45 protein-coding genes, 5 tRNA genes and 1 pseudogene are annotated in these 57527 nt (G+C 62.7%); 31 read left to right on the top strand and 20 right to left on the bottom strand.

The window, feature by feature from the left end; genetic code table 11:
• Positions 1–58: 58 nt before the first annotated feature.
• From AC3A5O_RS21330 to pvdM, 5 genes are all read right to left on the bottom strand, one after another.
• Positions 59–2494, bottom strand: coding sequence for a TonB-dependent siderophore receptor (locus AC3A5O_RS21330; RefSeq protein WP_122569500.1), 2436 nt, complete (start codon positions 2492–2494; stop codon positions 59–61).
• Positions 2495–2598: 104 nt separating this feature from the next.
• Complete coding sequence (locus tag AC3A5O_RS21325) at positions 2599–4248, bottom strand: cyclic peptide export ABC transporter (RefSeq protein ID WP_487753687.1); 1650 nt, start codon at positions 4246–4248, stop codon at positions 2599–2601.
• 270 nt (positions 4249–4518) lie between these two features.
• The gene (gene pvdO / locus AC3A5O_RS21320) at positions 4519–5394 is read right to left on the bottom strand and encodes a dihydropyoverdine dehydrogenase (protein WP_305467758.1); all 876 of its coding nucleotides are present in this window, start codon (positions 5392–5394) and stop codon (positions 4519–4521) included.
• A gap of 24 nt (positions 5395–5418) precedes the next feature.
• Positions 5419–6699, bottom strand: a complete 1281-nt coding sequence (pvdN, locus tag AC3A5O_RS21315) for a pyoverdine-tailoring periplasmic protein PvdN (protein WP_487753686.1) — start codon at positions 6697–6699, stop codon at positions 5419–5421.
• Positions 6696–8066 (bottom strand): pyoverdine-tailoring dipeptidase-like protein PvdM, encoded by a 1371-nt coding sequence (gene pvdM / locus AC3A5O_RS21310; RefSeq protein WP_487753685.1) that lies wholly within the window; start codon positions 8064–8066, stop codon positions 6696–6698. The genes pvdN and pvdM overlap by 4 nt, the downstream gene beginning before the upstream one ends.
• 328 nt (positions 8067–8394) lie before the next feature.
• Between pvdM and pvdP the strand changes: the two genes are divergently transcribed.
• On the top strand, positions 8395–10011 hold the full coding sequence (pvdP, locus tag AC3A5O_RS21305) for a pyoverdine maturation tyrosinase PvdP (RefSeq protein ID WP_122569505.1): 1617 nt from the start codon (positions 8395–8397) through the stop codon (positions 10009–10011).
• Between the two features lie 207 nt (positions 10012–10218).
• Here the strand turns inward: pvdP and AC3A5O_RS21300 are convergent, their stop codons facing one another.
• From AC3A5O_RS21300 to AC3A5O_RS21285, 4 genes are all read right to left on the bottom strand, one after another.
• Entirely contained in the window at positions 10219–10545 is a 327-nt protein-coding gene (locus AC3A5O_RS21300) for a DUF6124 family protein (RefSeq protein ID WP_305481898.1), read from the bottom strand.
• Positions 10546–11064: 519 nt separating this feature from the next.
• A complete protein-coding gene (locus tag AC3A5O_RS21295; protein WP_487753684.1) occupies positions 11065–12459 on the bottom strand; it encodes an efflux transporter outer membrane subunit in 1395 nt (464 codons plus the stop codon).
• A 10-nt stretch (positions 12460–12469) separates the two neighbouring features.
• On the bottom strand, positions 12470–14440 hold the full coding sequence (locus AC3A5O_RS21290) for a MacB family efflux pump subunit (RefSeq protein ID WP_487753683.1): 1971 nt from the start codon (positions 14438–14440) through the stop codon (positions 12470–12472).
• A complete protein-coding gene (locus AC3A5O_RS21285) occupies positions 14441–15592 on the bottom strand; it encodes an efflux RND transporter periplasmic adaptor subunit (protein WP_122569509.1) in 1152 nt (383 codons plus the stop codon). It abuts the gene before it with no gap.
• Positions 15593–16027: 435 nt separating this feature from the next.
• Between AC3A5O_RS21285 and AC3A5O_RS21280 the strand changes: the two genes are divergently transcribed.
• The 11 genes from AC3A5O_RS21280 to AC3A5O_RS21230 all read left to right on the top strand — a co-directional run bounded on the left by AC3A5O_RS21280 (position 16028) and on the right by AC3A5O_RS21230 (position 30724).
• Positions 16028–16510, top strand: a complete 483-nt coding sequence (locus tag AC3A5O_RS21280; protein ID WP_122569510.1) for a sigma-70 family RNA polymerase sigma factor — start codon at positions 16028–16030, stop codon at positions 16508–16510.
• Between the two features lie 146 nt (positions 16511–16656).
• The gene (locus tag AC3A5O_RS21275; protein ID WP_305467745.1) at positions 16657–17991 is read left to right on the top strand and encodes a lysine N(6)-hydroxylase/L-ornithine N(5)-oxygenase family protein; all 1335 of its coding nucleotides are present in this window, start codon (positions 16657–16659) and stop codon (positions 17989–17991) included.
• A 342-nt stretch (positions 17992–18333) separates the two neighbouring features.
• Complete coding sequence (locus AC3A5O_RS21270) at positions 18334–21552, top strand: transporter substrate-binding domain-containing protein (protein WP_487753692.1); 3219 nt, start codon at positions 18334–18336, stop codon at positions 21550–21552.
• 252 nt (positions 21553–21804) lie between these two features.
• A complete protein-coding gene (locus AC3A5O_RS21265) occupies positions 21805–22239 on the top strand; it encodes a PleD family two-component system response regulator (protein ID WP_122569512.1) in 435 nt (144 codons plus the stop codon).
• Between the two features lie 114 nt (positions 22240–22353).
• The gene (locus tag AC3A5O_RS21260) at positions 22354–22968 is read left to right on the top strand and encodes a response regulator transcription factor (RefSeq protein ID WP_305490841.1); all 615 of its coding nucleotides are present in this window, start codon (positions 22354–22356) and stop codon (positions 22966–22968) included.
• Between the two features lie 228 nt (positions 22969–23196).
• The gene (locus tag AC3A5O_RS21255; protein WP_487753682.1) at positions 23197–24063 is read left to right on the top strand and encodes a pirin family protein; all 867 of its coding nucleotides are present in this window, start codon (positions 23197–23199) and stop codon (positions 24061–24063) included.
• A 223-nt stretch (positions 24064–24286) separates the two neighbouring features.
• The gene (locus AC3A5O_RS21250; protein ID WP_122569514.1) at positions 24287–25729 is read left to right on the top strand and encodes a mechanosensitive ion channel family protein; all 1443 of its coding nucleotides are present in this window, start codon (positions 24287–24289) and stop codon (positions 25727–25729) included.
• A gap of 269 nt (positions 25730–25998) precedes the next feature.
• Entirely contained in the window at positions 25999–26439 is a 441-nt protein-coding gene (locus tag AC3A5O_RS21245) for a carboxymuconolactone decarboxylase family protein (protein ID WP_053123536.1), read from the top strand.
• 227 nt (positions 26440–26666) lie between these two features.
• Complete coding sequence (locus AC3A5O_RS21240; RefSeq protein WP_060741413.1) at positions 26667–27167, top strand: sigma-70 family RNA polymerase sigma factor; 501 nt, start codon at positions 26667–26669, stop codon at positions 27165–27167.
• 37 nt (positions 27168–27204) lie between these two features.
• On the top strand, positions 27205–28188 hold the full coding sequence (locus AC3A5O_RS21235; RefSeq protein WP_305467744.1) for a FecR family protein: 984 nt from the start codon (positions 27205–27207) through the stop codon (positions 28186–28188).
• A gap of 97 nt (positions 28189–28285) precedes the next feature.
• Positions 28286–30724 (top strand): TonB-dependent siderophore receptor, encoded by a 2439-nt coding sequence (locus AC3A5O_RS21230; RefSeq protein WP_487753681.1) that lies wholly within the window; start codon positions 28286–28288, stop codon positions 30722–30724.
• A 214-nt stretch (positions 30725–30938) separates the two neighbouring features.
• On the opposite strand, the gene AC3A5O_RS21225 is transcribed toward AC3A5O_RS21230, so the two are convergent.
• The gene (locus tag AC3A5O_RS21225) at positions 30939–32090 is read right to left on the bottom strand and encodes an MFS transporter (protein WP_122569517.1); all 1152 of its coding nucleotides are present in this window, start codon (positions 32088–32090) and stop codon (positions 30939–30941) included.
• A 170-nt stretch (positions 32091–32260) separates the two neighbouring features.
• Between AC3A5O_RS21225 and AC3A5O_RS21220 the strand changes: the two genes are divergently transcribed.
• On the top strand, positions 32261–33253 hold the full coding sequence (locus AC3A5O_RS21220; protein ID WP_487753680.1) for a diaminopimelate epimerase: 993 nt from the start codon (positions 32261–32263) through the stop codon (positions 33251–33253).
• 205 nt (positions 33254–33458) lie between these two features.
• Here the strand turns inward: AC3A5O_RS21220 and codA are convergent, their stop codons facing one another.
• The 5 genes from codA to AC3A5O_RS21195 all read right to left on the bottom strand — a co-directional run bounded on the left by codA (position 33459) and on the right by AC3A5O_RS21195 (position 38805).
• Positions 33459–34706, bottom strand: a complete 1248-nt coding sequence (gene codA, locus AC3A5O_RS21215; RefSeq protein WP_122569519.1) for a cytosine deaminase — start codon at positions 34704–34706, stop codon at positions 33459–33461.
• 12 nt (positions 34707–34718) lie between these two features.
• The gene (codB, locus tag AC3A5O_RS21210) at positions 34719–35990 is read right to left on the bottom strand and encodes a cytosine permease (protein WP_487753679.1); all 1272 of its coding nucleotides are present in this window, start codon (positions 35988–35990) and stop codon (positions 34719–34721) included.
• Between the two features lie 274 nt (positions 35991–36264).
• Entirely contained in the window at positions 36265–37080 is an 816-nt protein-coding gene (locus AC3A5O_RS21205) for an alpha/beta fold hydrolase (protein WP_487753678.1), read from the bottom strand.
• 205 nt (positions 37081–37285) lie between these two features.
• A complete protein-coding gene (queD, locus tag AC3A5O_RS21200; RefSeq protein ID WP_003203918.1) occupies positions 37286–37642 on the bottom strand; it encodes a 6-carboxytetrahydropterin synthase QueD in 357 nt (118 codons plus the stop codon).
• 83 nt (positions 37643–37725) lie between these two features.
• Positions 37726–38805, bottom strand: coding sequence for a patatin-like phospholipase family protein (locus AC3A5O_RS21195; RefSeq protein WP_122569522.1), 1080 nt, complete (start codon positions 38803–38805; stop codon positions 37726–37728).
• Positions 38806–39033: 228 nt separating this feature from the next.
• On the opposite strand from AC3A5O_RS21195, the gene AC3A5O_RS21190 reads away from it, so the two are divergent.
• The 7 genes and pseudogenes from AC3A5O_RS21190 (at position 39034) to AC3A5O_RS21160 (ending at position 45113) form a co-directional block, all read left to right on the top strand.
• Positions 39034–39342 carry a PepSY domain-containing protein gene (locus AC3A5O_RS21190; protein WP_205929687.1) on the top strand — a complete coding sequence of 103 codons (309 nt, stop codon included), beginning with the start codon at positions 39034–39036 and terminating at the stop codon, positions 39340–39342.
• Complete coding sequence (locus tag AC3A5O_RS21185; RefSeq protein WP_122569523.1) at positions 39342–39653, top strand: PepSY domain-containing protein; 312 nt, start codon at positions 39342–39344, stop codon at positions 39651–39653. The genes AC3A5O_RS21190 and AC3A5O_RS21185 overlap by 1 nt, the downstream gene beginning before the upstream one ends.
• Positions 39653–40321 (top strand): response regulator transcription factor, encoded by a 669-nt coding sequence (locus AC3A5O_RS21180; RefSeq protein WP_053123507.1) that lies wholly within the window; start codon positions 39653–39655, stop codon positions 40319–40321. Before AC3A5O_RS21185 ends, AC3A5O_RS21180 begins: the two co-directional genes overlap by 1 nt.
• Positions 40318–41631, top strand: coding sequence for a sensor histidine kinase (locus tag AC3A5O_RS21175; RefSeq protein ID WP_122569524.1), 1314 nt, complete (start codon positions 40318–40320; stop codon positions 41629–41631). The genes AC3A5O_RS21180 and AC3A5O_RS21175 overlap by 4 nt, the downstream gene beginning before the upstream one ends.
• A gap of 259 nt (positions 41632–41890) precedes the next feature.
• Positions 41891–43207 (top strand): Na+/H+ antiporter family protein, encoded by a 1317-nt coding sequence (locus AC3A5O_RS21170; protein ID WP_163006918.1) that lies wholly within the window; start codon positions 41891–41893, stop codon positions 43205–43207.
• A 109-nt stretch (positions 43208–43316) separates the two neighbouring features.
• Positions 43317–44255: pseudogene (locus AC3A5O_RS21165) on the top strand (cache domain-containing protein); the annotation flags it as partial.
• Positions 44256–44291: 36 nt separating this feature from the next.
• Positions 44292–45113, top strand: coding sequence for a methyl-accepting chemotaxis protein (locus AC3A5O_RS21160; protein WP_370873826.1), 822 nt, complete (start codon positions 44292–44294; stop codon positions 45111–45113).
• 278 nt (positions 45114–45391) lie between these two features.
• On the opposite strand, the gene trhP is transcribed toward AC3A5O_RS21160, so the two are convergent.
• Positions 45392–46717, bottom strand: coding sequence for a prephenate-dependent tRNA uridine(34) hydroxylase TrhP (gene trhP, locus AC3A5O_RS21155; protein WP_487753677.1), 1326 nt, complete (start codon positions 46715–46717; stop codon positions 45392–45394).
• 146 nt (positions 46718–46863) lie between these two features.
• Here trhP and AC3A5O_RS21150 point away from each other — a divergent pair, with 146 nt between their 5' ends.
• Entirely contained in the window at positions 46864–47925 is a 1062-nt protein-coding gene (locus tag AC3A5O_RS21150) for an AI-2E family transporter (protein WP_487753676.1), read from the top strand.
• On the opposite strand, the gene AC3A5O_RS21145 is transcribed toward AC3A5O_RS21150, so the two are convergent.
• The 3 genes from AC3A5O_RS21145 to AC3A5O_RS21135 form a co-directional block, all read right to left on the bottom strand.
• Positions 47922–48104: a hypothetical protein gene (locus AC3A5O_RS21145; protein WP_003203898.1), complete on the bottom strand. Its 183-nt coding sequence runs from the start codon at positions 48102–48104 to the stop codon at positions 47922–47924. The genes AC3A5O_RS21150 and AC3A5O_RS21145 overlap by 4 nt on opposite strands.
• A gap of 89 nt (positions 48105–48193) precedes the next feature.
• Complete coding sequence (locus AC3A5O_RS21140; RefSeq protein WP_003203896.1) at positions 48194–48388, bottom strand: hypothetical protein; 195 nt, start codon at positions 48386–48388, stop codon at positions 48194–48196.
• A gap of 246 nt (positions 48389–48634) precedes the next feature.
• Positions 48635–48710, bottom strand: a tRNA-Asn gene (locus AC3A5O_RS21135).
• 235 nt (positions 48711–48945) lie between these two features.
• On the opposite strand from AC3A5O_RS21135, the gene AC3A5O_RS21130 reads away from it, so the two are divergent.
• Entirely contained in the window at positions 48946–49173 is a 228-nt protein-coding gene (locus AC3A5O_RS21130) for a hypothetical protein (RefSeq protein ID WP_122565116.1), read from the top strand.
• Positions 49174–49428: 255 nt separating this feature from the next.
• Here the strand turns inward: AC3A5O_RS21130 and AC3A5O_RS21125 are convergent, their stop codons facing one another.
• Complete coding sequence (locus AC3A5O_RS21125) at positions 49429–50625, bottom strand: amino acid aminotransferase (protein ID WP_122565117.1); 1197 nt, start codon at positions 50623–50625, stop codon at positions 49429–49431.
• 332 nt (positions 50626–50957) lie between these two features.
• Between AC3A5O_RS21125 and uvrB the strand changes: the two genes are divergently transcribed.
• From uvrB to AC3A5O_RS21080, 9 genes are all read left to right on the top strand, one after another.
• Positions 50958–52973 (top strand): excinuclease ABC subunit UvrB, encoded by a 2016-nt coding sequence (uvrB, locus tag AC3A5O_RS21120; protein ID WP_122565118.1) that lies wholly within the window; start codon positions 50958–50960, stop codon positions 52971–52973.
• Between the two features lie 223 nt (positions 52974–53196).
• Positions 53197–54678 carry a glutamate--tRNA ligase gene (gltX, locus tag AC3A5O_RS21115; protein ID WP_305467729.1) on the top strand — a complete coding sequence of 494 codons (1482 nt, stop codon included), beginning with the start codon at positions 53197–53199 and terminating at the stop codon, positions 54676–54678.
• 146 nt (positions 54679–54824) lie between these two features.
• Positions 54825–54900, top strand: a tRNA-Ala gene (locus AC3A5O_RS21110).
• Positions 54901–54978: 78 nt separating this feature from the next.
• Positions 54979–55054, top strand: a tRNA-Glu gene (locus AC3A5O_RS21105).
• 53 nt (positions 55055–55107) lie between these two features.
• A tRNA-Ala gene (locus tag AC3A5O_RS21100) sits at positions 55108–55183 on the top strand.
• A gap of 75 nt (positions 55184–55258) precedes the next feature.
• Positions 55259–55334 (top strand) — tRNA-Glu (locus AC3A5O_RS21095).
• Positions 55335–55515: 181 nt separating this feature from the next.
• Positions 55516–56055 (top strand): TetR/AcrR family transcriptional regulator, encoded by a 540-nt coding sequence (locus tag AC3A5O_RS21090; protein WP_122566045.1) that lies wholly within the window; start codon positions 55516–55518, stop codon positions 56053–56055.
• A gap of 28 nt (positions 56056–56083) precedes the next feature.
• The gene (locus AC3A5O_RS21085) at positions 56084–56917 is read left to right on the top strand and encodes an alpha/beta fold hydrolase (RefSeq protein WP_122566044.1); all 834 of its coding nucleotides are present in this window, start codon (positions 56084–56086) and stop codon (positions 56915–56917) included.
• A 45-nt stretch (positions 56918–56962) separates the two neighbouring features.
• Positions 56963–57412, top strand: a complete 450-nt coding sequence (locus tag AC3A5O_RS21080; protein ID WP_122566043.1) for an acyl-CoA thioesterase — start codon at positions 56963–56965, stop codon at positions 57410–57412.
• Positions 57413–57527 lie beyond the last annotated feature (115 nt).

The raw sequence follows: 57527 nt of genomic DNA, 5'->3' as shown, positions 1-57527 counted from the left end.
AGGATTTGCAGGCACAAAAAAACCGGGCCTGGCCCGGTTTTTTTGTGTGTGGTGTTGCTTAGAAGTCGTAGGTCACGTCCAGCGAGGCCACGCGCTCCTGGCCGTAGTAGCAGCCGAACGAGTAGTTGCAGTTGGACACGTACTCGCGGTCGAAGACGTTCTGCACGTTCAGGCTGGTGGTGACGCCACGCAGGCTTGAGGTGGCCTTGCCCATGTCGTAGCTGATGGTGGTGTCGAACACCGTGTAGGCCGGGACGTCGAACGAGTTGGCCGCGTCGCCCGGCTTGCGGCCGGTGTGGCGGGCGCCTGCGCCGAAGGTCAGGCCGTTGAGGACGGCCTGGGTGAAGTGGTAGTCGACCCACAGCGTGGCGGAGAACGGCGCCTGTTGCTCGCTGCGGTTGTCCTCGTTGCCGTAGTTGTCCTTGGTGTAGAACGAGTCGAGGTAGGTGGCGGCGGCCATGACTTCGATGTTGTCGATGGAGGATTTGACTTCCAGTTCAACACCCCGTGAACGCACCTGGCCCGACTGGATCGAGTTCTGGGGATCAGCAGGGTCGCCGGTGACCAGGTTCTTCTGTTTGATCTGGAACACCGAGGCGGTAATCATCGTTTTGTCGAACGGCTGATACTTCACACCCACTTCGTATTGCTCGCCTTCGGTCGGTTTGAAGGCGTTGCCGCTAGCGTCCGTGCCCGTGGTCGGCAGGAAGGATTCCGAATAGCTGATGTAGGGCGCCAGGCCGAAATCGGTGACATAGGTCAGGCCGATCCGGCCGGTGAACTTGTTGTCACGCAGTGAGGAAACAGTGCGTGCCAGCAGATCCTTGTTGTCCACTTCGGCCCAGTCCTGGCGGCCACCCACGGTCAGAATCCACTTGTCCAGCTTGATCTGGTCTTGCAGGTAGACGCCGGTCTGGCGAACGGTGTTGTCCCACTGGGTGTCCAGCGTCGGGGTCACGCCGCTGGTGTCGTAGTTGTTGTTATTGCCGTACAGGTCGATTGGCGCGCCTGTGATGTTGTAGCCCTTGTATTTACGGTTGAAATGACGATAGTCCACGCCCGCCAGGGTGGTGTGCTCAAGGGCGCCGGTGTTGAATTTGTATTCCAGGTTGTTATCGACGGTGTAGGCAGTGTTGTGCTGTTGCCAGTCGAGTTTGTTGCGAGTGGCCTGGGTCTGATCATTCCCAACGAAACCACGCAGATAGAAGCCCCGATACTGGTCACGCACATCGGTGTAACGGGCCGTGGAGCGGAACGTCAGGTCATCGGTGAGGTTGTGGCTGAAGTCGTAGCCAAGGATGAACTGGTCACGCTTGTAGTCGTTCCACCGTGTGTCGCCGGAGAAAAAGTCCCGGTCGATCCGCTGGCCGTTGGGGCCGCGCTTCAGGGAGCCGATCATCGGCAGCGCCTGATAGTCTTCCAGGCCGTCATCGCGCTGGATCTGCGCCAGCACCGTCAGCGAGGTGTCTTCGTTGGGCGCCCAGGTCAGGCTTGGCGCCAGCAGCATGCGTTCGCTGTGGGTGTGATCGACTTGTTGGTTGCCTTTTTTCCCCACGCCGATGACGCGGTAGCTGAATTCCTTCTGGTCGTCGATCGGGCCGCTGGTGTCGAACGCGCCGTTGATCCGGTCATAGCTGCCCGCGCCCAGTTTGATCTGGCTGCGCTGTTCAGTGGTCGGGCGCTTGGAGACCATGTTGATCAGGCCGCCGGGCTGGTTCTGCCCATAAAGCACCGACGACGGGCCCTTGAGCACTTCGATGCGCTCCAGGGTATACGTATCGATTTGCGGCGCGCCGCCCAGGCTGCCGGCATAAGGCAGGTAGGCGCCATCGAGGTACAGCTGTGTGGGGGCGAACCCGCGGCTGGTGATTTCGTCGGCGATGGCGTTGCGGTCGGTGAAGCCGCTGGTGTCCAGGCCCGGCGTGTAGCGCAAGGCCTGGGTCAGGTTGCGCGCGCCCTGGGTGGCGATCTGGTCGGCGGTGACCACGTTGATGGTCTGCGGGATCTCCAGGATCGGCGTGTCGGTCTTGGTGCCGGTGGCGCTGCGAGTGGCGACGTAGCCGTCCACCGGGCCGTAGGCCGATTCCGCGGATTTACCAGTGATGGTCGTGGCGCCCAGTTCCAGGGAATCGCCCGCCGTCCTGGCGCGCACGCTGGCCGTGTTGCCTTGGATAGTGAACATGACGCCGGTCCCCACCAGCATCTGCGACAGCGCTTGCGCCGGCGACAATCGGCCGCTCACCGGCTGGCTGCGCAGGCCCTGGACATCATCGGCGCTGTAGAGCACTTGCATGTTCGATTGATTGCTCAATGCCTGCAGGGCACTCGCCAGCGACTGCGCTGGAATGTTGAGGTCGACTTCCTGTGCCTGGACCTGTGCGCTGAATGGCATGGCCAGCGCCAGGCTGAACGCAGTGGCGCTGAAGCCTGGTTGCAACAGGCGGCGCATGATCAGTGCCTTGGTAAAACGTGGAATCCCCGGAGTTGCTGGCATGTGTTTCACTCTTGCAGGTTTTAGTTTTAATAGGGGTGTAGTTGTTATCAATTCTTAATTAGGACGCACGACCCCGGAAAAACCAGAATGAGAATCGTGATTATTTACGCAGATTGCAGTTCGGTGATGACGCGGCCGGCTTCCATGCGCACCAATTGGTCGGCCACGTCGAAGTAACGGTCGTCGTGGGAAATCACGATGATGGTCTTGCCCAGGCGCTTGAGGTCCGGCAGCAGCTCGGTATAGAAAATCCGCCGGAAGGTCGGGTCCTGGTCGGCGGCCCATTCGTCGAAGACCAGCACCGGGCGTTCTTCCAGCCACGCATTGACCAGCGCCAGGCGCTTGCGCTGGCCGGTGGACAGGTCGGTGGTGGTGAAGGCGCCGTCGCGCACACTGACCTTGTGAGCGATCTCCAGGCGTTGCAGGTATTGGTTGGCATCGTCCGGGATATGGGTGTCGCCCTGGACGATGTCGTCGAACAGGTAGTAGTCGGCGAAAATCGTCGTGAACAACTGGCGATAGTCGTCGCGGGTCACGGCCGTCACCACGTGGTCGTTGAGGCGGATTTCCCCTTGTTGCGGCGCATACAGGCCCAACAGCAGCTTGATCAGCGTGGTTTTACCGCAACCGTTTTCACCCACGATAAACACGATGTCGCCCTGGTCGATCCTCAGGTTCACCGGCCCCAGGCGGAACGGCGCGGCGCCTTCCACCGCCGGGAAGCTGTAGGCCACATTGCTCAGTTCCAGCGTCTGCACTGGCGTTTTCGGCTGGCCCTGGTCGTTGAGCAACAGGTGCGGTTCAGGGGAGGAAAACTGCTCCGACAGCTCGGCGATGCGGCGGAAGGCGATCTGCGCACGGCTGACGATCGGCAGGGTGCCGATCAGGTGCTCCAGCGGACCTTTCATGTACAGCAACACCAGCACGAAACCGCTCATCACCGCTTTGTCGGCGCTCGGCCACAGCGATTGCAGGGCCAGGGCCAGGCCGATCACCACGAAGAACAGCATCGAGCCGAAGGTCTTGGCGATCACGAAGATGTTCACCGAACGGATCTGCGTGTCACAGATCTTGTCGGCGGTGTGCTCGATGCCCGAGACGAACATGCGTTGTCGACGAGGACGATGGATGCGCAGTTCCTTGGCGCCTTCGGCGATGGCGTTGTAGTGCTTCTGCAATTCGTCCTCGGAGTCGCGAGCGTCCATGAAGCCCTTGATCCCACGACCGCGGGCGATGTACTGCACCACGGTGCCGATGACAATCGCCACGACCATCATCAGAAACATCGGCCACGACAGCACTGCCAGGTAACCCATGCACCCTAGGGTGACGGTCAGGGAGATGGCCAGGGGGGCGAAGGCGAAGGCGAAATCGCTGATGGTGTCGACGTCGTGGGTCAGCACCGGGATCAGGCGATGGCTGCGGTAGCGTTCGATCTGCTGGATGGGGGCCGACAGGACTTTTTCCCCCAGCTCCTTGCGCAGCTTGGCGATGATCTTCTGGCCGACGTAGTTGGTGCCGATGTCGGAACAGATGGAACTGACCAGGGCCAGCAGGCACAACCCGGCGAACACGCCCACCACGGTGTGGCTCAGCCCACCGTCGGCGTGCAGCACCTGGTTGATGGTCGCCAGCAGCACGGTCACGCTCAGGCCACCGACCATGCCCAGCAGGATGGCGCCGATGACAATCAGCCGGAAGGGTTTGAGCAGGGTGAACAATTCATTGATCACCCCGCGTTTTGGTTGGCTCATGGAGGTTTCCCTGCTAGATGAAAAGGGCGAAGGCCATCGCGGGGCATTCACCACATGGCTGGAGGACGGCGGCACGCCGGGTTGGGGCGCGCCCACCTGTAGAACGATTGGGAGGGGAGGGAATTTATCCTGTGGGAGCAAGGCTTGCCCGCGATGAAGGCAACGCGGTTCTTTTTTGAGATCGAGGTGTCTGTATCGCGAGCAAGCTTTGCTCCCACATGGGGTCTCGCGAGCAAGCTTTGCTCCACATGGGGCCGCGTTGCGTTCGGTTTACATATCCCGCGCCACCCGAAAACCGATCCAGTCGCCGCGATCACCCGGCACCAGCGCATTGCGGTTGCCGGAGCGGGAGAACACCGGTGCTTCACCCCAGTCGTTGCCGCGAATGCGCTTGAACTCGCACTTGCCGGTCAGCCAGGCGCTGCCGTCGCTCGGCGCACCCACGTAGTTTTCGTTGTAGCAATCGGCGGTCCATTCGTAGACGTTGCCGTGCATGTCGTACACACCAAAGGCGTTGGGCGCGAAGCTGCCGGCCGGGGCGGTGAAGTTGTAGCCGTCGGCCGCGCCGTAGGTGTTGGCGTGCTGGGCGATGCTGTATTCCTTGCCTTCATCGAACGGGAAGGGGAACGGCCCGGTGCTGCCGCCGCGTGCCGCGTACTCACGCAGGGATTCGCTGACCAGCCGGTAGTGCTTGCCGGTCTTTTTCGACAACCACGCCACGTAGGCATTGGCCTCGGCGAAATCCATGCACACCGCCGGGTGCCGGTCGGTGTATTGCTTGCGTGGGTCGCTGCCCTGGTAGTCCGGAATGCCAGCCTTGCACGCCCGACCGGGTCGTTCATCGCCGTCGGGCATGGTGTAGCCGGTGTCGCGCAGGTAGGCGAACCATTCGCCCTTGAGCACCTGGAAGCGACTGATCGCCAGCGGCTTGGCGAACGTCACCGGGTGCAGCGGGCCTTCGTCGGGCTCGCGGCCCACTTCGTCGTCCGGGGTGCCCATCTGGAAGGTGCCGGTGGGCAGCACGACCATTTCCGGGCAGTCCTTGCAATCGCGAAAGACCTGGCCCGGTTGCGAGGCCTGGGCGCCGGAGGGCAGCAGGGCGGCGAGGGCCAGTGCCGGGAGTAGCGTCAAGGAAAAACTGTTCATCCATTTCTCTCGATAAAGTCAGGTTCAGAGTGTCTTGGCCAGCAAGCCCATGAAGCGATCGATCTCGGCTTCGGTATTGAGCAACCCCGGCGCGGTGCGGATTACCGGCCCCGCATCACGATGCACGGCGTCGGCGATCACACGGTTCTTCATCAGGTAGGCGGCGACCTCATCGCTGTCGCGGCCCTTGACCCGGAAGAAGGTGAAACCCGCTGACAGCTCCGGGCTCAGGGGCGTGACCAGCTCGATCTGCGGCTGTGCCACCAGCTGTTTTTTCAGGTAGCTGTTGAGGGCGTGGATGCGCGCCTGCACTTCGGCCTTGCCCAGTTGCAGGTGCAACTTGAACGCTTCATCCGCCGCCCAGCGATGTTCAAAGGCGTGGTAGCCGCCGGGCGTCATGGTGGTGGAAAACGCCGTGGCTTCGGAGAAGGTCGGAATGATCGGTGTGACGTACTTGACCTCTTCGCTACGGCTGCACACCAGGCCGGTGCCTCGCGGGCCGAACATCCATTTGTGAGTGCCGGCGATGAAGAAGTCGCAGTTCATCGCCGGGAAGTTCAGGTCCTCGACGCCGAACCCGTGCACGCCGTCCACCACGTAAATGATCCGTTGCTCCTCGCTGCGGCCCTGGTTGTGCTTGTCCACCAGGGCGCCGACCTTGTCGATCGGCAGCTTCACGCCGCTGCCCGAATGCACCCAGGTCATGCCCAGCACCCGTGTCTCCGGGCGGATGTTGCGCTCGATGGCCGTGAGGATTTCCTCGTGGCTGGCGTTGTGGGCGTTCTCGAACAGCTTGATTTTGCGTACCCGGGTGCCGTCCCGTCGGGTGCGCAGGTCGAGAATGGTGTGGGTGGCGTAATGTTCGTGGGTGGTGGTGAGGATTTCCTGATCGGCTGCCACATGGACGCCGCCGTAGATGATCGACAGGCCTTCGGTGGTGCTGCCGGTGAGGGCAATCTGCTTCGGGGTCGCTTGCAGGTAGCGACCGGCCCAGGTGCGGACGTTTTCCTCGCGTTCTTCGGTGACGCCCAGGTCCCAGTCCATCAACAGCCCGGGGTTTTTATCCAGGGCGGCGCGGTGCCGCTCGATGGCCTCGCGCACCGGGCGCGGGTGGGTGGTGACCAGGAAATTGGAGAAGTGCAGGTAGTCGGGGTCTTGGTCGAACAGTGAGCGCAGCTGTGCCCATTTATCCTTGGGCAGCGGTGGCAGGGGATCGGCGCTGGCCGTGTTGGGCAGGCTGGCAGCCAGGGGCAGGCCGGCAGCGAGGATTGCGGCCTGCTTCAGGAAGGTGCGACGCTCATTCATGGCTGGGCCGCCTTCTGGGTCGAGGCGATGGCGGGGCGGGCGGCTTTCTGGACCTGATCCCAGACCCGCAGGAAATTGCCGCCCCACAGTTTGGCGATGTCGGCTTCGGAGTAGCCGCGGGTCAGCAGTTCGGCGGTGACGTTGCGGATGTCGCCGACGTTCTCCCAGCCTTCCACACCGCCGCCTTCGTTGAAGTCCGAGCTGATGCCGACGTGGTCGATGCCGATCTTGCGTACGGTGTAGTCGATGGCGTCCCCCACGTCCTTGAGGCTGGCCTTGGGTTCCTCTTCGAGGATGCCGTAGAGCTGGCCGGCGTATTCGCCGAACTTCTGTTCCGGCCAGGCAGCGATGATCGGGTCGCCGGGCATCAGTGCCATCGCCAGGTTGGGCAGCGGCGGCAGGTCGAAGCGTTCGCGCAGGGCGTTGAGTTTATCCTGGGTCTTTTGCGTCAGCGGGCGCAGGTATTGGGAGAAACCGACGATCTGCACCACGCCGCCACTGGCCTTGATCAGTTGCATTTCCTTGTCGCTGAGGTTGCGCGGGATGTCGACCATCGCTCGTGGCGCCGAATGGGAGGCCACCAGCGGCGTGCGGCTCAGTTGCGCGACTTGCTCCAGGGCCTGGGTCGACATCTGCGACACGTCGATGATCACGCCCAGGTCGTTCAGGCGTGTCACCGCCTGCTTGCCAATCTCCGAGAGGCCGCCGAGGGCGTCGGGCGAGTCGTTGAAGAACGGCAGCGGTCGTGATGAGTCGGCCCAGTCGTTATTGCCGATGTAGCTGAAGCCGAACATGCGCATGCCGCGCGCCGTCCACAGGTCCAGCAGGTTCAAGTCGTGGCCCAGGGGGTAGGCGTTGAGCATGCTGATGAAAATCGCGAACTTGCCTTCGCCGTGCAGGCGGCGGAAATCATCCGGGGTGTAGGCAATGGCGACCTGGTTGGGAAAGTCCCGGATCAGGCCGGTGATGATCTTGTAGCGCACTTCCTGCTGGTTGCGCGCCTCTTCGACGAAACCGGCGGTGGGCTTGTGCGGGGCGTTGGGGCCGTTCCAGATCTCGGGCCAGCCGAACACCGTCAGTGCCGCGCCGGACAGCTGCCCGCGGTTGGCTTTCACCAGGTCGAACTGGCCGCTGCCGTCCTTGTCGGCTTCATTGCCGGCGGTGCCGAAATCCAGCGGCACGGTGATGTGGCTGTCGAAGGACAGCAGGCGTTCGTGCAGTTCCCTTGCCTCTTTCATCACGTTGACCGGGTAGCCGGGATTGTCCCGCCACCAGTGGTCCCAGGCCGCGACGCCTGCACCGACGGCCAACGCCAGGGCCAGGGGCAGGCCGATGAAAAGAGCCTTTTTCGAACGAGGTGTTGTCATTGCCGATCTCAGTCAGGTTCGCCTTGGAAGGACAGGCGCGGGGCCTTTGCTATCTGGGGAGAACGAGTGGTCGGGCGGGAAATTTAGGTGCCCTTGGGGCCGCCATCGCGAGCAAGCTCGCTCCCACATTGGAACGCGGTCAACCTGTGGGAGCGAGCCTGCTCGCGATGGCGGTCTGACAGTCGACCGATCTCTCGCGGATGTACCAGATTCATTGTGGGAGCGAGCTTGCTCGCGATGAGGCCCTCACAGCCCCTATAAATTTGACAGCCCCCTCATCGTTCTAGCTTGGATAAAGCCCGCTCCAGGGCCGAACACAGGTAAGGCAATGACGATTTCTCGACGATGGTTCATGGCAGGCCTGGCGCTGACCGGTGCCGCCGTGCCTGCGGTGTATTACGGGCATCGCGAACTGACCCGGCCGGACCCGACCATCACCCCCGGCGAGGCCTCGTTCGACGTGGCCGACGTGGCGGGTCAGCGCCGGGCCGATACGTTGCGGGGCATCTGGACGATCCGTTTCACCGGCCGCGACGCCGGTCTCGAAGGCTTGCCCCAGGACGATCTACAGATCTTCCTCGATATCGGCCAAAGGGGCCGTGGCCTGGTGGGGTACCTCGACAGCGCCGAACGCTTGCGCGGTGCCGATGAGTCGCGTTACCGGGTGTTGGGCGACTTGGCCGGCACCGACCCGAAGCAACTGAGCTGGCGGTTGGTGAGTACTCGACAGGACGCGCCGGACTATGAATTCATCATGACCCTGGACGAAGTCTGGGCCGGCTTCGGCAATGCCGGCAGCGCCACCCTCAGCGGTCGGGCGTTGCGCCTGGACCGTCCCTTGGCGTTGCCTGAGCAGGACAATCAGTTCGTCGCCGTCAAGCAGCGCTTCCCCGAGGCCCGCGAGCGCACGCCGCTGAGCCCGGCGCTGCTGGCCTGGCTGGTGTCGCCCGAGCACCGGTTGTTCCACCAGCTCTGGCACGCCTCGCGGGACAAATGGCACACCCTGGACGAAGACAAGCGCAATGCCCTGCGCGGCATTGGCTGGCAGCCCGGCCCAAGGGATCAGGAGCGCGACGCCCGCGGCCCGCGCAAGGATCGCAACGGCTCGGGGGTGGACTTCTTTTTCATGCACCGGCACATGCTCGGCACCGCCCGTTCGTTCCAGCCGCTGCCGTCGTGGCCGCGCTTTCCTTTGCCGCAACCGGAGCTGGAGCGTGATCGCCAGGGGTTCGCCCGCTATTTCGACAACCACGACGGCACGGCCTTGCCGCCTACCTGGCTGGCCGATGGCGATGAGCAATACGCCCAGTGGGTCAGCGACATCAAGACCGCCGAGACCTACCACAGCAATTTCCAGGTCTGGGAATCGCGCTATCGCGACCCGCGCTACCTGTCGAAACTGACCCTTGGCCAGTTCGGTTCGGAAGTGGAACTGGGCCTGCACGACTGGCTGCACATGCGCTGGGCCTCGGTGCCGCGCGACCCGTCCAACGGCCATCCAGTGCCGTTCGCCCGCGACCCGGACGACTTCGCCGCGCGCTGGTATGCCCCGGAAAACGACTTCCTCGGCGATCCGTTTTCCTCCCACGTGAGCCCAGTGTTCTGGGCGTTCCACGGCTGGATCGACGACCGCCTCGAAGACTGGTTTCGCGCCCACGAGCGTTTCCACCCGGGGGAAGTGAGCCGGCTAAAGGTCAGCGGTGTGCCCTGGTTCGCCCCGGGCCGCTGGGTGGAAATCGCCGACCCTTGGCTGGGCCCGGACACCCACGGTTGCAGCACCACGCCGGGGCTGCAGCTCGGACGCTCGGTGGAAATGGACCCGGAAACCATGAAACTTGCCCTGCGCATTACGTTCGGCAGCGATGACAAAAAGCTCTCCGAACTGTTTCGCCGTGTGCCGCAACGACCGTGGTATGCGCGCAATCTCAAGTCCAAACCGGTTTAACTCCCTCTGCACGCTGTCCACAGAACTTAAGGCAAACACTGTTGTGGCGAGGGGATTTATCCCCGCTGGGCTGCGCAGCAGCCCCAATCATCAACACCTCGGTGTGTCAGATATTTTTGAGGGAGCTGGTTTGGGGCTGCTGCGCAGCCCAACGGGGATAAATCCCCTCGCCACAAATGTCGCTTGGCTTGAGGTTAGTGTGAGGTGCTAACGCGGCGCGGCAATGTCCAAGGCACGGTTTGCCAGCAGCTCACTCAGCTCGACCATCTGCTGGATCCCCAGGGCAAAACTCCGCCGTGCGCCTTCCAGATCAAAGGCCAGTTCGTTGGCCATGACATTGACTGACGCAAGGGTTTCGCTGAGGTTGGCCAGCAGGCATTCCAAGTCCGCACTCTCTGCAACGGTGAACAACTGGCCCGGCGGTGGAGTGGGTTTTTCAGGTTTGGGGTCGAGGTAGTAGGAGAGGGCGCGGTCGGCGGCTTCGTCGAGTTTTTTGGAATCGCCTTCGGGAGGATTGGGGGTGATCTTGAACATTGGTGCAGCTCCTGATTATTCAAAGGGCGCTGCCAGACATCACTTGCAGATGATGGGTGGCAGCTATGCGCGGGTCTGCAAGACCGGGAAACCAGGAACCCGGCAGACCCGAAGGTCTCCCGCACACAGCCGCCATTGAGCGACACGGACGTGTCGATTGGCTTGTGGCTATGCGCCTGGTATTTCGTCGGGCTTGCAGACCCGATCACTGATGGGCAGTGACGGGAAACAAGTTATCGACAGGAGGTTAGGCGCACAAGCCGGCGGATTCTGGCGTAGTTGTAGGCAATGACGCAAGGCAACGTAGCCTCACTCGGGAGTCCTACATGGCCGGATAAACAGAACCCAAGCCGAACACTATTTGTGGCTAGGAGATTTATCTGTGGGAGCAAGGCTTGCCCGCGATGCAGGCACCTCGGTCCTCGGAAACCGTGTCGTCTGCATCGCGGGCAAGCCTTGCTCCCACAGGAGATCACCCTAGCCGCAATGTATTATTTGGCTTGAAGGTGGGTTCGAGGCCTACATCACCCGCCAGCCCCCGCCCAACGCCTTGTACAACGCCACACTCGCCTGCACCCGCGCCAATCTCAGCTGCACGTTCATGTCCTGGGCGGCGTACAGCGTGCGTTGGGTTTCCAGTACGGTGAGCAGGTCTTCGGCGCCGGCCTGGTAGCGACGTTGGGCGATGTCGAAGGCGGTCTGGGCCTGGTGCAGTTCTTCGCTTTGCCATTGCCGTTGGCGGTCGAGGCCGTTGATGCCGTTCAGGGCTTTTTCGACGTCGGCGACGCCGTTGATGATGGCGGCGCGGTAGAGCTCCAGCAGTTCCTCCTGACGGGCGCTGGCTTTGTTTCGTTCGGCTTTCAGGCGACCATTGTTGAAGATCGGCGCGGCGATTCCGGCGGTGAGGTTGTAGACGTTGTTGCGCAGCAACTGGTCGGCGATGTCGGCGCCAGTGCCCAGGCTCAGGCCCAGGGTGACAGAGGGCAACATGGCGGCGCGAGCCACGGTGATGTCGGCCTGGGCGGCGGTGAGGCGCGCTTCGGCGGCGGCGATGTCCGGGCGACGGCGCAGCAGTTCGCTGGGCACGCCGACATCGATGGCCGGCCAGTGCAGGCGGTCGAAACTGTCGTCATCGAGCCTGACCGACTGCACCGGTTGCCCCAGCAGCGTCGCCAGGGTGATCACGGCTTCCCGGGCCTGTTGCTGCACTTGGGGCACGCGGCGTTGCTGGGCCGCCACCAGGCTTTTTTGCTGGGACAGTTCCAGGGCCGTGGCGCTGCCGGCGTCGTAGCGGGTCTGCACCAGGTCGAGCACGCGCTGGGCGTTGTCCAGGTTCTGTTCGGCGATGCGCTGTTGCTCGCGCAGGGACAACGCCTGGGTGTAGCTGTTGGCGACGCCGCTGAGCAGAGTCAACTCCACCGTCGCCCGGTCGAACTGGCTGGCCGCCAGCGTGCTCAGCGCACTGTCCCGAGCCGCCCGTTTGCCACCCCAGAAGTCCAGCTCATAGGTGGCACTGAGGTTGGCGTCGTAGTAATCGATGGTGCGGTTGTTCCGATCCACGTCCAGCTGGCTGTAGCCCTTGCCCCGCAGCAACTCCTGGCGATTACCGTTGAGCCCGGCCGTGACCGCTGGCAGCAACGGCGCGCCGGCGATCACCGCGCTGGCCTGGGCCTGGCGCACCCGGGCCATGGCGGCGGCCAGGTCGTGGCTGTCCCGTCGCGCCTGTTCGATCAGCCGGTTCAATGGCGGGCTGCCGAAATGGGTCCACCACTGCTGGTTGTCCGCGCGGGCGCTGGGTGTATCGAGGTGCTGCCAGGCCGGTGGCGGCTGGATGCCGCTGTCCGGTGCCGACACCGGGGTGGCGCAGGCCGCCAGCAACAGGCTGGCGGCCAGGAGGGTCAGGTGCGCTTTCATAGGGTGGGGTTCATTCACTGGTGAGGGCCGCGACCGGGTCGAGGCGGGCGGCCTTGCGGGCGGGCATGAAGCCGAAGACGACGCCGGTGACCAAGGCGCAGCCGAAGGCACCGAACACCGCCAGCCATTCAAAGGCCACGGCGATCTTGCCCAGCAGCAACGCGCCGCCCACCAGCAGGGCCAGGCCGATACCGGTGACCCCACCGACCACCGAGAGCATCACTGCTTCGGTGAGGAATTGGCGCAGGATGTCGCGCTGGCGGGCGCCGGTGGCCATGCGGATACCAATCTCGCGAGTGCGTTCGCGCACGGTCATGAGCATGATGTTCATCACGCCGATGCCGCCCACCAACAGCGAAATCGCGGCAATGGCACCGAGCATCAGCGACAGCGTGCCCTGGGTGCGCGCTTCGGCCTGGATCATCGCGGCGTTGTTGGTCAGCTCGAAATCCTGTTTGCCGTCGTGCAGGCGCAACAGGGTGCGGGAGATCGCCTGTTCGGCCTCCTTGACCTTGCCGGCGTCCCGGGCGGCGATCACCACGTATTCGGGATGACGCGTGCCGAACAACCGCACGCTGGCGGCGGAGTAGGGCACGGCGATGCGATTGTCGGCGTCCGAATCCCCGGAGCTGGAGCCTTTTTCCGCCAGCACGCCGACCACCTGGAACGGCATGTTCTCGATCAGGATGTAACGGCCGATGGGGTCGACGACGTCCTTGAGCAGTTTCTGCCGGACCTTGTGGCCGATCACCGCCACCGCCGCGGCGCCGCGTTCATCGGCGTCGGTAAAGTAACTGCCCTCGGCCACCGGCCAATTGAAGATGGTCGGGAAGTTCGTATCGTTGCCGCCCACATAGCTGGTGTGGTCGAGGTTGCCGAAGCGCACGCTGGCTTCGGCGCCGTTGACCGGCATGATCCGTTGCACTTCGGGTAGGGCGGCGAGGGCGGCCAGGTCATCGTCGCGGATGATGCCCTTGGCGGCACGCGGGCTGGGGGCGCTGCCGTTAAGGTAGATGATGTTGGAGCCGAAGGCGCCCATCTGGGCCATGACCTGGCGCTTGCTGCCTTCGCCCACGGCCAGCATCACCACCACCGAGGCCACGCCGATGACAATGCCGAGCAGGGTCAGGGCGGTGCGAAAGCGATTGATCCACATCACCCTCCATGCTGCCTGTATGGCGTCCAGCAGCTCGCCTTTCCAGGCACCGTTGTGTTCGCTGCCGGCACTCAGGCGCTGGCGCAGGTCCACGGCTTGCAACGCCTTTGGATTGGCTTGCGCGTCGTGGGGCAAAGCGGTGGCGCTGTCGCTGATGATCAGCCCATCACGGATCTCGATGATGCGCTTGGCCCGGGCCGCCACTTCGCGGTCGTGGGTGATCAGGATCACCACGTGGCCCTGGCTCGCCAGTTCGTCGAGCAACGCCATGACCTCGATGCCGCTCTGGCTGTCGAGGGCACCGGTGGGTTCGTCGGCGAGGATGATGTGGCCGCCGTTCATCAAGGCCCGGGCAATCGACACCCGTTGCTGCTGCCCGCCGGAGAGCTGATGGGGACGGTTGCCGGTGCGGCTGGCCAGGCCCAGGCGCTCGAGCAGGGCGCTGGCCCGGACGTGGCGCTCGGCGGCGGAGGTGCCGGCGTAGATGGCCGGCATCTCGACGTTCTCCTGGGCGGTGCCGGAAGGAATCAGGTGATAGCCCTGGAACACGAAGCCGAACGCTTCGCGTCGCAGCCAGGCCAGTTCATCGCTGCCCAGATTGGCGACGTCTTCGCCGGCGAAACGGTACTCGCCGCTGGTGGGGCGGTCGAGGCAGCCGAGGATGTTCATCAGGGTCGATTTACCGGAACCGGAGGCGCCGACAATCGCCAGGAATTCCCCAGCGTGGATGGACAAATCGATGCCGCGCAGCACCTCCACCCGGGGGCTGTCGCCACCGCCGTAGGCCTTGCGAATGTCCCGTAGTTCGATCAGGGGCGTGTTCATTCAGCCCCCGCTGCCGACAGCCGAGCCGATCAGCACCCGCTCGCCCTCATTCAGGCCGTCGACGATCTGGGTGCGCAGTCGATCACTGACGCCGGTACGCACGGTCCGCGGCTGAACCTCGCCGTTTTCGGCCAGCACTTGCACTTGGCCGGCATTGTCTTGCAATGCGGCGCTGGGCACGGTCAGTACGTCTTGGGCCTGGGCGGCGACGAAAAACACCTGGGCAGTCATGTCGGTCATCAGCGCGCGGTCGGCGTTGTCGACGTCGAGCAACACGGTGTAGAGCACCACCCGTTCGCTGCCACTGCGCCCGCCGGTGGGGCTGCCACCCTGGCTGGCTTCCAGCGGGCGCGGTGGCACCGGCAAGATCTGCCGAACGGTACTGCTCCAGCGCCGGCTGCCGCCGGCCAGGGTGGTGAAGTAGGCGGTCATGCCTGGCTTGACGTGGCCGATGTCGGCTTCCGAGACTTCGGCCCAGACGGTCATGGGCGATAACCGGGCGATGCGCAGGATCAACGGGGTTTGCTGCTGGGCGTTGAGGGTCTGGCCTTCCCGGGCTCCGACGGCGACCACGGTGCCGCTCATCGGCGCATAGATGCGCGTGTAACCCAACTCGGCCTCGTCGCTGCGCAGGCTGGCCTGGGCCTGGCGGATCTGCGCCTGGAACATGTCGATGCGCGCCTGGGTCGCCCGCACTTCGGCCTGGGCGGTCTGCACGTCTTCCTCGCGGGTGGCGCCGCCGGCCTTGAGTTGCTGCTGGCGGCGGAATTTCTGCTGCGCCAGGTCGTGCTGGGCGCGCTGCTCCTGGAGCTGGGCCTTGAGGTTTTCAATCGAAAAACGCCCGGCGTCGAGCTTGGCTTTTTGCGTGGACGGGTCGATTTCCACCAGCAGTTGGCCTTCACGCACCTCGTCGCCGGCTTCCACGTGAATCTTCTGGATCTGCCCGGACGCCTGGGCGCCTACATCCACGTAACGTCGGGGTTGCAGGGTGCCGAGGGCGGTGACGCTGTTTTCGATATCGCCACGGGTAACGGGCGCGGTGACCAGGGGCGCACGGCTGGGCACGACCGCTTGCCACGCGGCGAAGGCCACGGCCGGAAGCAGGGCAAAGGTGAGAAGCCAGGCGCGTCGGGTAGGGCGGGGACGTTTCATGCAGGGTTCCGGCCGGTGATATCGGGCCCATCCCAGGAAGGGCGGGGACGGGGGGCTGTTCTGGTAAACGAGCGTTCCGGGCAGGAATTTAGTGGGGTGAAATACTTGGTAGCAGTTGAAACGACATGGCCCGTGGCGAGGGAGCTTGCTCCCGCTGGGCCGCGAAGCGGCCCCAGGACCTGAGTCCCCAGTTTTAAAAGTGTCGCCTGCTTTGGGCCTGCTGCGCAGGCCAGCGGGAGCAAGCTCCCTCGCCACACCAGCGGTACTCGGCGCCAATGGAAATAAACGAATCCGCCTAGATACAAACCAATGCTTTAAATCTATATGAGAATTACTATAAATTACGCGATTGAATCTGCCACTATCGTGCCATGCCCTTTTCCGGCATGCCGGGTGGCACAGGGATAGCTGTCGCAGTCATTGCGCACGGGAGTCATGTTGGAAAACTACTATCGCGAGCTGGTGTGTTTCCTGAACGCCAAGCTAGGCAACCGCCAGGCGGCCGAGGATGTGGTGCATGACGCCTACGTGCGGGTGCTGGAGCGTGCCAGCGACACGCCCATCGAACAGCCTCGGGCATTCCTCTACCGCACGGCGCTGAACCTGGTGATCGACGGGCATCGGCGCAATACCCTGCGCCAGGTCGAATCCCTGGATGTGCTGGACAGTGAAGAACGCTTCTTCACGCCGTCGCCCCACACCAGCCTCGATCATGGCCAGCGCCTGGACATGCTGCAGCGCGCCCTGGCCGAGCTGCCGCCGCTGTGCCGCGAGAGTTTCCTGCTGCGCAAGCTCGAAGGCCTGTCCCACCCGCAAATCGCCGAGCGCCTGGGCATTTCCCGGGCATTGGTGGAAAAGCACATCGTCAACGCCATGAAGCACTGTCGCGTTCGCGTGCGTCAGTGGGACGCGCCCTGATTCGATCGTCGCCGGTCACCCGGCGGTAAATTTTTTTTCATTGTCCTCGTTCCTCTCAACAGACGACTTGCCGGCGCCGCGAATGCCGGTCAGGTTCCCCAGGCTTTTCGTGCCCTGTTGAGGGGCTTTTCCAGAGGACACTGGACATGACACAGGCAATTGCATCGCCCATCGTTCACGACTTGATCGGCATTGGCTTCGGCCCTTCGAACCTGGCGCTGGCCATCGCGCTGCAGGAGCGGGGGCCGGTCCAGGGTGAACTGGACGTGCTGTTCCTCGACAAGCAGGCCGACTACCGCTGGCACGGCAACACCCTGGTGACCCAGAGCGAGTTGCAGATTTCCTTCCTCAAGGACCTGGTGACCCTGCGCAACCCCACCAGCCCGTATTCGTTCGTCAATTACCTCAAGCACCATGGTCGCCTGGTGGACTTCATCAACCTGGGCACCTTCTACCCGTGCCGCATGGAGTTCAATGACTACCTGCGCTGGGTGGCCGGACACTTCACCGAACAGAGCCGCTATGGCGAAGAAGTGCTGCGCATCGAACCGGTGCTGCACAACCAGCAGGTCGAAGCGCTGCGGGTGATTTCCCGGGATGCCCAGGGCGAAGAGTTGGTGCGTACCACCCGTTCGCTGGTGGTCAGTGCCGGTGGTACGGCGCGCATCCCCGAGGCGTTCAAGGCCTTCAGGGATGACGCGCGGGTATTCCACCATTCCCAGTACCTGGAACGCATGGCGAGCCAGCCATGCGTGAAGGGCCAGCCGATGAACATCGCCATCATCGGCGGTGGGCAGAGCGCGGCGGAGGCCTTCATCGACCTCAACGACAGCTTCCCTTCGGCACAGGTCGACATGATCCTGCGCGGCTCGGCCTTGAAGCCGGCGGACGACAGCCCGTTCGTCAACGAAGTGTTCTCGCCGGAGTTCACCGACCTGGTGTTCCAGCAACCCCACAGCGAGCGCGAGCGGCTGGTCAACGAGTACCACAACACCAACTATTCGGTGGTGGACATCGACCTGATCGAACGCATCTACGGGATTTTCTATCGTCAGAAAGTCTCTGGCATTGCCCGTCATGCGTTCCGCACCCTCACCACGATCGAGAAAGCCACGGCCACTGACGCCGGCGTGGAACTGGCGATGCGCAACAATGCCACCGGCGAGCTGACGGTGCGCCGTTATGACGCCGTAGTGCTGGCCACCGGTTACGAGCGGCAGATGCACCGCACCCTGCTGGAGCCGCTGGCGCAGTACCTGGGGGATTTCGAGGTGGATCGCAACTACAAGCTGATCACCGACGAACGCTGCAAGGCGGCGATCTACATGCAGGGCTTCTGCCAGGCCAGCCATGGCCTGAGCGACACCTTGCTGTCGATCCTGCCGGTGCGTGCCGATGAGATCGCCGGTTCGCTGTATGAGCATGGGAACAATCGCGGGCAGGCGCGTCCGGTGCGTGATCGGTTGCTCGCCGCCGTATAGGCCCTGTGGGAGCGAGTCACTCGCAAGAAATCTATCAGTCAACGCACCCCCCTGTGGGAGCGAGCTTGCTCGCGATGGCGTCGTGTCAGTCACTTCAATATTGGCTGAGCTGACGCCTTCGCGAGCAAGCTCGCTCCCACAGGTTCGGGTCCTGGCCTCCAGTCACTCACAGGAAATTCTTCAGAAACTTCCTACACTCATGTCATGCGTCTGTTCGACAGGCGCATCGACGGTTCGCTGTTCCCTCGTATTGGCAGTCTGAACCCGCAGCCGGTCACCCTGACTGAATGTGCAGTCGACGGTGTTCCGGGCCGACTACGCCAAGCGAAACACCCTGACCAGATGATGCTGCTTCTACGCACAGGCCTGGTGGCGCTGTTGCTGGGCTCTTTGAGTGTGGCGCCACCGGTGGACGCGGCGCCTGAGTCGTTGCAGGTGCTCGGGCGCTCCCACGTGGATGATTATTCGGTGTCCCTCGACGCCGCCGACTGGGCCTGGCTGCGCCAAAAGGGCACGTTGCTGCTGGGTGCCTCGGCGCCGGACTATGCGCCTTTCAGCATCACCGGCAATGGTCGCGACTACGAAGGCCTGACCGCCGACTATGCGCAATTGCTGGGGCAACTGTTGCACGTCAAGGTGCAGGTCCAGCGCTATCCGTCCCACGCCGAATTGCTCCAGGCCTTGCGCGGCGGTGAGATCGACCTGCTCGGCACCGCCAACGGCTTCGAAGCCGCCGATCCGGACCTGACGATGTCCCAGCCCTATGCCGATGACTTGCCGACCCTCGTGGCCCGCATCGACGACAGCCAGGACTTGCCCACGGACCTGGCGGGCAAGCGGGTGGCGATGCTCTATCACTACTTGCCGCCGGAAACCGTCGAGGCGTTTTATCCCGAGGCCTCCTTGCAGTTGTTCCCCTCGACCTTGAGCGCCATCGGCGCCGTGGCGTTTGGTCAGGCCGACGTCTACCTGGGGGACTCGATCAGTACCAACTACCTGATCAGCAAAAATTATCTGAACAACGTCCAACTGGCTGATTTCTCGCGCCTGGAAGTGCAGCCGTTCGCCTTTGCGGTCAATCGCGACAATGGGCGCGTGTTGCGCATCGTCAACGCCGCGTTGCAAGCCATTCCCGCCAGCGAACGCATGATCATCCTGCGGCGTTGGAGCGCTGGCGGGGCGAGCATGCCCGGTCAGCAGGCGCTGCATTTCAGCGTCAACGAGCAGCGTTGGCTGGATGCCCATCCGCGGATCAGGGTGGCGGTCAACGAAAACTTCCTGCCACTGACGTTCTTCGACGAGCAAGGCCATTTGCGCGGCATCGGCGCCGATGTGCTGGCCCGCGTCAGCCTGCGCACTGGTTTGAAATTCGATGTGCAGCGGGGTGATTCGGTTGATGATTTGATCGGGCAGATCAAGAGCGGTAAGGCCGACGTCCTGGCGACCGCCATCCCCAGTGCCGAACTCGAGGACGAGTTGCGCTTTACCCGACCGTACCTGGCGAACCCGTTCGTGCTGGTGGTGCCGGTCAGGGCCAAGGCGCTGACCTTGGACCAGATGGCGGGCAAGCGCGTGGCCCTGGTGCGTGGCAATGTGCTGCGCGAGTTCCTGCTGGAGCAGTTCCCCCGCGTGCAGCTGGTGGCGGCGCAGAATGCGGCCGACGCCATGGCCATGGTCGCCGCCGGCACGGCGGACGCTGCGATCAATCCGCTGATCAGCGCCCGCTACATGATCTCCCGCCAGTACCGCGACACGCTGCAAGTCACCAGCACCGTGGGCACGTTGCCCGCGCACGTTGCCCTGGCGACGAACCGGGGCGCCTTGGAGCTTTACTCGATCCTGGACAAGGCGTTGTTGAGCATCACGCCGGAAGAGATGGACGAACTGACCAACCGCTGGCGCAGTGAGGTGGTGATCGACGACAGTTATTGGCTGCGCAACCGCACCACGATCCTCCAGGGATTCGCCGTTGCTGCGCTGCTGTTGCTGGTGGCCTTGGGCTGGGGTGTTTATCTGCGGCGCCTGCTGGAACAATTGCGCGTGGCCAAGGAAAGCGCCGACGAGGCCAATCGGGCCAAGACCACCTTCGTGGCGACCATGAGCCATGAGATCCGCACACCCATGAATGCGGTGATCGGCCTGCTGGAGCTGGCGCTGAAGAAAGCCGACCAGGGCGTCGTGGACCGATTCGCCATCGAAGTCGCGTCGGGTGCTGCCCACGGCATGCTGGACTTGATCGGCGACATCCTCGACATCGCCCGCATCGAGTCGGGCAAGCTGTCGCTGGCGCCGCAACGGGCCAATCTGCACACGTTGATCGAGTCGGTGGCGCGGATCTTCGAGGGCCTGGCCTGGCAGAAGCACCTGCGTTTGCACTGGGTGCTGGACGTCGGGGTCAACCGCGACGTGTTGATTGATCCATTGCGTTTCAAGCAGATCGTCTCGAACCTGTTGAGCAACGCCATCAAGTTCACCGACCAGGGCGAAGTGCACCTGAGTGTGCACGGCGAGCTGGACGCTGAACACGGGCGTCTTGGCATTTGCCTGCGAGTCGAGGACACCGGTTGCGGCATTTCCCCCGAGGATCAGCGCCGCTTGTTCAGCCCCTTTACCCAGGCCGGCCATCACCCTCAATCGGTCCGCAGCGGTTCCGGGTTGGGGTTGGTCATCAGCCGCACGTTATGCGAGATGATGGGCGGCACCCTGACGTTGCGCAGCGTGCCGGGGGAGGGCACGCAGGTCGAGGTTCTGCTGGACCTGCCCTTGCTCGATGCGCTGCCGGCGGCGCCTGCCGAGGTCGAGGCGCTGCTGCCGGTCCCGGCGCTGAGTATTCTGGTGGTCGACGACTACCCGGCCAACCGCTTGCTGTTGTCCCAGCAACTGGGCTACCTGGGGCATCGCGTCCGCGAGGCACAGAACGGTGTCGAAGGTCTGCAGGCCTGGCGCGGCGAACACTTCGATGTGGTCATCACCGACTGCAACATGCCCTTGATGAGCGGTTACGAACTGGCCCGGGCCATTCGCGACGAAGAGCGCGACCGCAACCTGTCGCCGGTGCTGATCCTGGGGTTCACGGCCAACGCCCAGCCCGAGGAAAAGGAGCGTTGCGCCGAGGCCGGGATGGATGATTGCCTGTTCAAGCCCATCGGCCTCAGGGCACTCAATGCGTGCCTGGCCTCGGTCATGCCGGATGCGCGGGCGCCCCAGTCCAGCGATGGCCTCGACTTGACCGGCCTGGAGCAATTGACCGGTGGTGACACGCGCGCCATCAGGGCGCTGTTGGAGGAGCTGGTCAACAGCAATGCCGAAGATCAAGCGCGACTGCTGCAGTTGGCCACCCGACAGGACTTGCCAGGCCTGGCGGACCTGGCACACCGGATCAAGGGCGGGGCGCGGATCATCCAGGCGCAACGTCTGATCGCCGCCTGCGAGGCACTGGAAAGCGCTTGTCGAGAAGGCGACAGGTCGCTGCTTGCTGAAGCCGTGGAAGACCTTCGCCAAGCCATCGAGCACCTGGCGGAACGACTCAAGACCTACATGGAAGGCGTCGTAGCCGAGTAGGAACTGTAGGAGCTGACGAGTGCAACGAGGCTGCGATCTTTCCCCAGACACTTGAATCCCAAGCAAAAGATCGCAGGCTTCGCCAGCGCCTACAAAGCGCCGTGCAGGATAAATTCCATCGTCATAGGGGCTGTGTCTGGCTTCATTTTAGGAATAGTCCTACATCGCCCTTCAAACGCTTCCTCTAGCCTGAGCGCCCTTAATGTTCTTGAGCCGGTGCCTACCTGGCGCATTGCTATTGGAAAGCTTGCCATGCCGAACAAAGCACTCCGTATCCTGATTGCCGATACCCAACATACCCATCGAATCGTGCTGGAGCGTCTGTTCAACCAACAGGGCTATTTCCGGATTGTCCCCGTGAGCCATTTGCAGGAGTTGCTGACGCTGGTGGAATACGGCAGCGAGCCGTTCGACCTGATTGTCGTCAACGCCCAACTGGCCGGTGGTGCACTGGATCTGCACGATTTTGTTGTCTATAACCCACAGGTTCGCCACGGGATGATTTACAACACGCAACCGGCCAGTCAGTCGCCGGTGCCTGTCGCGCGTCGATCGAGCCTGCACTTGAGCCAGGCGCCACTGCCTGACCTGGCTTCACTGCGGCGCTTGATGGAGCGGGTTGATCCTCAGGTCCATGAGCCGCTGCCAGCATGGGGGCGTCCCCTCAGGCAGGGGCATGGACACTGAACCTGACCGTTGGTCTGCCCTGTCAGGCCTGACAGGTGGCAAGGCCCGGCGCTTGTGCAAGAGTCCGGTGTGGTCATGGCGCCGGTGCCGTTTGTATTGTTTTGGGGAACTGCCTTGAAAGACGTGTTGATCGTGGATGACCACCCTGTCATACGAGGGGCGCTGCGGCTTATTTGCCAGAATGAGGCGTTCACCCAAATCAGGGACGCCAGCGGCGCGGCCGATGCCAGGGCCCTCATCAAGGAGGGCGCGCCAGACCTGGTGATCCTGGACCTGGTGATGAACGGTTTCGACGGCCTGGACCTGCTGGTCTGGATCATCGCCCAGTTTCCTGAATGCGGCGTGCTGGTGTTCACCTCCCAGGATGCGCAGCACTTCTGCAACCGCTGCATCTCGGCCGGAGCCCGAGGCTTTGTGACCAAGAAAAGCGACCTGAAGGAACTGACCAAGGCCATCCAGGCATTGAAGTCCGGTTATGCCTATTTTCCCCAGATGTCCGTCCGGCTGGACTTCCAGCAACGCAGTGAGCAACAGGCGCTGGAAAGCCTCTCCACCCGCGAGCTGTCCATCTTGCGCATGCTGGCCATGGGCATGCGCGGCAAGGACATCGCTGAAAGCCTGTTCCTGAGTCCGAAAACCGTCAGCACCTACAAGACTCGGCTGTTGGAAAAACTCGGGTTGCAATCCTTGGTGGGGCTGTCGGAGTTTGCCAAGCGCAATCATCTTTGAATGAGCTACCCCCAAACCTGTGGGAGCGAGCTTGCTCGCGATAGCGTTCTGTCAGTCGATGCATCTTCGGCTGAGACACCGCTATCGCGAGCAAGCTCGCTCCCACAGGTTTTTATTCGTCGTTCTCTGGATAGAACGCTAAGGCCGGTTTTTACCGTCTAGTGCATAAAGGGTGTCGGTTTTAAGCTGTGTCCATCAAATCGCAGTACCTGATTTTGGAGACACAGCATGAAAAACATCATCGGCCTCTACACCAGCCCGCGGCCCCATTGGGTCGGCGACGGTTTCCAGGTGCGCACGCTGTTTTCCTACGACAACCTGGGCAAGCACATCAGCCCATTCCTGCTGCTGGACCACGCCGCCCCCACCGAATTCACGCCGACCAGCGAGCGTCGTGGCGTCGGCCAGCACCCCCATCGTGGGTTCGAAACCGTGACCATTGTCTACCAGGGCGAACTGGAGCACCGTGACTCCACCGGCAGCGGCGGCAAGATCGGCCCCGGCGACGTGCAATGGATGACCGCCGCGTCCGGCATCATCCACGAAGAGTTCCACTCCGAAGCCTTTGCCCGGCAGGGCGGGTTCATGGAGATGGTCCAACTGTGGGTCAACCTGCCCGCCAAGGACAAGATGGCCCCGGCCGGCTATCAGACAATCCTCAAGGGCGATATTCCGAACATCGCCTTGAAGGACAACGCCGGCAGCCTGCGCCTGATCGCCGGGCGCTTCGAGGGGCACCAAGGCCCGGCGCGGACCTTCACCCCCATCGACGTCTGGGACATCCGCTTGAATGCCGGGAAAACCCTCACCCTTGACCTGCACGAAGGCCACAACACCGCCCTGGTGGTGCTGCGGGGCTCGGTCCAGGCCAATGGCCGCGAACGGGTCGAGGCCGGGCAGATGGCCCTGTTCGACCGGGCCGGCGACCAACTGAACCTGCAAGCCAATAACGACGCGGTGGTGCTGTTGCTCAGTGGCGAGCCGATCGACGAACCCATCGTTGGCCATGGGCCGTTCGTGATGAACAGCGAACAGGAAATCCACCAGGCCTTCAATGATTTCCACTCCGGGCGCTTTGGCCGGATGGATGACTGAACGCGAAAACAACAGCCACTTAGTACCCACTGTGGGAGCGAGCTTGCTCGCGATAGCGATCGAACTGTCCATGCATCATTGACTGACACACCGCAATCGCGAGCAAGCTCGCTCCCCACATGGGGATCTTCCACATGGGTATCTGCATGGGGATCTGCGGGGATCTCTACAGCGTCGTCAATCTGTGCCAATCTTCGCCAATCGCCCTCCTGGAGCTGTCCCGATGCTGTTTCTGATCTCCGAGCACCCGCTGCTCTGTGCCCTGGCGCTGCTGGTCTTCGACCTACTGATGTGGCACCTGGTCAGTGCGGATCGGATCTATTGGAAAGTCGGCGCAAGGCTGGTGATTTTTTCGTTGTTCAGCGTGCTGCTGTTCAATGAAGGCCTCAATCCCATGGTGCCGGCGCAGTGGGTCGACGACGTGCCTCGGCACCTGGCCGCTACCGGTTTGCAGATTACCTGGTGGCTGTTCGCCGCGCGAACCCTGACGGTGCTGATCGTGGTGGCGTTGATGCAGCGGGTCGGCCACACCGGACGCTTGTTGCAGGATTTGCTCGGCGCGGTGATTTTCCTGATCGCCGTCATCGCGGCCCTGGCCTATGTGCTGGATTTGCCGGTCAAGGGCGTGCTGGCCACGTCCGGTGCGATGGCGATCATCGTCGGCCTGGCCTTGCAGAGCACCCTCAGCGACGTGTTCTCCGGGATCGTGCTCAACACCACCAAGCCCTACCAGCTCGATGACTGGATTTCCATCGACGGCACCGAAGGCCGGGTCACTGACATCGATTGGCGGGCCACGCGCTTGCAGACCGCCCAGGGCAGCATGGCGGTGATTCCCAACTCGTTGGCGGCCAAGGCCAAGGTCATCAACTTCAGCCGACCCAGCGATGTCCATGGCTTGTCCATCAGCATCCAGGTCAGCCCTCACGCGCGGCCACAAACCGTGATCGACGCGTTGGAGCGGGCCATGATCGGCTGTCGTTCCCTACTCGCCATCCCGGCCCCCAGCGTCGCCCTCAAAAGCAGCGGCAGCGGCGGGGCGGAGTATGAAATCAGCGGGTTCGTTGCCTCCATGGCCCTGAAACGCACGGTGCGCAATCAGTTGTTCGACCTGGCGTTCCGGCATTTGCAAGCATCGGGCGTGAGCCTGCTGTCCACCAGTGAAAGCGCCACGCCCCAGGTGGCGTCGCGGCCTCGGGCCTTACTGGAAAGCTCGAACATTTTCTCCACCCTGCGCCAGGATGAGAAAGACACCTTCAGCCAGAACATGACCCTGCAAACCTTCCGCGCCGGCGACGTGATCCTGGCAGCGGGGGAGGTCAGTGATCATCTGTTCATCATCGAGTCGGGAGTGGTCAGCGTGACCCTCATGCGCAACGGCCAGCCACTCGAGGGCGGCCGCATGGGGCCGGGGGAAGTGATCGGCGAAGCCGGGATCGTCGCCGAGCAGGCGGCCCTGGCGAATTTTTCCGCCAAGACTTTCTGTACCCTGTACCGCATCGAAAACAGTTACCTCAAGCCGTGCCTGGAGGCCCGTCGCGACATCAACGACGCGATGAAAAACCTCCTGGACGTGCGCATGCACCTGGCCCAGAACCTGACCCGCGAAGTCCCCAAGCCAATCGCCAAGAAGCGCTTTCTGCAATGGTTGCGCAGCCGGGCCTGAAGCCTATCTGAACGACAAGCACCGCTCCCTCGCTGTGTGGGAGCAAAGCTTGCTCGCGAAACAGGCGCCTCGATCTCTGAAGGACTGCATCGCACCCATCGCGGGCAAGCCTTGCTCCCACAATCCCGTCGCCACGATAGATTCGTGTTCTTCCCAAAGGAATAGCATCGGTCTGCCATTGGCCACCCGAACTTCCCAACAATTGGCTATTTGTACCGCGCCACTGCACGGCTAACGTAGCGCTACACCCAATTGTCCTGGAGTTCACCATGCAACCGCGTATCGATTTCTACACCGCTTCCCCCGACGCTTTCAAAGCCATGCTGGCCCTGGAAAACGCCGCCTCGAACCTGGGCCTGGAGAAGTCCCTGCTGGAACTGGTCAAGCTGCGCTCCTCGCAAATCAACGGCTGCGCGTTCTGCATCGACATGCACACCGCCGACGCCCGCAAGGACGGCGAGACCGAACGTCGCCTGTACGCCGTGACCGCCTGGCGCGAAGCGCCGTTCTTCACCGGCCGCGAGCGCGCCGCACTGGCCTGGACCGAAGCCCTGACCCGCCTGAGCGACACTCACGCACCGGACGCCGACTATGCCTTGCTGAGCGAGCATTTCAGCCCCAAGGAAATGGTCGACCTGACCGTGGCGATCAACGCCATCAATGGCTGGAACCGCTTAGCGGTGGGGTTTCGCAAGATGCCTGAGGCGTAATCAGAGAAAAAATACCTGTGTGGGTAGCCTGTGGGAGCAAAGCTTGCTCGCGATAGCGGTCCAACAGTCCATGCACCATTGACTGACACACCGCCATCGCGAGCAAGCTTTGCTCCCACATAGATTTAATCCTCATTTTAAGCTTCGGACGACAGGCGCCGTAATAGGTTTGCTTCTCATTAATAGTAACCATTACTATTCACGCCCCGTTCCCACAGCGCGCCGTGATGACCCCCAAGCTGCCCCGCAGACCCGGCTTTTTCGAGCACTACGAAGAGTTGATCGGCACCTGGACCCGTCGCCTGCGTAATCGCCAGCAGGCCGAGGACCTGGCCCATGACACCTTCGTGCGGGTGCTCGAGTCCGATTCGAGTGGGGTCGAGCAGCCACGGGCGTATCTGCATCAGACGGCGCGCAACATTGCAGTGGATGGCTATCGGCGCGAAGATCGACGGGGGGCCATGGAAGAGGCTGTCATCGACCCTGGTCAGTCGTTTTCGGGCGACCCGGAGCACTTCATGCATGCGATCCAACTGGCGGACTCCATCGAACGGGCGCTTGCCGAGCTGCCGGCCAACTGCCGCACGGTGTTCGTATGGCAGAAGATCGAAGGCCTGACCCAGGCAGAAATCGCCGAGCGCCTGGGCCTGTCAAAAAACATGGTGGAAAAGTATATGATCCGCACCCTGCGGCATCTGCGCGATCGCCTGGACGGTCCAGGCCAATGATCCGTCGCCCTCTTTCACCTGAGCCACAGGACCTTCCATGATGGATAGCCGTGAATGCCCGTGCGGGCAGGACAGGGTTCGCGACGCGGCGGCGCAATGGTTCGTGCGTTTGCAAGCGCCTGCCATGAGTGTCGAGGAGCGTCAGGGTTTCGAAGCCTGGCTGGACGAGCATCCCAATCACCGTGACGAGATTCAATTGCTCCAGGGCATTTGGAGCGCCACGGACTTGCTGCCCAAGGACCGTCTGCGAGCGCTGTGCGAGCCACCTGCCGAACGTCCCAAGCGCCGGCCGCTGTTACGCTACGCCGTCGCCGCCGGGTTGCTGGCGGTGGCGGTCGGCCTGGGTCTGTTCAGTGGCTTGAGTTCTTCTACCGATTACAGCGGTGAGTTTGCCACCGCGCTCGGCGAGCGTCGGCATATTGCCTTGCCGGACGGTTCGGTGATCGACCTCAACAGCCGTAGCCGGGTGCGGATTCAGTTCGCACACCGTCAACGTCGGGTGGAACTGGCCGAAGGCGAGGCGTTGTTCACGGTCGAGCATGATGCCGGCCGGCCTTTCACCGTCGATGCGGGCAACGGCCAGGTGACGGTCACCGGGACGCGCTTCGATGTGCGCCGCGATGCCGACAAGACCCGGGTGGCGGTGGCGCAGGGCAGCGTCAAGGTCCGGGGACGCGGCGCGCCCAAGGCACCGTTCGTCAGCCTCACGCCGGGCCTCGGCACCCAGATCGATGCCCAGGGCAACGTCGCCGCACCGTACGCGATCAACGCCGATGCACTCACGGCCTGGCGCAACGGCAAGCTGGTGTTCAATGACGCGCCCTTGAGTGAAGTGGCTGAAGAAGTCTCCCGTTATCGCCTCCAGCCCCTGCGGGTCGGCAGTGCGGCGGTGGGTAAGCTGCGCCTGACCAGCGTGTTCCGCGCCGACGATCCCGAGGCATTGCTCAAGGCGCTGCCGAACATCCTGCCGGTGGCCGTGCGCAGTCTGGATGACGGCAGCCAGGAAATAATCGCACGATAAATTCAGGTTTTTTCCGAGTTCTTCGTCTTCTTGTCCAACTGCAACTGGTTTGCATTAACAGACGCGTATTCTTGCGATCAACAGGACAAGGTTCGACGTGAAAACAACCGCCAAAAACAACAACCGTACCTCCGTACGCTGGCTGCCCCTGGCCCTGACCCTGGCGGTCAGCGCCGCCGTGCCCCAGGCGTTCGCCGATCAGGCCGCCACCGCCATCCACATCCAGGCGCAGCCGTTGGGGCAAGCCTTGAGCCAGCTCGGCCAGCAGACCGCGTTGCAAGTGTTCTTCAGCCCCGAGCTGGTGGCGGGCAAGCAGGCGCCGGCGGTGGATGGCAACCTGTCCCCGGAAGCGGCCTTGCGCCAATTGCTGCAAGGCAGCGGCCTGCAATACCAGATCAATGACGGTTCGGCGACCGTGTTGCCGGCACCCTCGGCATCCGGTGCCGGCCCGTTGGAGCTGGGTGCCACTGAAATCCAGGTGGTCGGTGACTGGCTCGGCGATGCCAACGCCGAAGTGGTGCAGAACCACCCTGGTGCGCGTACGGTGATCCGCCGCGAAGCGATGGTGGAGCAGGGCGCCATGAACGTCGGCGACGTGCTGCGGCGGGTGCCGGGTGTGCAGGTGCAAGAGGCCAACGGCACCGGTGGCAGCGACATTTCCCTGAACGTCGGCGTGCGTGGCCTGACCTCGCGCTTGTCGCCACGCTCCACGGTATTGATCGACGGCGTACCGGCAGCGTTCGCGCCCTATGGCCAACCGCAACTGTCCATGGCGCCGATTTCCTCGGGCAACCTGGACAGCATCGACGTGGTGCGCGGCGCCGGGTCCGTGCGCTACGGGCCGCAGAACGTCGGCGGGGTGATCAACTTCGTGACCCGTGCCATTCCGGAAAAAGCCACCGGTGAAATCGGCACCACCCTGGAAACCTCCCAACGCGGCGGCTGGAAACACATCGACACGGCTTTCCTCGGCGGCACAGCCGACAACGGCTTGGGCGTGGCACTGCTGTATTCCGGCGTCAACGGCAACGGGTATCGCCAGAGCAACAACGGCAACGACATCGACGATGTCATTCTCAAGACTCACTGGGCGCCGACCGATGTCGACGACTTCTCGCTGAATTTCCACTACTACGACGCCAAGGCCGACATGCCCGGTGGCCTGACCCAGGCCCAGTACGACGCGGATCCGTACCAATCCGACCGCGACTGGGACAACTTCAGCGGCCGGCGCAAGGATGTGTCGTTCAAGTGGATCCGCGAGATCAACGAGCGCACCCAGGCCGAAGTGCTGACCTATTACTCCGACAGCTACCGTGGCAGCACCATCGCCTCGCGGGATCAGCGCAACCTGGTGTCCTACCCGCGCACCTATTACACCTTCGGCATCGAGCCCCGGGTGTCCCATGTGTTCGATCTCGGCCCTACCACCCAGGAAGCCAGCGTCGGTTATCGCTACCTCAAGGAAGGCATGCACGAAGAGGCCAGCCGCCTGGCGTTGCGCAATAACGAACCGGTTGTGCGCCCGGGGGCCGACGGCCACGTCTACCAGGACCGTACTGGCGGCACCGAAGCCCACGCGGTGTACATCGATGACAAGATCGACGTCGGCAAATGGACTATCACCCCGGGCATCCGCTTCGAAAGCATCAGCACCGAATGGCATGACCGCCCGGTGCTCGACACCGCCGGCCGCCCCGTGCAGGAAAAACGCCGCAGCATCGACAGCAACGAACCGTTGCCGGCCCTGAGTGTGATGTATCACCTGTCCGATGCCTGGAAGCTGTTCGCCAATTACGAGACCTCGTTCGGCAGCCTGCAATACTTCCAGCTCGGCCAGGGCGGCGACGGCAACAACACCGCCAACGGCCTGAGCCCGGAAAAGGCCAAGACCTACGAAATCGGCACGCGTTACAACGATGACGTCTGGGGCGGCGAAGTGACGCTGTTCTACATCGACTTTGACGATGAGCTGCAGTACATCAGCAACGACGTGGGTTGGACCAACATGGGCGCGACCAAACACCAGGGGCTGGAGGCTTCGGTGCATTACGACATGGCCGCGCTCGACCCACGTCTCGAAGGCCTCACCGCCAACGCCGGTTTCACCTACACCCGCGCGACTTACGAAGGCCAGATCCCGAGCTTCAAGGGCCGTGACCTGCCGTTCTACTCCCGCCAGGTGGCCAACGTGGGCCTGCGCTACGACGTCAACCGCTGGACCTATAACCTCGACGCTTTCGCCCAGTCCAAGCAGCGAGCACCGGGCAACAGCGTGAACGCCGATGGCAGTTTCAGCGGCGACTACATCACCGATGGCGCCGCCGATGGGCAGTACGGCGACATGCCGGGCTACGTGCTCTGGAACGTGCGCGCCGGCTATGACTTCGGTGCACAGTTGTCGAACCTGAAAGTCGGCGCCGGGGTGAAGAACCTGTTCGATCACCAGTACTACACCCGTTCCAGCGACAACAACTCGGGCATCTATGTCGGCGCACCGCGTACGTTCTTTGTGCAGGCCAGTGTGGGTTTTTGATGAAAATCCAGGGTTGATGCGTACTTTTGTGGCGAGGGGTTGATCTGTGGCGAGGGGATTTATCCCCGTTGGGCTGCGCAGCAGCCCCAATCATCAACACCTCGGTGTGTCAGATATGTTTGAGGGAGCTGGTTTGGGGCCGCTTCGCAGCCCAGCGGGGATAAATCCCCTCGCCACAGATAAATCTCCTGTCCACTGAGGATGGTGAGAGGCCTCAGACCTTCAACACTTTCCCACTGGCCGCCACCGCCACCAGCGATATCGCAATCAGCCCGAAGGCAATGCTCAAGCTGCTGCCATGGGCCACGAAACCAATCAGCGCCGGCCCCGCAAGGATGCCGGCATAGCCGATGGTGGTGATGGCCGGTACGGCGATCGCTTCGGGCATCAGGGTCTGTTTGCCGACGGCGGTGTACAGCACCGGCACGATGTTCGAACACCCGGCCCCGACCAACGCATACCCCAGCAGCGCCGCTTGCCACATCGGTGCGAGGGTCGCCAGCAGGAACCCCGCGGCTGCGATTGACCCGCCATAGATGATCACGCGCTTGGCACCCAGGCGATGCACCACCGAGTCGCCGGTCAGGCGGCCGACGGTCATGGTCAGCGCGAAGGCGGCATAACCCAGCCCGGCATAGGCGGTATCCACACCCCGCTCGGTGGTCAGGAACACTGCGCTCCAGTCCAGCACCGCGCCTTCGGCCAGGAACACGATGAAGCAGAGGATGCCGATGAACAACACCACGCCATGGGGAATGGCAAACGCCGGTCCCGAGCTTTCACTGCCGTAGGGCAACAGGTGCGGCGCGGCCTTGAACAGCGCCACCAGCAGCACGCCATTGACCACCAACGTCGCCCCCAGCGGCGAAAGCCCCAGGCCGAGCAAGGCGCTGACGCCAGCCGCGCCAATGATCCCGCCGAGGCTGAACATGCCGTGGAAACCCGACATCATGGTCTTGCCACTGGCCCGCTCGACGATCACCGCTTGCAGGTTCACGGTCGAGTCCACGGTGCCGAGCCCGGCGCCAAACAGGAACAACGCGGCCACCAGCCAAGGCAGGGAGGTCATTGTCGCCAACAACGGCAACGCCAGGCAGATCAGAATCGTGCCGCCGCTGAGCACCCGACGGCAGCCGAACCGCCCCGCCAGTGCGCCGGAAATCGGCATCGCCAGGATCGACCCGACCCCCAGGCATAACAGCAGCAACCCGAGGGTGCCTTCATCCAGGTTCGCCCGCACTTTGGCGTAAGGCACCAGCGGCGCCCAGGCGGCGATGCCGATGCCGGCGATGAGGTAAGCGATGCGGGTGGACATCTGTTCCAGGCGTCCTGGAATAAAGGTGGGCGGGGGCGTGATGGCAGTCATGAAACGTCCTTGGCTTTCGTGCGGTGCGGTGGTGCAGGCAGGGGGCCTATGCTTGCATATCCACTGACCGCACCGCGACCCCAAGGTGCCGATCAACGCGCAGGCTTTGCTCCCGCAGCCTGTGCCAGCATAAAGTACCGGCCCTTGCTGGCTGATTTTGGGTCTGGTCCATGACGCAGTTTTATGATGCACGCGGCAATATGTATGGCGTCGTCTCCCCGCGACAGGTGCGTGACCATGGTATTGATCTGCCGCCGTCAGCCGCCCTCGCGGCACAGCGGCGCGAGTCCTGGACCACGGCCGCCGTGCATGCCTTCTGCGGTTGGGCGCCGGGCGAAGCACCGCCGGATGCCAAGGCCCATCGCAGCGACGGCCTGTTGGTCGGCCCGTTCCAGGATGAACCGCCCTTTGACGTTTTGATCGTCAACACCGACGGCACCCTGGCCGAACGCAGCGGCAACGGCTTGACGATTTTCTCCCAGGCGCTGAAAGAGCAAGGCTTGATGCCGAGCGAGGGTGATTGCTTGTTGCAGGTGCACCACGACAAACACCAGGGCTTGTCGCCGCTGCAGACATCGGTGCGAGCCGCCGAATTCGAGGGTGTGCAGGGCTTCTGGCTGGACTTGGGGAACCCGCTTTTTGGGCCTCAAGCCGTCGCTGCCCAACGCGTGGAGAGCGTGGTGTTCAATCAGCGCGATGTCAGTCGGGTGGCGGCACTCCACGCATTGAGTCCGGCGTGGGGCAACAGTCAGTTCGTGAACATCGGCAATCCGCATTGCGTGACCCTGACGGAGGCTGCCGAGGCGCTTCCGAGCAACACGCAAATGCGCGCCCCGGCGTTGTCGCAAAACCTGACCCGCATCGCTTATGCGGTGCCCGCTGGGGCCGGCGTTCCGTGCCCGGCGGGGGTGAATCTGCAATGGGCCTGGCGCGAGGCCGAAGGGCGGATCGTTGCCCGGGTGTTCGAGCGGGGCGAGGGGCCCACCGCGTCCTCGGGCACCAGCGCCAGTGCGGTGGCCAGTGCTGCGTGGCGGGTGGGCTGGGTGAAGGCGGGGGCGGTGAGGGTGGTGATGCCCGGCGGCACTGCGCCGATTTTGCTGGAAGAGGAGGCGGGTGAGTTGGTGCGGGTCAGGTTGTTTGGTACGGCGCGGCTTGTGGCATAGGGATTTCTGGACGTTTTGCGGTGCGGCTTATACCGCTATCGCGAGCAAGCTCGCTCCCACAAGGGGTCTTCAGTGGACATAAATGTTGTGTCCAACACAGATCCCCTGTGGGAGCGAGCTTGCTCGCGATGGCGGCGGGTCAGTCAAATGCATTTCAACAGACAGAACGCTATCGCAAGCTCGCTCCCACAGGTGGGTGGGGACATCAGCCCAGCTGCGGTCCGAACTCCACCACCGGCATCTGCCGCTTCATCAGCACTTCACCGTTGCGAATCGAGTACAGCGGCAAGCCCTGGCTGCGGATCACTTCGTAGTCGCTGTCCGCCGACAGGATCAGCAGGTTCGCCGGGCGGCCGGGCTCCAGCCCGTAGCGCTCGCCCAGGTTCATGGCCTTGGCGCTGTTGTCGGTGACCAGGTCCAGGGCGCTTTGCAGGTTGCGGTAGCCGAGCATGTGGCAGATATGCAGCCCGGCTTCCAGCACCCGCAGGATGTTGCCGTTGCCCAGCGGGTACCACGGGTCGACGATGGAGTCCTGGCCGAAACACACGTTCATCCCGGCTTCGAGCAGTTCATTGACTCGGGTGACGCCGCGGCGTTTGGGGAAGGTGTCGAAGCGGCCTTGCAGATGAATGCTTTCGGTCGGGCAAGAGACAAAGCTGATGCCCGAATGCCCGAGCAGGCGGAACAGCTTGGCGCAGTAGGCGTTGTCGTAGGAGCCCATGGCCGTGGTGTGGCTGGCGGTGACGCGGGCGCCCATGTCGCGGCTGCGGGCTTCTTCGGCGAGCACTTCGAGAAAGCGCGAATGCGGGTCGTCGGTTTCGTCGCAATGCACATCCACCAGACACCCGGTGCGTTCGGCCAGGTCCATGAGGAATTTCACCGAACTGACGCCCTGGTCGCGGGTGTACTCGAAGTGAGGAATACCGCCCACCACGTCGGCGCCCATGCGGATCGCTTCTTCCATCAGCTCGCGGCCATTGCGGTAGGACTCGATGCCTTCCTGGGGAAACGCGACGATCTGCATGTCGATCAGGTGGCGACTTTCCTCGCGCACTTGCAGCATCGCCTTGAGGGCCGTGAGTTCGGGGTCGGTCACGTCGACGTGGGTGCGCACATGCTGGATGCCATGGGCGGCGAGGGCCTGGATGGTTTTCTTGGCGCGGGTGCTGGTGTCTTCCTGGGTGATGGTGGCCTTGCGTTCGCCCCAGCACTCGATGCCTTCGAACAGCGTGCCGCTCATGTTCCAGCGCGGTTCGCCGGCGGTGAGGGTCGCGTCCAGGTGGATGTGCGGTTCGACGAAGGGCGGGACCACCAGGTTGCCGCCGGCATCGAGGTCTTCCGGGCCGAGGCTGGGGGCTTCGGTCTGACGGGCGATGTTGGCGATCAGGCCGTTTTCCAGGTGCAGTTCATGCAAGCCTTCGCGGTTGCGCAGGCGGGCGTTGATGATGTGCATCGGGCGAATCCTTTAGAGGTCTTGTAGGGGCGCGTCAGCGGTGCGAATACCCATTACGCCGATCAATAGCACATACGTTAGCGCGCCGGCAGCGATTCCTACCAGTGGCGCGACCCACGGCGAATTGAACGCGGCGACCGTGCCGAGCCCATAGGCCAGCAGCCCGGGCCAGTTGAATGCCGGCAACCGGGCTTCGGCCAGGCGTGGATAGCGGCCGCGCCAGCGGAAGAAGAAATCGGCCATGATCACCCCGCCAATGGGGGGGATCACGGTGCCCAGCAGGATCAGGTATGGCACCAGCATGTCGTACATGCCCAGCAGTGCCAGCAACGTGCCGATCACCGCGCCGCAGAGGGTCACGGTCTTGCGTCGGCGGGTGCGCAGCAGGTTGCAACCGGCCACGGCGAAGTTGTAGATGGTGTTGTCCTGGGTACTCCAGATGTTGAGCAGCAGCATCGCCATCGCCGCCATGGCGAAGCCCTGCAGCAGCAACACTTCGACCACGTCCGGTTGTTGATAGACGATGGCCCCGTAGGCGCCGATCAGCACCATCAGGCCGTTGCCCAGGAAGAAGCCAATCAGGCTCGCCAGCACCGCGACCTTCGCCGAGCGGGAGAATCGCGTCCAGTTGGTCGCCTGGGTCGCGCCGCTGACGAAGGTGCCGAACACCAGCGTGATGGCGGTGGACCAATCGAGGCTGCCCGTGGGCACCACCGCCAGCAAGCCTTCGAAGCCGCCGACCTTCACCGTCGCCACCCACATCGACAGCATCAGCAGCAACATCATGGCCGGCACGGCGAGGTACGAGAGGATTTCCAGCCCGCGATAACCGACATAGGCCGTGGCGCAGAACCCCAGGCCGAACAACACCATCAGCCACAGCACCGTGCCCTGGCCCAATTCGAAGTACTTGCCCAGCACCACCGCGGCGGTCGCCGTGCCCCAGGCGTACCAGCCGATCTGGGTGAACCCGAGGATCAAGTCACTGAGCTTGCTGCCCACCTCGCCGAAACAGAAACGCCCCATCAACACCGAATTGAGCCCGCTCTTGAAGGCGATGTAGCCCAGGCCGGCGGCATAGAGGCCCAGTAGCAGGTTGCCGATGACGATGACCGTGAGCATCTCGGCAAAACCGAACGCCACGCCCAGCTTGCCACCGGCAAACATCGTCGCGGTGAAGAAGGTGAAACCCAGCAGCACCATGGCCGTGGAGGCCAGGCCCTTGCGAGCGTGCAGCGGGACTTCGCTCAGGGGGTAGTCATTGCCTGGATCGTTCTGAGTCATGGGGCGGTCCTTGCGGGTGAGGGATGTCGCAAGCGTGCAGCGGCCGTGCCAAACGGGTGATCGCGAGATTATTTATAGACAATCCTGGGGATGGGGTGGGCGAAAGGGGCGAAAGCGGTGCGGCGGTGATTCAAGTTGGAACACAGTTCTCACTGTTCATGATCCGCCCCCTGTGGGAGCGAGCTTGCTCGCGATGGCGGTGTGTCAGTGACATTTATGTGGCTGAACTGACGCTATCGCGAGCAAGCTCGCTCCCACAGGGGATACGGTTTTTTCAGGTCAAAAAGCGCAACACCGCCGCGACGACGGCCTCCGGCGCATCCTCCTGAACCAGGTGTCCGGCGTTCGGCACAGGGTGCAGTTGCGCGCCTGGAATCAGCTGGTGCAAGGCCTGGCCGCGCTCGATGGGGATCCATTGGTCGTCCTCGCCCCACAGTATCTGGGTCGGGCAGCGTACGTTCGGGTACAGGCCTTCGACCTCGCGGGTGTAAAGCTCGTCCATCTGCGCGATCTGCCGGTAGAACGCCGCCTGCCCCGGCTCGCCAAGCCACGGCTGCACGTAGGGCGCCAGTTCCGCGTCGGGGATGTCCCGTTTGATCGCGCCGCGAATGTAGGTCGGCACGATCGCCCGCTGAATGTAGTCGGGCAGGCCGCTGAAGGCCGCTTCATGCTGGCGGACATGCTGCACAAAGGGCGAACCCCAGGGCGACAGCGCCACGGGGTCGATCAGGGTCAGGCTGCGGTAGTCCTTGCCGTTGAGCAGGTGCGTGCGCAGGGCCGTGGCGCCACCGAAGTCATGGGCCACCACGTCCGGGCAATCCAGACGCCAATGCGCCAGCAATTGTGCGAGCAACAGATTTTGCACGCCGAGGGACACGTCGGCATCGGGTTGCGCGGATTGGCCATACCCCAGCAGGTCGAAGTAGTGCACCCGGTGGGTGGTGAAGAACAGCGGGGCGATCCGGTGCCACACATAGGATGAGAAGGGTGTGCCGTGGACAAACACCAGCGGCGGGCCATCGCCGTGGATGGCGTAGCGGATGGGGTGTCCGTTGAAGTCGTATGTTTGATCCAGCGGCCAGTGGGTCATGCTCGATACTCCCCTGAGAATGGCTCAGGGGACCAAGCATAGGCCAATGCTGGCGGGACAGGAAAACCCAATGGCGGCGCTAGATTTTGTGGGAGCAAGGCTTGCCCGCGATGCAGGCGCCTCGGTTCCGAAGAGACCGTGTAATCCTTATCGCGAGCAAGCTTTGCTCCCACAGGTGGGACCCTGCAAGCGGGCCCCAAAGGTTTTACTCGCCGTGATAGATGCAACCGCTGGTGCAAGTCTCGTGGATGCGAATGGCACTGAGCTCTGGCAGCAACGGCTTCAACTCATTCCAGATCCACTTGGCCAACACTTCGCTGGTGGGGTTTTCCAGGCCAGGAATGTCGTTGAGGTAGTTGTGGTCCAGGCGCTCGTAGAGGGGCTTGAAGATCGCCTTGATCTCCGAGAAGTCGCGAATCCAGCCGGTGTGCGGATCGATATCGCCGCTCAGGTGGATCGCCACCTTGAACGAGTGGCCGTGAAGGCGGCCGCACTTGTGGCCGTCCGGCACGTGGGGCAGGCGGTGGGCGGATTCGAAGGTAAACTCTTTGAAAATTTCCACAGGTTCGGGCTCTTTAAGGTAGCGGTCGCGAGGCAGGCGGCGGAGTTTATCAGTTTGATAACCGCGTTGCGCGACCGTGCTGACTAAAGGGTCAGCAAACGCTCGCCCAAGCCACCGTTGGCCGTCAGCTCCAGGAACTCGTCACCGAGCCGGCGGCTCTCGTCCATCGCCGTGCGCCAATATTTGCGGCGGCTCGGGTCATCGCCCATGAAGCGCTTGAAGTCGTTACGGTCTGGCAGTTTGCCGTAGGGCAGGCGCGCCAGGTATTCCCGCGACGGTGCCAGTAGCAACACGTCCTGCAGGCGGTCGACATTGCCCCGGCGCCACGGCAGGCCCTTGTCGAACCAGCCGGGAATGACCCGGTCGGTGAAGTGCGGATAGAGCACGATGTCCTCGCCGCTGTACGGCAGGTCGAGGTGGTAGTCCAGCAGACCGCCGTCGCGGAAGGTGCCGGCACCGGCGCCCGGCAGGTCGCGCACGCCTTCCATGACCATCGGGATCGAGCCCGAGGCCAGCAGAGCCTGGCGCAGGTTGCCGGCCGCCAAGGGCACGAAGCGCGACGGAAAGTCATTCAGCGGATGCAGGGGCGGGGCCAGGCGCGGGTCGTGGATGATCAACCGTTCGAAATGCCGTGACAGCCGCGCACGACCCCGCAGGTTGTCGGCGATCACCGACGACAGCCCCAGCCCCAGCCGGCCGCGATGATCCTGGGCGAGCAGGCCGTGGCTCTTGACGACCATGATGTTGAGCCGGTACCGCGGGTTATCGAGGATCGAAGTGTCGCGGCCGTCGAGCAAGTCATCGAGCATGCGTTGCGAGCTCTGGCTGACGCCGGCCATGGTCACGCCTTTGGCGAAGCTTTGTTCGTTGTACAAGGTGCCCAGGCGCCGGATCCCCTCGGCGGCATCCGGCAGGCAGGCGCTGGCGAAGCGCCAGGCCCCCACCGAAGCCCCGATCAGCGAGCGCTCCCGGGGCGCGGCGGGCAGCCATTCACCGAACAGCGCCAGGTCCAGCCCCTGGATGCCCAGGGCCTTGGGGCCACCGGCGGCACCGGGCAGGATGCCAACATCGGCGGCGTTCAGGCCGGCCTGGCGAATGCGCCCGAACGCACGGGGGCCGGCCTTGAGGGTGAGGGCGGGGAACTTGATGTGGATGGCGGTCATACCAGTCTCGAATGCAAACAAGCGGACAATTATAGCGACACAAAACCTTGTGGGAGCGAGCTTGCTCGCGATGGTGGTCTGTCAGTTGATATTGATGTGACTGAGCTGGCGCTATCGCGAGCAAGCTCGCTCCCACATTGATGTGGGTTCAATGATGGCGATTCAGTTTCAGTTAAGTTCATCCCGATACAGTCCCCCCTGTGAAAGATTATAAAAAGGAGACAACCCGTGAACCGCCTGACTGCCTTTTTCATCGCGACCCTCATGGCCCTCGGTACGAGCCTGGCTCACGCACGAGACCTGAGCGCGGACGAAGCCCGCAAACTGCAAGACGCTGGTACCATCCTGTCCTTTGAAAGACTCAATGCCGCTGCCCTGGCCAAACACCCTGGCGCCACCTTGACCGAGACGGAGTTGGAGGAAGAGTACGGCAAGTACATTTATCAGGTGGGCTTGCACGATAAGAAGGGCATTGAGTGGGACGTGGAATTGGACGCCACCAACGGCAAGGTACTCAAGAATCATCAGGATCTGTAATGAAGCTTAATTTATGCGCCCGCAGCCGATGGGCGCTGGCGCTGCTGGTGTTTTGTTCACTGGCCGTGGCCCGGGACCTGGATCAGGACGAGGCCTTGCAACTGCGTCAGCAGGGCGTGATCCTGCCGCTCGAACAGCTTCTGCAACAGGCGCTGGACCGCCACCCCGGCGCCAAGCTGCTGGAAGCCGAGTTGGAGGAGAAACACGGCGTCTATATTTATGAGGTCGAGCTGCTGGACACCGACGGCGTCGTGCGCGAACTGGACCTGGAGGCCAAAACCGGCCGCTTACTCAAAGATAAGGAAGACTGATGCGCCTGCTTCTGGTGGAAGATCACGTGCCCCTGGCCGATGAACTGATGGCCGGGCTTGCACGCCAGGGCTACGCCGTCGATTGGCTGGCCGATGGTCGCGACGCGGTGTACCAGGGCAGCAGCGAGCCCTACGACCTGATCATTCTCGACCTCGGTCTGCCGGGCGTGCCGGGGCTCGACGTGCTGGCCCAATGGCGCGCCGGCGGCCTGGCCACGCCGGTGCTGATCCTCACCGCCCGCGGGTCCTGGGCCGAGCGCATCGAGGGCCTCAAGGCCGGGGCCGACGACTACCTGACCAAACCCTTTCATCCTGAAGAGCTGCACTTGCGGATCCAGGCGCTGCTGCGCCGCTCCCATGGCCAGGTCAACCAGCCGACGCTCAAGGCCGCCGGGTTGCACTTGGATGAGAGTCGCCAATGCGTGGTCCGCGACGGCACCGACATCCAGCTCACGGCTGCCGAGTTCCGCCTGTTGCGCTATTTCATGCTGCATCCCGAGCAGATCCTTTCCAAAAGCCATCTCGCCGAACACCTGTACGACGGTGAGACCGAGCGCGATTCCAACGTGCTGGAAGTCCACGTCAATCACCTGCGGCGCAAGCTGGGACGCAGCGTGATCGAAACCCGTCGCGGCCAGGGTTACCTGTTCGGCGGGCAGGCGCAGTGAGATCCATCCAGCGGCGCCTGAGCCTGGGCCTGATCGGTGTGATGGTGGTGGTCGGCCTGGTCCTGGCGCAGACCAGTCTGTGGTTGTTCGAGCTGGGCCTGCAGCGTTACCTGGAAGCCGGGCTGCGTAACGACAGCGAGAACCTGCTGGTGGCCCTGGTGCGTGGCCCGCAGGGCTTGCAATTGGATGAGCGCCGCCTGTCGCCGGCCTATCAGCGGCCGTTTTCCGGGCATTATTTCCGCATCGATTTTGCCGACGTGCACTGGCGCTCCCGCTCCCTGTGGGACCAGGAATTGCCCCGGCTCGACCACCCGGGCCTGCACAGCAACCTGCAACTGGGGCCCGAGGGCCAGAAGCTGCTGGTGCTGCGCACCGACTATCGGCGGCTGGGCCAGGCGATTTCCATCAGCGTGGCCCAAGACTACACACCGGTGCGTGACAGCTTCCGCCGGATGCAACAGATCGGCCTCGGGCTCGGGTTGGCGGGGCTGTTGCTGATTCTGTTGCTGCAACGCATCACCGTGCGCCGTGCCTTGCGTCCGCTGGACCGGGCCCGGGAGCAGATCGCTCAGTTGCAGCGCGGACAGCGTTCGCAACTCGACGAACAGGTGCCACGGGAGCTGGAACCGCTGGTGACGCAGATCAACCATCTGCTGGCCCACACCGAAGACAGCCTCAAGCGCTCGCGCAATGCCTTGGGCAACCTCGGCCATGCCTTGAAAACCCCGCTGGCGGTGCTGCAAAGCCTGGCGTCGAACGAGAAGCTCGACCCGAACCCCGAGCTGCGCAAACTGTTGCTCGACCAACTGGAGCAGGTCCGCCAGCGCCTGAACCGTGAACTCAACCGCGCCCGCCTGTCCGGTGATGCCTTGCCCGGTGCGCACCTGGACTGCGACGCCGAACTGCCAGGGTTGCTGGCCACGCTGAACATGATCCACGGCGAACACCTGCACCTGAGCTACGTCGCGCCACCAGGCCTGCACCTGCCCTGGGACCGTGAAGACTTGCTGGAGCTGTTGGGCAACCTGCTGGACAACGCCTGCAAATGGGCCGATGCCGAGGTGCGCCTGACCATGACCGAGACAGCCGAGGGTTTCAGCCTGGCCGTGGAGGACGACGGCCCGGGCATCCCCGCGGATCGCCGCGAGCAGGTGTTCAGTCGGGGTACGCGACTGGATGAACAGACCGATGGACACGGCCTGGGCCTGGGCATCGTGCGGGATATCGTCGACACCTGGGGCGGCCTGCTGGCGTTGGACGACAGTGAGTGGGGTGGGTTGAAGGTCGTGATCGAGTTGCCCAAGCGCTGACAGCCATTCCATGGCACAGCCTCCCTGTGGGCGAGCCTGTGGGAGCAAAGCTTGCTCGCGATAGCATTTTTTTGGCCAACACAGATGTTGTAGGTGACGACGTCATCGCGAGCAAGCTTTGCTCCCACAAATCCCTCCATACAGGGGGGGCAGGACTTGAAAACCCGCCCCACGGCCCTTGCAGCTTGCCGCCGCTTGCTGCAAAGTCGCGACCTTTTTGTCCGGTGGCTTTCCATCGCTGTGCTCTGAGGTAACGATGATAAATGCAGTAATTGCCGCGGTTGGCGTCATGCTGGTGCTCAGCCTGTCCCGCGTGCATGTGGTGATCGCGCTGATTATCGGCGCGCTGGTGGGTGGCCTGACGGGCGGCCTGGGGATCGAGGCGACGCTCAAGGCGTTCAATGCCGGCCTGGGGGGCGGTGCGACGGTGGCGTTGTCCTATGCTTTGCTCGGTGCCTTCGCCGTGGCGATTGCCAAGTCCGGCATGGCCCACGCCCTGGCGGACAAAGCCCTGGCCCTGGTGGATCGCCAGGATGCCGCTGGCGGTACGGGCGTCAAGTGGGTGCTGATCGGCCTGCTGGGGACGGTCGCGGTCGCTTCCCAAAACATCCTGCCGATCCACATCGCCTTCATCCCGCTGCTGGTGCCGCCGCTGCTCTACGTGCTGACCAAGCTGCAACTGGACCGTCGCTTGATCGCCTGCGTCATGACCTTTGGCTTGATCACCCCCTACATGTTCCTGCCGGTGGGTTTCGGCAACATCTTCCTCAATGAAATCCTGCTGGCCAATGTCGCTCGCAGCGGCGTCGACATCAGTGGCATCAATATCACGCATGCCATGGGCATCCCGGCGTTGGGCATGGTGTTTGGCTTGGCGCTGTCGTTTTTTACCTATCGCAAGAAACGCGTTTATGACTTGAAAAAAATTGCCCGGGCCGAGCAAGTGACCGTGCGCTACAACCCCCTGAGCCTGCTGGTGGCCGGGCTGGCGATTGCGGCGGCGTTCGCTGTTCAGTTGTTACTCGATTCAATGATCATCGGTGCCCTGGCCGGTTTCCTGATTTTCTCGCTGTCGGGGGTGGTGCGCTGGCGCGAGACCGACGATCTGTTCACCGAAGGCATGAAGATGATGGCGATGATCGGCTTCATCATGATCGCCGCCTCAGGTTTTGCCGAAGTGATGAAGGCTACCGGTGAAGTCCAGAGCCTGGTGGAAACCTCGGCGGCCTGGATCGGCCACAACAAGGGCATCGGCGCGCTCCTGATGTTGCTGGTGGGGCTGTTGGTGACCATGGGCATCGGCTCGTCGTTTTCCACGGTGCCGATCCTGGCGACGATTTTCGTGCCGCTGTGCCTGCAACTGGGTTTCAGCCCGCTGGCGATCGTCTGCATCGTCGGCACCGCCGGCGCCCTGGGCGACGCCGGCTCGCCCGCCTCGGACTCGACCCTGGGCCCGACCTCCGGCCTGAACATCGACGGCCAGCACCATCACATCTGGGACACCGTGGTCCCCACCTTCATCCACTACAACCTGCCGCTGCTGGCGTTTGGGTGGGTGGCGGCGATGGTGTTGTAATTCGAGACCGAGTCGCCTCAATCGCGAGCAAGCTCGCTCCCACAGGGGATCGGTGTGGACACAAGTGTTGTGGACGCCACCGGGCCCTGTGGGAGCGAGCTTGCTCGCGATGAGGCCCTTGAATTCAGCGACTCTGCCAACTGACCGTTCACCTTGTCCTACAGTTTTGCCGCGCGGTGCCGTTAATACAGCTAACCACGCCATAAAACCAACAAGAGTGAACAGCATGCGCCTGAGCTTGAAGGCTAAAGTCCTGTCCCTTGCGATACTGCCGGTATTGCTGTCCGCCGTGATCATCAGCCTGACCACGGCCTTCATCTTGAAGGAGCAAGCGAGTAAAGAAGTCCAGGAGACCCGCGAGCGCCTGCTCAGCGAGGCCAAGGCCACGCTGCAGAACTACGTGGCGGTGGGCCTTACCGCCATCAAGCCGCTCTACGATGCCGCCGCGCCTGGCGATAACGAGGCGCGCGCCCAGGCGATCAAGCTGCTGTCGAATATCAGCTATGGCAAGGACGGTTATTTCTTCGGCTACGATTCCGAGACCATTCGTCTGTTCAAGGCCAACAGCCCCGATGGCGTGGGCAAGAGTTTCAAGGACAACCGCGACCCGAACGGTGTCTACGTCAACCGTGACCTGGTGAAAGTCGCCAAGGACGGGACGCATTACCTGGAATACAGTTCGCCGCTGCCCGGCAGCAAGGACTTGGTGCCCAAGCTCGGCTACACCGACTACTTGCCCAAGTGGGATCTGGCGGTCGGTAGCTCGGTCAACCTGGACGGCATCGAAGCCCAAGTGGCGCTGGTGGAAGCCAAGGTCCACGATCGCCTGCAAGGCGTGATCTTGAGCATCGTCGGGATCGCTGCGGTGGTGTTGCTGGTGATCGCGGTGGTAGGCCTGGTGCTCGCCAACACGATCCTGCGTCCCCTGCACCTGATGAAGGACAACCTCGACGACATCGCCGCGGGTGAGGGTGACCTGACCCGTCGGCTGACCATCACCAGCCAGGACGAGCTCGGCCAACTGGCCGGTTCGTTCAACCGCTTCGTCGACAAGATCCACGGCCTGGTGCGGCAGATCACCGACATGACGTCGCAACTGACCGGCCTGGTGACCCAAGTTTCCGAGCAGGCCCAGCGCTCCGAGCAGGCCATGGAGCGTCAGCGCCACGAAACCGATCAGGTCGCCACGGCGATTAACGAAATGTCCTCGGCCGCCCAGGAAGTCGCCCGCAGTGCACAGGGCGCCGCCGTCGCGGCCCAGCAGACCGACGAAGAAGGCCAGTCGGCCAAGCGCGTGGTGGCCGGCAGCATCCAGCAGATTCATGCGCTGGTGAACGATATCCGCAGCAGTGGCGTGTCCCTGGACAGCCTGCAGCAGGACGTGGCTTCGATTGTCAGTGTGCTCGGGGTGATTCGTTCGATCGCCGAGCAGACCAACCTGCTGGCCCTCAACGCCGCCATCGAGGCCGCGCGTGCCGGCGAGGCGGGGCGTGGGTTCGCGGTGGTGGCCGATGAGGTGCGGGCCCTGGCCAGCCGGACCCAGCAGAGCACCCAGGAAATCCAGGGCATGATCGACCGCCTGCAATCCGGCACCCATGCGGCGGTGGAAGCGATGCGCCGTTCCAGCGAGGCCGGTGATGGCACCTCGGAACGGGCCAACGAGGCGGGTGCCTCCCTCGACACCATGGCGCAGTTGATCGGCACCATCAACTCGATGAACGCCCAGATCGCCAGCGCCGCCGAAGAACAGACCGCGGTGGCCGAGGAAATCAACCGCAGCGTGCATCAGATTGCCGTGGCCGTGGACAGCGTCGCCGACGAAACCCAACTCGGCGCCCAGACCTCCCGCAGCCTGGCCGACCTGGGCCAGCGCCTGGGTCAACTGGTGGGGCAGTTCCGGATCTGATTCCGGCGCAGCAGGAGCTGCCGAAGGCTGCGATCTTTCGCTCTCGATCCAGATGTTTTCGCCTGGGCTACCAGGCCCTATCGGAAGCGGAGGATCGCAGCCTTCGGCAGTTTCTGCCGGGCTCAACAGGCACAAACACAACCAAACCCTGTGGGAGCGAGCTTGCTCGCGATGGCGGTGTGTCAGTCAAATGAGTATTAGCTGATCCGGCGCCATCGCGAGCAAGCTCGCTCCCACAGTTGTTTGGCGGTGCCTGCATGATCGGATCAGTGTCAGAGCTAAGGTTCGCGCACATCCCGCATCAACAACCCAAACCGCAAATCCACCGCATCCGGGATCGGCACGTACACCACATGCCCATCCCCCGGTGCCACGTCGATGCCCTGGCCTTTGATGTCCTGCAACTGGTGCAGGTCGAAGTGGAAGTTGCCCTTGGGGGTCATCAGTTCCATGTGATCGCCCAGGCCGAAGCGGTTCTTCACCCGCACTTCGGCCAGGCGTTCGCGCCGTTCGCCGGTCAGTTCGCCGACGAACTGCTGGCGCTCCGAGACCGAGCTGCCGGTCTGGTAGTTCTGATATTCATCATGCACATGGCGCCTTAGAAAACCTTCGGTGTAGCCGCGCTGGGCCAGGGACTCCAGGTCGGTCATCAGGCTGCGATCGAATGCCCGACCGGCCACCGCGTCATCGATGGCCCGGCGATACACCTGGGTGGTGCGTGCGCAATAAAAGTGCGACTTGGTCCGGCCTTCGATCTTCAGCGAATGCACACCCATGCGCGCCAGGCGCTCGACGTGTTGCACGGCCCGCAGGTCCTTGGCATTCATGATGTAGGTGCCGTGCTCGTCCTCGAAGGCCGGCATGGACGCTTCCGGGCGGTTGGCTTCCTGGAGCAGAAACACCTGGTCGGTGGGCGCGCCGAGGCCCAGCGTCGGCTCCGGCTGATAGGTCTGCACAATGTCGCCCACGACGTTTTCCACCGCCGGTTGCGCCGAATACTTCCAGCGGCAGGCATTGGTGCAACTGCCCTGGTTGGCATCACGCTTGTTCATATAACCCGAGAGCAAGCAGCGCCCGGAGTACGCCATGCACAGCGCCCCGTGGACGAACACTTCCAGCTCCATGGCCGGCACCTGCTCGCGGATCTCGGCGATTTCCTCCAGGGACAGTTCCCGGGACAGGATGATCCGGCTCAAACCCTGCTGCTGCCAGAACTCGACGCTCGCCCAGTTCACCGTATTGGCCTGCACCGACAGGTGAATCGGCATCTGTGGAAAATGCCGGCGAACCAGCATGATCAACCCCGGGTCGGACATGATCAGCGCATCCGGCGCCATGGCGATCACCGGTTCTAGGTCTTTGAGGAAGGTCCGCAGCTTGGCGTTATGCGGGGCAATGTTCACCACCACGTAGAAACGCTTGCCCATGGCCTGGGCCTCGGCAATGCCCAAGGCCAGGTTCCCGTGGTCGAATTCGTTGTTGCGCACCCGCAGGCTGTAGCGCGGTTGGCCGGCGTACACCGCATCGGCACCGTAGGCGAAGGCATAGCGCATGTTTTTCAGGGTGCCGGCGGGCGCCAGCAGTTCGGGGGCGGCGAAGGTCATGGCGGGGTCAGGTCGCAAAAGTGCCGAGGGTACGCCAGGGCCAGCCAGAACTTATTGACCTGAATCAATGCACGACGCAAACGTGAAGGCACTCCGGCGAGTCCTGGCGGACTAATGTGTATCCCGCCTTTGGACATGGAAAGCTGATGAATCGAAAGTTGCTGCAAAACAAAGCCCAGATGTTGCTCCTGGTGCTGGTCACGGTCGCCTTCATCTGGATTCTGCTGCCGTTTTACGGTGCGGTGTTCTGGGCGGTGATCCTGGGCATCGTCTTTGCGCCGATGCAGCGCCGCCTGCAGTTGAAGTTCGGCTGGCACCGCAATGTCACCTCGCTGGTCACGTTGAGCATTTGTGTGGTCAGCGCGATCTTGCCGGTGATCATCATCAGTACGTTGCTGGTCCAGGAAGGCGCGGCGCTGTACAAGAGCCTGGAAAGCGGTGAGCTGGACATTGCCGATTACCTGGCCCGCTTCAAGGATGCCTTGCCGCCGTACTTCCAGCATCTGCTGGACCGCTTCGGCCTGGGCAACCTGAACGGCTTGCGCGACAAGATCGTCAAGAGCGCGATGCAGGGCAGCGAATTTTTCGCCACGCAGGCCTTCAGTTTCGGCCAGGGCACGTTCCAGTTCCTGGTCAGCTTCTTCGTGATGATCTATCTGCTGTTCTTCTTTCTGCGCGACGGTGCGGAGCTGGTGCGCAAAGTGCGCACGGCCATTCCCTTGGGGGAGCATCAAAAACGTCGCCTGCAGTTGAAATTCAATCGGGTGGTGCGGGCCACGGTGAAAGGCAACCTGCTGGTTGCCATCAGCCAAGGTGCGCTGGGTGGACTGATCTTCTGGATCCTGGGGATTCCGACGGTGCTGCCCTGGGCGGTGCTGATGGCGTTCCTGTCGTTGTTGCCAGCGGTGGGGGCGGGCCTCGTCTGGGCGCCGGTGGCGGTGTATTTCCTGCTCTCGGGGGCGATCTGGCAGGGCGTGGTGCTGACGCTGTTCGGGGTGTTCGTGATCGGCCTGGTGGACAATTTCCTGCGGCCGATCCTGGTGGGCAAGGACACCAAGATGCCCGACTACATGGTGCTGGTCTCGACGCTGGGCGGACTGGCGGTGTTCGGGCTGAACGGCTTCGTGATCGGGCCACTGATCGCCGCGCTGTTCATGTCCTGTTGGGCCTTGTTCGTCGAAAGCACGCCGCGTGTGCAGTTGCCCTAGGCACTCAATAGGTAGGGGCCGATACGTTGCGACAGTGCTTGGGCGGCGGGCAGTGAAGTCAGCGGGCCGCTGATGGTCACGCCGTCCTGCACCAGGTACCAGCAGGCCAGCAGTCCGAGCTCCCGGAGTGGGGCGGGGACGGCGCTGCCAATGACAGACATGATTTGAACCTTGGGCATGGGAAACCTCCGTCAATCGATGGGGTTACCTTACGGCTCAGGGGGAAGGACGGAAAATCAACTGGCTCAATAGTAGGAATCGATGCCGCTCAATCGACGACCAGGTCGAGCATGTGCACCACTTCCTGCTCGTTGAGCAGGCCCTTGCGCACCAGGTTTTCCGCCAGCAGGGAAAGGAACTTGGCGCTGCGGTGGCCTTCCAGCTGCTTGAGTTCGGTCAGTACGTTGTACACCTTGCTGGAAGTGCACAGGCCGACAATGCGATGGGGGTTTTGTGTAGGCATAGCTTCGTCCTTGTTGTTATGAAGCTGTTGTTGGCGGACAGTGCCAGTTTGCGGCCCTGTCATGACGCTCATGTGACAGCTTGGTGGTCGGAAAAAGAAAGCAGGATCCGGACCATATTGCCTTTTTGGCGCCGGATTATTGTTCCGGCAGCGACATCGGCCAGGCTTATATGGCCATTCACCTGTTTTTTTGCACAAAAAAAAGCCCCTGGATCTTTCGATTCAGGGGCTTTTTGTATTGCTGTCTGGCTCCACGACCTGGACTCGAACCAGGGACCCAGTGATTAACAGTCACTTGCTCTACCAACTGAGCTATCGCGGAATGGCGCGTATGTTACTGATTGGAAAAGAGAAGTCAAGCGTCTATTGCCGGACGGCGTATTCCTGATGCCCATTGACGGTCAATCAACGATTGGCAGTTACCGCAAGGACAGGAGAGGGCTACCATGGTTGCCCGGAAGTGGCAGGACGCACTGCCGGCCATTCGCCGACATTGAGGTACGTGCCATGAACCACCTGTTACCGCTTCACACAGCTCGTTGCGCCGAGGTGTGCCTGTGAGCACCGCCCAGATCAGTTTACCCAAGGGTGTGGGGCCTCACGCCGAGAAGCTGTACGACGCCATCATCCAGGCCAGCACCGCCGAGGCGCTGAACCGCGCCGGCGGCAAGGCCGAGGGGTTTGTCCTGGGGCTGGAAAGCACCAAGGCGATCAAGAGCCAAGTGGCCGAGTCGTTGTATGTCATCTATGACGATGCGGCGAGTCAGCGGGCGACGGAGCTTTAGCCTGATTTGAATAGGAGTGTCAGGCCAGACGCCTTTGTGGCGAGGGGATTTATCCCCGCTGGGCTGCGAAGCAGACCCAAGACAGTCAACTCACTCGGCCTGACATACCGGGTGGTCTGGTTTAGGGCCGCTTCGCGCCCCAGCGGGGATAAATCCCCTCGCCACAGGTTGGGGGGGCTACCGGACCTGATAGGCACACTCAAAAAAAAACGGGAAGCCCAATGGCTTCCCGTTTTTCATCCAGTGCCGAAAGCGTCAAATCACCTGAACGATGGCCTTGGTCACCGCATCGATGTTGTTCTGGTTCAGCGCGGCCACGCAGATGCGGCCGGTGTCCAGGGCATAGATGCCGAACTCGTTGCGCAGGCGCGTCACTTGCTCAACGGTCAGGCCGGAGTAGGAGAACATCCCGCTCTGGCGGGCGACAAAGCTGAAGTCGTGCTGCGGGGCGGCCTTGGCCAGCATGTCGACCATCTGGTCGCGCATGCCGCGAATGCGCAGGCGCATCTCGGCCAGTTCGGCTTCCCACTGGGCCCGCAGCTCCGGGCTGTTGAGCACGGCGGCGACGATGCTGGCGCCGTGGGTCGGCGGGTTGGAGTAGTTGGTGCGGATCACGCGCTTGACCTGGGACAGCACGCGGGCACTTTCTTCTTTCGATTCGCTGACGATCGACAGGGCGCCGACGCGCTCGCCGTACAGCGAGAACGACTTGGAGAACGAGCTGGAGGCAAAGAAGGTCAGCCCCGACTCGGCGAACAGGCGCACGGCCGCCGCGTCTTCGTCGATACCTTCGCCAAAGCCCTGGTAGGCCATGTCCAGGAACGGCACGTGGTTCTTGGCCTTGACCACGGCCAGCACGTTTTTCCAGTCTTCCGGGCTCAGGTCCACGCCGGTCGGGTTGTGGCAGCAGGCGTGCAGCACAACGATCGAGCGGTCGGGCAGGGCGTTGAGGTCTTCCAGCAGGCCGCTGCGGTTCACGTCGTGGGTGGCGGCGTCGTAGTAGCGGTAGTTCTGCACCGGGAAGCCGGCGGTTTCGAACAGGGCGCGGTGGTTTTCCCAGCTTGGGTCGCTGATGGCGACGACGGCGTCAGGCAGCAGTTGCTTGAGGAAGTCGGCACCGATCTTCAGTGCGCCAGTGCCGCCCACGGCCTGGGTGGTGATGACGCGACCGGAGGTGATCAGCGGCGAATCCTTGCCGAACAGCAGGGTCTGCACAGCCTGGTCGTAGGCGGCAATGCCGTCGATCGGCAGGTAACCACGGGAAACGTGCTGAGCCACGCGAGCCGTCTCGGCTTCGACAACGGCGCGCAAGAGTGGAATGCGCCCCTCCTCGTTGCAGTAAACACCTACACCCAGGTTGACCTTATTGGTACGGGTGTCGGCGTTGAAAGCTTCGTTGAGGCCCAGGATAGGATCGCGGGGTGCCAATTCGACAGCGGAAAACAGGCTCATTAGTGCGCGGCTCTGAATGGAGAATGAGGGGACGTGTGACGCTCCAGCCGAATGCACTAGAGCGGTGCACAAACGGGGAGCTAGTATAGAGGCCATCACCCGGCACGGCGACAGGCGATTCGGTTTTTACGCTAAGTTTTTACGATTTTTTTCGACCGTTAGTCCTCTCGCAGCGTCAAAGTCTTCAAGGCGTGTAGGACGCTCGTCTTGAAAGCGAAGGCATTCACCTCCACATTGTGTGCATCCCAGCTTTTTCCTCGGGCGACATCAGTCGTTTCGGTCTTTCTCGTTCCTGTCGGCTGGCCGACAGGGGTGAATCCAGAGGTTATGTCATGTCTGAATTCCAGCTAGTCACCCGCTTCCAGCCCGCCGGCGATCAGCCGGAAGCCATCCGCCTGATGGTCGAAGGCATCGAGGCCGGGCTGGCGCACCAGACGTTGCTCGGTGTGACCGGCTCGGGCAAGACCTTCAGCATTGCCAACGTGATCGCCCAGATTCAGCGCCCGACCCTGGTACTGGCGCCGAACAAGACCCTGGCGGCGCAGCTGTACGGTGAGTTCAAGGCGTTTTTCCCGAACAACGCCGTGGAGTACTTCGTTTCCTACTACGACTACTATCAGCCCGAGGCCTACGTGCCGTCGTCGGACACCTTCATCGAGAAGGATGCCTCGATCAACGACCACATCGAACAGATGCGCCTGTCGGCGACCAAGGCGTTGCTCGAGCGCAAGGACGCGATCATTGTCACCACGGTGTCGTGCATCTATGGCTTGGGCAGTCCGGAAACCTACCTGAAGATGGTGCTGCACGTGGACCGCGGCGACAAACTCGACCAGCGCGCCTTGCTGCGTCGCCTGGCGGACTTGCAGTACACCCGCAACGACATGGACTTCGCCCGGGCGACGTTCCGGGTGCGCGGCGATGTGATCGACATCTACCCCGCGGAATCGGACCTGGAAGCGATCCGCATCGAGCTGTTCGACGATGAAGTGGAGAGCATTTCGGCGTTCGACCCGCTGACCGGTGAAGTGATCCGCAAGTTGCCGCGCTTCACCTTCTACCCCAAGAGCCACTACGTGACGCCCCGGGAAACCCTGCTGGACGCCATCGAAGGGATCAAGGTCGAGTTGCAGGAGCGCCTGGAATACCTGCGTTCGAACAACAAACTGGTGGAAGCCCAGCGCCTGGAGCAACGGACCCGGTTCGACCTGGAGATGATCCTGGAGCTGGGCTACTGCAACGGCATCGAAAACTACTCGCGCTACCTGTCGGGTCGTCCGGCGGGGGCGCCGCCGCCCACTTTGTACGACTATCTGCCGGCCGATGCCTTGCTGGTGATCGACGAATCCCACGTCAGCGTGCCCCAGGTCGGCGCGATGTACAAAGGCGACCGTTCGCGCAAGGAAACCCTGGTGGAGTACGGGTTCCGCCTGCCTTCGGCGCTGGATAACCGGCCGATGCGCTTCGACGAATGGGAAAGCGTGAGCCCGCAGACGATTTTTGTCTCGGCCACCCCCGGCAACTACGAAGCCGAACATGCCGGCCGGGTGGTCGAGCAAGTGGTGCGGCCGACCGGGCTGGTGGACCCGCAAGTCGAGGTGCGTCCGGCGTTGACCCAGGTCGATGACCTGCTCTCGGAAATCAGCAAGCGCGTGGCGGTGGAGGAGCGGGTGCTGGTCACCACGCTGACCAAGCGCATGGCCGAAGATCTCACCGATTACCTGGCCGATCATGGCGTGCGGGTGCGTTACCTGCACTCGGACATCGACACGGTGGAGCGGGTCGAGATCATCCGCGACCTGCGCCTGGGCACCTTCGATGTGCTGGTGGGCATCAACCTGCTGCGCGAAGGCCTGGACATGCCGGAAGTGTCGCTGGTGGCGATTCTCGACGCCGACAAGGAAGGTTTCCTGCGTTCCGAGCGCTCGTTGATCCAGACCATCGGTCGCGCGGCGCGTAACCTCAACGGCCGGGCGATTCTGTATGCCGATCGCATCACCGGCTCCATGGAGCGGGCCATCGGCGAGACCGAGCGTCGTCGCGACAAGCAGATCGCCTTCAACCTGGCCAACGGCATCACCCCCAAGGGCGTGTTCAAGGACGTCGCCGACATCATGGAAGGCGCCACCGTGCCCGGCTCGCGCAGCAAGAAGCGCAAGGGCATGGCCAAGGCCGCCGAAGAGAGCGCCCGCTACGAGGCCGAACTGCGCTCGCCGAGCGAAATCACCAAGCGTATCCGGCAACTGGAAGAGAAAATGTACCAGCTGGCCCGGGACCTGGAGTTCGAGGCTGCGGCGCAGTTGCGTGATGAGATTGGCAAGTTGCGCGAGCGGTTGCTGGCTGTCTGAGGTTTTGTGGTGGTTTTGAGGGCCTCATCGCGAGCAAGCTCGCTCCCACACTGGATCTACGGCGTTCACAAAACCCCTGTGGGAGCGAGCTTGCTCGCGATGGGCGCGACTCGGTCGACGACTGGCCACACAAATCCCGCTCTCACTGGAGCCCGCCCGCCATCGCCTGTTACCATTCGCCCCCTGTTTGATCTTTGCTTTTATATTCTTTCCGAGACATGCCATGACCACCGTCCGCACCCGCATCGCGCCTTCGCCCACTGGCGATCCCCATGTCGGCACCGCTTACATCGCTTTGTTCAACTATTGCTTTGCCAAGCAGCATGGCGGCGAGTTCATCCTGCGGATCGAGGACACCGACCAGTTGCGTTCGACCCGCGAGTCCGAACAGCAGATCTTCGATGCCCTGCGCTGGTTGGGGATCGACTGGAGCGAAGGCCCGGACGTCGGCGGCCCGCACGGTCCGTACCGCCAGAGTGAGCGCGGCGATATCTACCAGCAGTATTGCCAGCAACTGGTGGACATGGGGCATGCGTTCCCATGTTTCTGCACCGCCGAAGAGCTGGACCAGATGCGCGCCGAGCAAATGGCTCGCGGTGAAACCCCGCGCTACGATGGCCGGGCGCTGCTGCTGTCCAAGGAAGAAGTCGCCCGTCGCCTGGCCGCTGGCGAGCCCCATGTGATCCGCATGAAAGTGCCGAGCGAAGGCGTCTGCGTGGTGCCGGACATGCTGCGTGGCGATGTCGAGATCCCGTGGGATCGCATGGACATGCAAGTCCTGATGAAGACCGACGGCTTGCCGACGTACTTCCTGGCCAACGTGGTCGATGATCACCTAATGGGCATCACACACGTCTTGCGCGGCGAAGAATGGCTGCCGTCGGCGCCGAAACTGATCCTGCTCTACGAATACTTCGGCTGGGAACAACCGCAGCTGTGCTACATGCCGCTGCTGCGTAACCCGGACAAGAGCAAGCTGTCCAAGCGCAAGAACCCGACCTCGGTGACGTTCTACGAGCGCATGGGCTTCATGCCCGAGGCGATGCTCAACTACCTGGGGCGCATGGGCTGGTCGATGCCGGACGAGCGTGAGAAGTTCTCGCTGCAGGAAATGGTCGAGCACTTCGATCTGTCGCGCGTCTCCCTGGGTGGGCCGATCTTCGACATCGAGAAGTTGTCGTGGCTCAACGGCCAGTGGCTGCGGGACCTGCCGGTGGAGGAGTTCGCCGCTCGTGTGCAGAAGTGGGCGTTGAACCCTGAGTACATGATGAAGATCGCTCCCCACGTGCAGGGCAGGGTAGAGACCTTCAGCCAGATCGCCCCGCTGGCCGGCTTCTTCTTTGCCGGTGGCGTGACGCCGGACGCGAAGCTGTTCGAATCCAAGAAGCTCTCCGGCGACCAGGTGCGCCAGTTGATGCAACTGATCCTGTGGAAGCTCGAAAGCCTGCGTCAGTGGGAGAAGGACAGCATCACCGCGACCATCCAGGCCGTGGTCGAGTCCCTGGAGCTGAAATTGCGCGATGCCATGCCGCTGATGTTCGCCGCCATTACCGGTCAGGCCAGCTCTGTGTCGGTGCTCGATGCGATGGAAATCCTCGGGCCGGACCTGACCCGTTTCCGCCTGCGCCAGGCCATCGATCTGCTCGGTGGCGTGTCGAAGAAGGAGAACAAGGAGTGGGAAAAACTGCTGGGCGCGATCGCGTAAGCGTTCGATGAGGCAGGGCATACCCCGGTTTTCCGGGGTTTGTCGGTAAGTGATTGTTATCCCGGCAAAAAATTTTTAGATTTGTTGAAAATAAATTTGACAGCCCTCCGATACGCCCTTAAGATTCGCCCCGTCCTCAGCGATGAGGGGCTATAGCTCAGCTGGGAGAGCGCTTGCATGGCATGCAAGAGGTCGACGGTTCGATCCCGTCTAGCTCCACCAATTTACACTTCAAGGCCTGGCCACACCGGTCTTGAAGCGATCAACACTCAGCGTTGATCAGTGTATAGAAGGGTTTGCGTCCCCTTCGTCTAGTGGCCTAGGACACCGCCCTTTCACGGCGGTAACAGGGGTTCGAGTCCCCTAGGGGACGCCAGTTTTACAGAAGCGATGTTGAAAGACGTCGCTCCGCCGCGAGGCGAAAAATCCGGGGCTATAGCTCAGCTGGGAGAGCGCTTGCATGGCATGCAAGAGGTCGACGGTTCGATCCCGTCTAGCTCCACCAATTACAGGTTCAAGGTTTGGCCACACCGGCTTTGAATCGATCAGTTCTCAGCACTGATCAAGTTAGAAGGTTTGTGTCCCCTTCGTCTAGTGGCCTAGGACACCGCCCTTTCACGGCGGTAACAGGGGTTCGAGTCCCCTAGGGGACGCCACGATTACCCGCTCTGCGGGATTTTATAGGGGTCATTCAATTCTTGAATGGCCCTTTTGTTTGTCTGGCGTTCGGCCAATTCCCTTATCCTTTGAAAAAGTCTTCTGACCAGCGGTGAAAATTTCCGCTTGCGGAAAATTATTACATGGATAATATTTCAGTCGTAATATTCGGAGGCGACGATGAGCGATAAAAAGGCACAAACCCGTGAACGCATTCTCAAGGCCGCCAGCGATGCGCTGATTCAGCGTGGGCCGGCAGAGCCGAGCGTGGGCGAGGTGATGGGCGCGGCCGGGCTGACGGTGGGCGGTTTTTACGCCCATTTCGAAAGCAAGGATGCCTTGATGTTGGAGGCCTTCAAGCAATTGCTCAATCGGCGCCGCGGCTTGATCGCCGATATGGACGGCGAGCTGACAGGCGAAGAACGGCGCGCCCTGGTTGCCGCGTTCTATCTGTCGCGAAAGCACCGCGATTGCACCGAGCAAGCCTGCCCGATCCCTGCGTCGGTCGGCGAACTCGGGCGGCTGCCGGAGGCGTTTCGTGAGGTGCTCAATGAGCATATCGAGTTGATGGTCGCGCAGTTGGCGGCCAGCCCGGAGGACGCCGACAAGGCTTTGGCCGACATCGCCTTGATGGTGGGTGGCTTGGCCCTGGCGCGGGCATTGGGCCCGGGAGAGTTATCGGATCGTTTGCTGCGCGCCGCCAAGTCGGCGGTGCGTTGAGCTGAGGCGCGAGCCCTGGAGATGAGCGATGGACAGGTTGAGCTGGATTCGTAGTGTCAATGGCACGCTTGGCTGGGTGGCTCCGCACCTGGTGGCGAAGCAGATGCGTTCGTTGTTCATGCGCCCTCGGAACTTGCCGCCGCGAGATTGGGAGCTGCCGTTGCTGGCGACGTCCGAACGTATCACCTTACGCTTCGGTCTCTCGGCCTTGCGCTGGGGCAAAGGTCCGGCGGTCTTGTTGATGCACGGTTGGGAAGGGCGGCCGACCCAGTTCGCGGCGCTGATCACGGCCTTGGTGGATGCCGGTTACATGGTGGTGGCGCTGGACGGCCCGGCTCATGGTCGCTCGCCGGGTCGTGAGGCGAATGTCCTGTTGTTCGCCAGGGCCATGCTCGAAGCCGCCGCCGAGTTGCCGCCGTTGCAGGCCGTGATCGGGCACTCCATGGGCGGCGCCAGTGCCCTGTTGGCCGTCCAGTTGGGGTTGCGTACCGAGACGTTGGTCAGCATCGCCGCGCCCGCTCGCATTCTTGGGGTGCTGCGCGGTTTCTCCCGGATGATGGGCCTGCCGCCCAAGGCGCGTTCGGCCTTCATTCGCCAGGTAGAAAGCGATGTGGGCATGCCGGCCTCGAAGATGGACGTGGCGCATTATCAACTGGACGTGCCGGGGTTGATCGTCCATGCCGAGGACGACACGTCGGTTTCGGTCAAGGAGTCGCAATTGATTCATGAGGCGTGGTTCGACAGTCGGCTGCTGCGACTGCCACAGGGCGGGCATCAGCGGGTGCTGGCCGATCCTCGTGTGATTGATGGGGTGTTATCACTGCTGGCCGGTCGCAGCCTGCAAGCGCGGCAATCGGCTTGATCATCCGTTACACTGCCCCCATCCAAATTCGACCGGGAGAGGGGCATGGGCTGGGATCGGGCAACGCCATTCATCATTGATCTTCAGGTCAATGCCGAAGACATCGACGGGCTGGGCCATGCCAACAACGCGGTGTACGTCACCTGGCTCGAGCGCTGTGCCTGGCGCCATTCCCAACGCCTGGGCCTGGATCTGGTGGAATACCGGCGCCTGGACCGGGCCATGGCAGTGGTGCGGCATGAAATCGATTACCTGGCGGCCGCCTATGAAGGCGACGAACTGCAATTGGCGACCTGGATCGTCGACTGGGACCAGCGCCTGAAAATGACCCGGCATTTCCAGCTGGTCCGTCCCAGCGACAACGTCACGCTGCTGCGGGCCCAGACCACCTTCGTCTGCATCGAACTGTCCACCGGTCGGCCCAAGCGCATGCCGCAGGAATTCATCGAGGGTTACGGCGTGGCGCTGAATCCATCTGGCATCTTCATAGACTGACCCACTGCTATCGCGAGCAAGCTCGCTCCCACAGGGGATTGTGGCGGACTCCAATTCCGTGAACGCCCTGGAACCATTGTGGGAGCGAGCTTGCTCGCGATAGCGTCAGTCCATT

This window comes from Pseudomonas sp. Soil_N_39 (assembly GCF_057655955.1).
The sequence above is the reverse complement of the archived record's forward strand: the minus strand, read 5'-3'. Positions and strand labels throughout refer to the sequence as shown.

What these genes read in the sequence shown, in the direction of transcription:
- AC3A5O_RS21330 (WP_122569500.1), bottom strand. Translation starts at nt 2,494, where the DNA reads ATGCCAGCAACTCCGGGGATTCCACGTTTTACCAAGGCACTGATCATG.
- AC3A5O_RS21325 (WP_487753687.1), bottom strand. Translation starts at nt 4,248, where the DNA reads ATGAGCCAACCAAAACGCGGGGTGATCAATGAATTGTTCACCCTGCTC.
- pvdO (WP_305467758.1), bottom strand. Translation starts at nt 5,394, where the DNA reads ATGAACAGTTTTTCCTTGACGCTACTCCCGGCACTGGCCCTCGCCGCC.
- pvdN (WP_487753686.1), bottom strand. Translation starts at nt 6,699, where the DNA reads ATGAATGAGCGTCGCACCTTCCTGAAGCAGGCCGCAATCCTCGCTGCC.
- pvdM (WP_487753685.1), bottom strand. Translation starts at nt 8,066, where the DNA reads ATGACAACACCTCGTTCGAAAAAGGCTCTTTTCATCGGCCTGCCCCTG.
- pvdP (WP_122569505.1), top strand. Translation starts at nt 8,395, where the DNA reads ATGACGATTTCTCGACGATGGTTCATGGCAGGCCTGGCGCTGACCGGT.
- AC3A5O_RS21300 (WP_305481898.1), bottom strand. Translation starts at nt 10,545, where the DNA reads ATGTTCAAGATCACCCCCAATCCTCCCGAAGGCGATTCCAAAAAACTC.
- AC3A5O_RS21295 (WP_487753684.1), bottom strand. Translation starts at nt 12,459, where the DNA reads ATGAAAGCGCACCTGACCCTCCTGGCCGCCAGCCTGTTGCTGGCGGCC.
- AC3A5O_RS21290 (WP_487753683.1), bottom strand. Translation starts at nt 14,440, where the DNA reads ATGAACACGCCCCTGATCGAACTACGGGACATTCGCAAGGCCTACGGC.
- AC3A5O_RS21285 (WP_122569509.1), bottom strand. Translation starts at nt 15,592, where the DNA reads ATGAAACGTCCCCGCCCTACCCGACGCGCCTGGCTTCTCACCTTTGCC.
- AC3A5O_RS21280 (WP_122569510.1), top strand. Translation starts at nt 16,028, where the DNA reads ATGTTGGAAAACTACTATCGCGAGCTGGTGTGTTTCCTGAACGCCAAG.
- AC3A5O_RS21275 (WP_305467745.1), top strand. Translation starts at nt 16,657, where the DNA reads ATGACACAGGCAATTGCATCGCCCATCGTTCACGACTTGATCGGCATT.
- AC3A5O_RS21270 (WP_487753692.1), top strand. Translation starts at nt 18,334, where the DNA reads ATGATGCTGCTTCTACGCACAGGCCTGGTGGCGCTGTTGCTGGGCTCT.
- AC3A5O_RS21265 (WP_122569512.1), top strand. Translation starts at nt 21,805, where the DNA reads ATGCCGAACAAAGCACTCCGTATCCTGATTGCCGATACCCAACATACC.
- AC3A5O_RS21255 (WP_487753682.1), top strand. Translation starts at nt 23,197, where the DNA reads ATGAAAAACATCATCGGCCTCTACACCAGCCCGCGGCCCCATTGGGTC.
- AC3A5O_RS21250 (WP_122569514.1), top strand. Translation starts at nt 24,287, where the DNA reads ATGCTGTTTCTGATCTCCGAGCACCCGCTGCTCTGTGCCCTGGCGCTG.
- AC3A5O_RS21245 (WP_053123536.1), top strand. Translation starts at nt 25,999, where the DNA reads ATGCAACCGCGTATCGATTTCTACACCGCTTCCCCCGACGCTTTCAAA.
- AC3A5O_RS21240 (WP_060741413.1), top strand. Translation starts at nt 26,667, where the DNA reads ATGACCCCCAAGCTGCCCCGCAGACCCGGCTTTTTCGAGCACTACGAA.
- AC3A5O_RS21235 (WP_305467744.1), top strand. Translation starts at nt 27,205, where the DNA reads ATGATGGATAGCCGTGAATGCCCGTGCGGGCAGGACAGGGTTCGCGAC.
- AC3A5O_RS21225 (WP_122569517.1), bottom strand. Translation starts at nt 32,090, where the DNA reads ATGACTGCCATCACGCCCCCGCCCACCTTTATTCCAGGACGCCTGGAA.
- AC3A5O_RS21220 (WP_487753680.1), top strand. Translation starts at nt 32,261, where the DNA reads ATGACGCAGTTTTATGATGCACGCGGCAATATGTATGGCGTCGTCTCC.
- codA (WP_122569519.1), bottom strand. Translation starts at nt 34,706, where the DNA reads ATGCACATCATCAACGCCCGCCTGCGCAACCGCGAAGGCTTGCATGAA.
- codB (WP_487753679.1), bottom strand. Translation starts at nt 35,990, where the DNA reads ATGACTCAGAACGATCCAGGCAATGACTACCCCCTGAGCGAAGTCCCG.
- AC3A5O_RS21205 (WP_487753678.1), bottom strand. Translation starts at nt 37,080, where the DNA reads ATGACCCACTGGCCGCTGGATCAAACATACGACTTCAACGGACACCCC.
- AC3A5O_RS21195 (WP_122569522.1), bottom strand. Translation starts at nt 38,805, where the DNA reads ATGACCGCCATCCACATCAAGTTCCCCGCCCTCACCCTCAAGGCCGGC.
- AC3A5O_RS21185 (WP_122569523.1), top strand. Translation starts at nt 39,342, where the DNA reads ATGAAGCTTAATTTATGCGCCCGCAGCCGATGGGCGCTGGCGCTGCTG.
- AC3A5O_RS21180 (WP_053123507.1), top strand. Translation starts at nt 39,653, where the DNA reads ATGCGCCTGCTTCTGGTGGAAGATCACGTGCCCCTGGCCGATGAACTG.
- AC3A5O_RS21160 (WP_370873826.1), top strand. Translation starts at nt 44,292, where the DNA reads ATGACGTCGCAACTGACCGGCCTGGTGACCCAAGTTTCCGAGCAGGCC.
- trhP (WP_487753677.1), bottom strand. Translation starts at nt 46,717, where the DNA reads ATGACCTTCGCCGCCCCCGAACTGCTGGCGCCCGCCGGCACCCTGAAA.
- AC3A5O_RS21150 (WP_487753676.1), top strand. Translation starts at nt 46,864, where the DNA reads ATGAATCGAAAGTTGCTGCAAAACAAAGCCCAGATGTTGCTCCTGGTG.
- AC3A5O_RS21145 (WP_003203898.1), bottom strand. Translation starts at nt 48,104, where the DNA reads ATGCCCAAGGTTCAAATCATGTCTGTCATTGGCAGCGCCGTCCCCGCC.
- AC3A5O_RS21140 (WP_003203896.1), bottom strand. Translation starts at nt 48,388, where the DNA reads ATGCCTACACAAAACCCCCATCGCATTGTCGGCCTGTGCACTTCCAGC.
- AC3A5O_RS21125 (WP_122565117.1), bottom strand. Translation starts at nt 50,625, where the DNA reads ATGAGCCTGTTTTCCGCTGTCGAATTGGCACCCCGCGATCCTATCCTG.
- uvrB (WP_122565118.1), top strand. Translation starts at nt 50,958, where the DNA reads ATGTCTGAATTCCAGCTAGTCACCCGCTTCCAGCCCGCCGGCGATCAG.
- gltX (WP_305467729.1), top strand. Translation starts at nt 53,197, where the DNA reads ATGACCACCGTCCGCACCCGCATCGCGCCTTCGCCCACTGGCGATCCC.
- AC3A5O_RS21090 (WP_122566045.1), top strand. Translation starts at nt 55,516, where the DNA reads ATGAGCGATAAAAAGGCACAAACCCGTGAACGCATTCTCAAGGCCGCC.
- AC3A5O_RS21085 (WP_122566044.1), top strand. Translation starts at nt 56,084, where the DNA reads ATGGACAGGTTGAGCTGGATTCGTAGTGTCAATGGCACGCTTGGCTGG.
- AC3A5O_RS21080 (WP_122566043.1), top strand. Translation starts at nt 56,963, where the DNA reads ATGGGCTGGGATCGGGCAACGCCATTCATCATTGATCTTCAGGTCAAT.